Annotated in this window: 65 protein-coding genes and 2 pseudogenes; 34 read left to right on the top strand and 33 right to left on the bottom strand. The window is 70.9% G+C overall.

The window, feature by feature from the left end:
* A pseudogene (locus RM572_RS26665) lies at positions 1 to 157 on the bottom strand (DNA starvation/stationary phase protection protein); the annotation flags it as partial.
* Between the two features lie 294 nt (positions 158 to 451).
* On the opposite strand from RM572_RS26665, the gene RM572_RS26660 reads away from it, so the two are divergent.
* The 10 genes from RM572_RS26660 to RM572_RS26615 are packed head-to-tail and all read left to right on the top strand — an operon-like array spanning position 452 to position 5,652.
* Entirely contained in the window at positions 452 to 811 is a 360-nt protein-coding gene (locus RM572_RS26660) for a gas vesicle protein GvpO (RefSeq protein ID WP_311675940.1), read from the top strand.
* Positions 812 to 840: 29 nt separating this feature from the next.
* On the top strand, positions 841 to 1,281 hold the full coding sequence (gene gvpJ, locus RM572_RS26655) for a gas vesicle protein GvpJ (protein ID WP_311675939.1): 441 nt from the start codon (positions 841 to 843) through the stop codon (positions 1,279 to 1,281).
* A gap of 3 nt (positions 1,282 to 1,284) precedes the next feature.
* A complete protein-coding gene (locus RM572_RS26650; RefSeq protein ID WP_311675938.1) occupies positions 1,285 to 2,052 on the top strand; it encodes a GvpL/GvpF family gas vesicle protein in 768 nt (255 codons plus the stop codon).
* A gap of 1 nt (position 2,053) precedes the next feature.
* Complete coding sequence (locus RM572_RS26645; RefSeq protein ID WP_311675937.1) at positions 2,054 to 2,335, top strand: gas vesicle protein GvpG; 282 nt, start codon at positions 2,054 to 2,056, stop codon at positions 2,333 to 2,335.
* Positions 2,332 to 2,907 carry a hypothetical protein gene (locus RM572_RS26640; protein WP_311675936.1) on the top strand — a complete coding sequence of 192 codons (576 nt, stop codon included), beginning with the start codon at positions 2,332 to 2,334 and terminating at the stop codon, positions 2,905 to 2,907. Before RM572_RS26645 ends, RM572_RS26640 begins: the two co-directional genes overlap by 4 nt.
* A 5-nt stretch (positions 2,908 to 2,912) precedes the next feature.
* The gene (locus RM572_RS26635) at positions 2,913 to 3,899 is read left to right on the top strand and encodes an SRPBCC family protein (protein WP_311675935.1); all 987 of its coding nucleotides are present in this window, start codon (positions 2,913 to 2,915) and stop codon (positions 3,897 to 3,899) included.
* 5 nt (positions 3,900 to 3,904) lie between these two features.
* Positions 3,905 to 4,312 (top strand): gas vesicle protein, encoded by a 408-nt coding sequence (locus RM572_RS26630; RefSeq protein ID WP_311675934.1) that lies wholly within the window; start codon positions 3,905 to 3,907, stop codon positions 4,310 to 4,312.
* Entirely contained in the window at positions 4,309 to 5,160 is an 852-nt protein-coding gene (locus RM572_RS26625) for a GvpL/GvpF family gas vesicle protein (protein WP_311675933.1), read from the top strand. Before RM572_RS26630 ends, RM572_RS26625 begins: the two co-directional genes overlap by 4 nt.
* The gene (locus RM572_RS26620; protein ID WP_311675932.1) at positions 5,150 to 5,377 is read left to right on the top strand and encodes a gas vesicle protein; all 228 of its coding nucleotides are present in this window, start codon (positions 5,150 to 5,152) and stop codon (positions 5,375 to 5,377) included. Before RM572_RS26625 ends, RM572_RS26620 begins: the two co-directional genes overlap by 11 nt.
* Entirely contained in the window at positions 5,353 to 5,652 is a 300-nt protein-coding gene (locus RM572_RS26615; protein ID WP_394813712.1) for a gas vesicle protein K, read from the top strand. The genes RM572_RS26620 and RM572_RS26615 overlap by 25 nt, the downstream gene beginning before the upstream one ends.
* A gap of 48 nt (positions 5,653 to 5,700) precedes the next feature.
* Here RM572_RS26615 and RM572_RS26610 read toward each other — a convergent pair whose 3' ends face one another.
* The 4 genes from RM572_RS26610 to RM572_RS26595 form a co-directional block, all read right to left on the bottom strand.
* Entirely contained in the window at positions 5,701 to 6,687 is a 987-nt protein-coding gene (locus RM572_RS26610; RefSeq protein ID WP_311675930.1) for an IS481 family transposase, read from the bottom strand.
* Between the two features lie 466 nt (positions 6,688 to 7,153).
* Positions 7,154 to 8,254, bottom strand: a complete 1,101-nt coding sequence (locus tag RM572_RS26605) for a S1 family peptidase (protein WP_311675929.1) — start codon at positions 8,252 to 8,254, stop codon at positions 7,154 to 7,156.
* Between the two features lie 162 nt (positions 8,255 to 8,416).
* Positions 8,417 to 8,992, bottom strand: a complete 576-nt coding sequence (locus RM572_RS26600) for a C40 family peptidase (RefSeq protein ID WP_311675928.1) — start codon at positions 8,990 to 8,992, stop codon at positions 8,417 to 8,419.
* Positions 8,993 to 9,235: 243 nt separating this feature from the next.
* Positions 9,236 to 10,342 carry a DmpA family aminopeptidase gene (locus RM572_RS26595; protein WP_311675927.1) on the bottom strand — a complete coding sequence of 369 codons (1,107 nt, stop codon included), beginning with the start codon at positions 10,340 to 10,342 and terminating at the stop codon, positions 9,236 to 9,238.
* Positions 10,343 to 10,525: 183 nt separating this feature from the next.
* Here RM572_RS26595 and RM572_RS26590 point away from each other — a divergent pair, with 183 nt between their 5' ends.
* The gene (locus RM572_RS26590) at positions 10,526 to 11,131 is read left to right on the top strand and encodes a TetR/AcrR family transcriptional regulator (protein ID WP_311675945.1); all 606 of its coding nucleotides are present in this window, start codon (positions 10,526 to 10,528) and stop codon (positions 11,129 to 11,131) included.
* Between the two features lie 283 nt (positions 11,132 to 11,414).
* Here RM572_RS26590 and RM572_RS26585 read toward each other — a convergent pair whose 3' ends face one another.
* The 7 genes from RM572_RS26585 to RM572_RS26555 all read right to left on the bottom strand — a co-directional run bounded on the left by RM572_RS26585 (position 11,415) and on the right by RM572_RS26555 (position 18,444).
* Positions 11,415 to 12,038: a peptidoglycan DD-metalloendopeptidase family protein gene (locus RM572_RS26585; protein WP_311675926.1), complete on the bottom strand. Its 624-nt coding sequence runs from the start codon at positions 12,036 to 12,038 to the stop codon at positions 11,415 to 11,417.
* A gap of 568 nt (positions 12,039 to 12,606) precedes the next feature.
* Positions 12,607 to 13,056, bottom strand: a complete 450-nt coding sequence (locus RM572_RS26580) for a hypothetical protein (RefSeq protein WP_311675925.1) — start codon at positions 13,054 to 13,056, stop codon at positions 12,607 to 12,609.
* A gap of 150 nt (positions 13,057 to 13,206) precedes the next feature.
* Positions 13,207 to 15,003, bottom strand: a complete 1,797-nt coding sequence (locus tag RM572_RS26575) for a hypothetical protein (RefSeq protein WP_311675924.1) — start codon at positions 15,001 to 15,003, stop codon at positions 13,207 to 13,209.
* Entirely contained in the window at positions 15,000 to 16,142 is a 1,143-nt protein-coding gene (locus RM572_RS26570) for an AAA family ATPase (RefSeq protein ID WP_311675944.1), read from the bottom strand. The genes RM572_RS26575 and RM572_RS26570 overlap by 4 nt, the downstream gene beginning before the upstream one ends.
* Positions 16,143 to 16,336: 194 nt before the next feature.
* Positions 16,337 to 16,558 carry a hypothetical protein gene (locus RM572_RS26565; protein ID WP_311675943.1) on the bottom strand — a complete coding sequence of 74 codons (222 nt, stop codon included), beginning with the start codon at positions 16,556 to 16,558 and terminating at the stop codon, positions 16,337 to 16,339.
* Positions 16,555 to 17,835, bottom strand: coding sequence for an MFS transporter (locus RM572_RS26560; RefSeq protein ID WP_311675923.1), 1,281 nt, complete (start codon positions 17,833 to 17,835; stop codon positions 16,555 to 16,557). Before RM572_RS26560 ends, RM572_RS26565 begins: the two co-directional genes overlap by 4 nt.
* A 39-nt stretch (positions 17,836 to 17,874) precedes the next feature.
* Positions 17,875 to 18,444 (bottom strand): hypothetical protein, encoded by a 570-nt coding sequence (locus RM572_RS26555; RefSeq protein ID WP_311675922.1) that lies wholly within the window; start codon positions 18,442 to 18,444, stop codon positions 17,875 to 17,877.
* Positions 18,445 to 19,052: 608 nt separating this feature from the next.
* Here RM572_RS26555 and RM572_RS26550 point away from each other — a divergent pair.
* Complete coding sequence (locus RM572_RS26550; RefSeq protein ID WP_311675921.1) at positions 19,053 to 19,193, top strand: hypothetical protein; 141 nt, start codon at positions 19,053 to 19,055, stop codon at positions 19,191 to 19,193.
* Positions 19,194 to 19,296: 103 nt separating this feature from the next.
* Here the strand turns inward: RM572_RS26550 and RM572_RS26545 are convergent, their stop codons facing one another.
* From RM572_RS26545 to RM572_RS26485, 13 genes are all read right to left on the bottom strand, one after another.
* Positions 19,297 to 20,016, bottom strand: coding sequence for a hypothetical protein (locus tag RM572_RS26545; RefSeq protein WP_311675920.1), 720 nt, complete (start codon positions 20,014 to 20,016; stop codon positions 19,297 to 19,299).
* A gap of 201 nt (positions 20,017 to 20,217) precedes the next feature.
* Positions 20,218 to 20,550: a hypothetical protein gene (locus RM572_RS26540; RefSeq protein WP_311675919.1), complete on the bottom strand. Its 333-nt coding sequence runs from the start codon at positions 20,548 to 20,550 to the stop codon at positions 20,218 to 20,220.
* Between the two features lie 194 nt (positions 20,551 to 20,744).
* Complete coding sequence (locus RM572_RS26535) at positions 20,745 to 21,539, bottom strand: hypothetical protein (protein WP_311675918.1); 795 nt, start codon at positions 21,537 to 21,539, stop codon at positions 20,745 to 20,747.
* A 16-nt stretch (positions 21,540 to 21,555) separates the two neighbouring features.
* Positions 21,556 to 22,026, bottom strand: a complete 471-nt coding sequence (locus RM572_RS26530; protein ID WP_311675917.1) for a hypothetical protein — start codon at positions 22,024 to 22,026, stop codon at positions 21,556 to 21,558.
* A 243-nt stretch (positions 22,027 to 22,269) separates the two neighbouring features.
* Positions 22,270 to 22,776: a hypothetical protein gene (locus RM572_RS26525; protein ID WP_311675916.1), complete on the bottom strand. Its 507-nt coding sequence runs from the start codon at positions 22,774 to 22,776 to the stop codon at positions 22,270 to 22,272.
* Complete coding sequence (locus tag RM572_RS26520) at positions 22,773 to 23,609, bottom strand: ParB N-terminal domain-containing protein (RefSeq protein ID WP_311675915.1); 837 nt, start codon at positions 23,607 to 23,609, stop codon at positions 22,773 to 22,775. Before RM572_RS26520 ends, RM572_RS26525 begins: the two co-directional genes overlap by 4 nt.
* An 80-nt stretch (positions 23,610 to 23,689) precedes the next feature.
* On the bottom strand, positions 23,690 to 25,189 hold the full coding sequence (locus RM572_RS26515) for a VirB4 family type IV secretion system protein (protein ID WP_311675914.1): 1,500 nt from the start codon (positions 25,187 to 25,189) through the stop codon (positions 23,690 to 23,692).
* A gap of 50 nt (positions 25,190 to 25,239) precedes the next feature.
* The gene (locus RM572_RS26510; RefSeq protein WP_311675913.1) at positions 25,240 to 25,695 is read right to left on the bottom strand and encodes a DUF6238 family protein; all 456 of its coding nucleotides are present in this window, start codon (positions 25,693 to 25,695) and stop codon (positions 25,240 to 25,242) included.
* A 41-nt stretch (positions 25,696 to 25,736) separates the two neighbouring features.
* Complete coding sequence (locus tag RM572_RS26505) at positions 25,737 to 27,209, bottom strand: SCO6880 family protein (protein ID WP_311675912.1); 1,473 nt, start codon at positions 27,207 to 27,209, stop codon at positions 25,737 to 25,739.
* 81 nt (positions 27,210 to 27,290) lie between these two features.
* A complete protein-coding gene (locus RM572_RS26500; RefSeq protein ID WP_311675911.1) occupies positions 27,291 to 28,598 on the bottom strand; it encodes an SCO6881 family protein in 1,308 nt (435 codons plus the stop codon).
* A gap of 18 nt (positions 28,599 to 28,616) precedes the next feature.
* Positions 28,617 to 29,291, bottom strand: a complete 675-nt coding sequence (locus RM572_RS26495) for a hypothetical protein (RefSeq protein WP_311675910.1) — start codon at positions 29,289 to 29,291, stop codon at positions 28,617 to 28,619.
* Positions 29,291 to 29,602, bottom strand: coding sequence for a DUF6112 family protein (locus RM572_RS26490; RefSeq protein WP_311675909.1), 312 nt, complete (start codon positions 29,600 to 29,602; stop codon positions 29,291 to 29,293). Before RM572_RS26490 ends, RM572_RS26495 begins: the two co-directional genes overlap by 1 nt.
* 109 nt (positions 29,603 to 29,711) lie before the next feature.
* Positions 29,712 to 30,824, bottom strand: a complete 1,113-nt coding sequence (locus tag RM572_RS26485) for a C40 family peptidase (RefSeq protein WP_311675908.1) — start codon at positions 30,822 to 30,824, stop codon at positions 29,712 to 29,714.
* Positions 30,825 to 31,295: 471 nt separating this feature from the next.
* Between RM572_RS26485 and RM572_RS26480 the strand changes: the two genes are divergently transcribed.
* The 16 genes and pseudogenes from RM572_RS26480 (at position 31,296) to RM572_RS26405 (ending at position 41,757) form a co-directional block, all read left to right on the top strand.
* On the top strand, positions 31,296 to 32,051 hold the full coding sequence (locus RM572_RS26480) for a DNA-methyltransferase (RefSeq protein ID WP_311675907.1): 756 nt from the start codon (positions 31,296 to 31,298) through the stop codon (positions 32,049 to 32,051).
* Positions 32,052 to 32,242: 191 nt separating this feature from the next.
* Complete coding sequence (locus tag RM572_RS26475) at positions 32,243 to 32,800, top strand: DUF4913 domain-containing protein (RefSeq protein WP_311675942.1); 558 nt, start codon at positions 32,243 to 32,245, stop codon at positions 32,798 to 32,800.
* Positions 32,797 to 33,273: a hypothetical protein gene (locus RM572_RS26470; RefSeq protein WP_311675906.1), complete on the top strand. Its 477-nt coding sequence runs from the start codon at positions 32,797 to 32,799 to the stop codon at positions 33,271 to 33,273. Before RM572_RS26475 ends, RM572_RS26470 begins: the two co-directional genes overlap by 4 nt.
* 63 nt (positions 33,274 to 33,336) lie before the next feature.
* Positions 33,337 to 34,095: a hypothetical protein gene (locus tag RM572_RS26465; RefSeq protein WP_311675905.1), complete on the top strand. Its 759-nt coding sequence runs from the start codon at positions 33,337 to 33,339 to the stop codon at positions 34,093 to 34,095.
* A 196-nt stretch (positions 34,096 to 34,291) separates the two neighbouring features.
* Complete coding sequence (locus tag RM572_RS26460) at positions 34,292 to 34,750, top strand: hypothetical protein (protein ID WP_311675904.1); 459 nt, start codon at positions 34,292 to 34,294, stop codon at positions 34,748 to 34,750.
* Positions 34,747 to 35,109, top strand: coding sequence for a hypothetical protein (locus RM572_RS26455; RefSeq protein WP_311675903.1), 363 nt, complete (start codon positions 34,747 to 34,749; stop codon positions 35,107 to 35,109). Before RM572_RS26460 ends, RM572_RS26455 begins: the two co-directional genes overlap by 4 nt.
* A gap of 92 nt (positions 35,110 to 35,201) precedes the next feature.
* Positions 35,202 to 36,056, top strand: a complete 855-nt coding sequence (locus tag RM572_RS26450; protein WP_311675902.1) for a helix-turn-helix domain-containing protein — start codon at positions 35,202 to 35,204, stop codon at positions 36,054 to 36,056.
* Complete coding sequence (locus RM572_RS26445; RefSeq protein ID WP_311675901.1) at positions 36,053 to 36,535, top strand: regulator; 483 nt, start codon at positions 36,053 to 36,055, stop codon at positions 36,533 to 36,535. The genes RM572_RS26450 and RM572_RS26445 overlap by 4 nt, the downstream gene beginning before the upstream one ends.
* On the top strand, positions 36,532 to 36,861 hold the full coding sequence (locus tag RM572_RS26440; RefSeq protein WP_311675900.1) for a hypothetical protein: 330 nt from the start codon (positions 36,532 to 36,534) through the stop codon (positions 36,859 to 36,861). Before RM572_RS26445 ends, RM572_RS26440 begins: the two co-directional genes overlap by 4 nt.
* A 73-nt stretch (positions 36,862 to 36,934) precedes the next feature.
* Positions 36,935 to 37,810 carry a DUF317 domain-containing protein gene (locus RM572_RS26435; protein ID WP_311675899.1) on the top strand — a complete coding sequence of 292 codons (876 nt, stop codon included), beginning with the start codon at positions 36,935 to 36,937 and terminating at the stop codon, positions 37,808 to 37,810.
* A gap of 19 nt (positions 37,811 to 37,829) precedes the next feature.
* Positions 37,830 to 38,318: a hypothetical protein gene (locus RM572_RS26430; RefSeq protein ID WP_311675898.1), complete on the top strand. Its 489-nt coding sequence runs from the start codon at positions 37,830 to 37,832 to the stop codon at positions 38,316 to 38,318.
* Positions 38,319 to 38,589: 271 nt separating this feature from the next.
* Positions 38,590 to 39,792: an IS110 family RNA-guided transposase gene (locus RM572_RS26425; protein WP_311675897.1), complete on the top strand. Its 1,203-nt coding sequence runs from the start codon at positions 38,590 to 38,592 to the stop codon at positions 39,790 to 39,792.
* Between the two features lie 58 nt (positions 39,793 to 39,850).
* Positions 39,851 to 40,135 (top strand): hypothetical protein, encoded by a 285-nt coding sequence (locus RM572_RS26420; protein ID WP_311675896.1) that lies wholly within the window; start codon positions 39,851 to 39,853, stop codon positions 40,133 to 40,135.
* 94 nt (positions 40,136 to 40,229) lie between these two features.
* Positions 40,230 to 40,587: pseudogene (locus RM572_RS26415) on the top strand (DUF317 domain-containing protein).
* 55 nt (positions 40,588 to 40,642) lie between these two features.
* Complete coding sequence (locus RM572_RS26410) at positions 40,643 to 40,933, top strand: hypothetical protein (protein WP_311675895.1); 291 nt, start codon at positions 40,643 to 40,645, stop codon at positions 40,931 to 40,933.
* Between the two features lie 2 nt (positions 40,934 to 40,935).
* Positions 40,936 to 41,757, top strand: a complete 822-nt coding sequence (locus RM572_RS26405) for a DUF317 domain-containing protein (protein ID WP_311675941.1) — start codon at positions 40,936 to 40,938, stop codon at positions 41,755 to 41,757.
* Between the two features lie 682 nt (positions 41,758 to 42,439).
* Here the strand turns inward: RM572_RS26405 and rpsR are convergent.
* From rpsR to rpmG, 4 genes are read right to left on the bottom strand one after another with little or no spacing between them, the layout of a single operon-like run.
* Complete coding sequence (gene rpsR / locus RM572_RS26400; RefSeq protein WP_311675894.1) at positions 42,440 to 42,676, bottom strand: 30S ribosomal protein S18; 237 nt, start codon at positions 42,674 to 42,676, stop codon at positions 42,440 to 42,442.
* A gap of 22 nt (positions 42,677 to 42,698) precedes the next feature.
* On the bottom strand, positions 42,699 to 43,856 hold the full coding sequence (locus tag RM572_RS26395; RefSeq protein ID WP_311675893.1) for a CobW family GTP-binding protein: 1,158 nt from the start codon (positions 43,854 to 43,856) through the stop codon (positions 42,699 to 42,701).
* The gene (locus RM572_RS26390; RefSeq protein ID WP_311675892.1) at positions 43,856 to 44,101 is read right to left on the bottom strand and encodes a type B 50S ribosomal protein L31; all 246 of its coding nucleotides are present in this window, start codon (positions 44,099 to 44,101) and stop codon (positions 43,856 to 43,858) included. The genes RM572_RS26395 and RM572_RS26390 overlap by 1 nt, the downstream gene beginning before the upstream one ends.
* 29 nt (positions 44,102 to 44,130) lie before the next feature.
* Positions 44,131 to 44,295: a 50S ribosomal protein L33 gene (gene rpmG / locus RM572_RS26385; RefSeq protein ID WP_311675891.1), complete on the bottom strand. Its 165-nt coding sequence runs from the start codon at positions 44,293 to 44,295 to the stop codon at positions 44,131 to 44,133.
* A gap of 126 nt (positions 44,296 to 44,421) precedes the next feature.
* On the opposite strand from rpmG, the gene RM572_RS26380 reads away from it, so the two are divergent.
* From RM572_RS26380 to RM572_RS26360, 5 genes are all read left to right on the top strand, one after another.
* Positions 44,422 to 45,588, top strand: a complete 1,167-nt coding sequence (locus tag RM572_RS26380) for a GTP-binding protein (protein WP_311675890.1) — start codon at positions 44,422 to 44,424, stop codon at positions 45,586 to 45,588.
* A 379-nt stretch (positions 45,589 to 45,967) separates the two neighbouring features.
* Positions 45,968 to 46,426, top strand: coding sequence for a Fur family transcriptional regulator (locus RM572_RS26375; RefSeq protein ID WP_311675889.1), 459 nt, complete (start codon positions 45,968 to 45,970; stop codon positions 46,424 to 46,426).
* Between the two features lie 58 nt (positions 46,427 to 46,484).
* Positions 46,485 to 46,655, top strand: coding sequence for a 50S ribosomal protein L32 (rpmF, locus tag RM572_RS26370; protein WP_311675888.1), 171 nt, complete (start codon positions 46,485 to 46,487; stop codon positions 46,653 to 46,655).
* An 8-nt stretch (positions 46,656 to 46,663) separates the two neighbouring features.
* The gene (locus RM572_RS26365) at positions 46,664 to 47,851 is read left to right on the top strand and encodes a GTP-binding protein (RefSeq protein ID WP_311675887.1); all 1,188 of its coding nucleotides are present in this window, start codon (positions 46,664 to 46,666) and stop codon (positions 47,849 to 47,851) included.
* An 82-nt stretch (positions 47,852 to 47,933) separates the two neighbouring features.
* Entirely contained in the window at positions 47,934 to 48,764 is an 831-nt protein-coding gene (locus RM572_RS26360; RefSeq protein ID WP_311675886.1) for a class I SAM-dependent methyltransferase, read from the top strand.
* Between the two features lie 122 nt (positions 48,765 to 48,886).
* Here RM572_RS26360 and RM572_RS26355 read toward each other — a convergent pair whose 3' ends face one another.
* Entirely contained in the window at positions 48,887 to 49,198 is a 312-nt protein-coding gene (locus RM572_RS26355; protein ID WP_311675885.1) for a hypothetical protein, read from the bottom strand.
* Between the two features lie 630 nt (positions 49,199 to 49,828).
* Complete coding sequence (locus tag RM572_RS26350) at positions 49,829 to 50,218, bottom strand: ArsR/SmtB family transcription factor (RefSeq protein ID WP_311675884.1); 390 nt, start codon at positions 50,216 to 50,218, stop codon at positions 49,829 to 49,831.
* A gap of 89 nt (positions 50,219 to 50,307) precedes the next feature.
* On the opposite strand from RM572_RS26350, the gene RM572_RS26345 reads away from it, so the two are divergent.
* A complete protein-coding gene (locus RM572_RS26345) occupies positions 50,308 to 52,284 on the top strand; it encodes a heavy metal translocating P-type ATPase (protein WP_311675883.1) in 1,977 nt (658 codons plus the stop codon).
* 133 nt (positions 52,285 to 52,417) lie between these two features.
* Here the strand turns inward: RM572_RS26345 and RM572_RS26340 are convergent, their stop codons facing one another.
* Both RM572_RS26340 and RM572_RS26335 read right to left on the bottom strand, forming a co-directional pair.
* A complete protein-coding gene (locus RM572_RS26340) occupies positions 52,418 to 53,254 on the bottom strand; it encodes a metal ABC transporter permease (protein ID WP_311675882.1) in 837 nt (278 codons plus the stop codon).
* Positions 53,251 to 54,099: a metal ABC transporter permease gene (locus RM572_RS26335; RefSeq protein ID WP_311675881.1), complete on the bottom strand. Its 849-nt coding sequence runs from the start codon at positions 54,097 to 54,099 to the stop codon at positions 53,251 to 53,253. Before RM572_RS26335 ends, RM572_RS26340 begins: the two co-directional genes overlap by 4 nt.
* Between the last annotated feature and the right edge of the window lie 389 nt (positions 54,100 to 54,488).

Here is a 54,488-nt window from a genome sequence, read left to right as displayed (position 1 = left end):
AGTGCGGGCCCACGACGTTCCAGTGGATGTGCTTCAGCGTGAGCGCCAGGTCGTTGAGGGCGTGCAGCCGTCCCCGGAGCAGGCCGATGACCTGTCCGCCCTGCGCCCCGGTCATCCCGGGGACGGTATACTTCGGGGTGGGAACGTCGCTCGTCATGGCACGCCTCTCTCGCGGGTTCGTCCCCCGCAGTCGAACACCGCTGGGCCGCTGGTGCCGGTATCACGCCCGTGGCATGGGCTGTCCGGCCCATCGCCGGCACTCTTCGGGGGAGCATCGCCCGCGGCGGACCCGAGGGCGCGCGGTCCTGTCCGCCCTGCCGGGGCTCGGACACGGCGAGGGGTTCACCTTCGGTGCGCCGCGATCGTTCCGAGGGCGAGTGACCCCTCGGGTTGACCCGCATGGTCCTGCTGGAAGCGCGGGGCGTCCTCGTCTGTGCACAGACTGTTGCCCATGGCAGCAGAGCAGCGTGAACGGCGCAGCCGCAGCGCGGAGTCCTCCGCCCGGGCCTCGGGCGGTCGTGCACGGAGCGGATCGCGCACCGGGGCCCGGGCAGCGGTGGGTGCCCGCGAAGCCGCCGAGCAGGCCGGTGAGATCCTCGGCGCCCTGGTGGACGGACCCGTCGAGGGCATCTCCGGGGTGTGCCGGACCGAGGAGGGCTGGCGTGTCGGGGTGGACGTGCTGGAGCTGTCGCGCATCCCGGACACCACCAGCCTGCTCGCCACCTACGAGGTGGACCTCGACCGGGACGGTGACCTGCTCGAGTACTGCCGCACGCGCCGCTTCCGGCGTGGCGCCGCCGACGGCGAGTGACCACGACGACCCGAGAGGACCGTCCGAAGATGAGCACCACTACCACGCGCACCGACGGCATCGTCTGCGTTCCTCGCACGGGAACGCTCTACGACGTCCTGGAACTCATCCTCGACCGCGGCATGGTGATCGACGTATTCGTACGGGTTTCCCTGGTCGGTATCGAGATTCTCAAGATCGATGCTCGCGTCGTCGTCGCCAGCGTCGACACCTACCTGCGGTTCGCCGAAGCCTGCAACCGCCTCGACCTGGAGTCGGACGAGCACAGCCGTACCGTTCCGGAGCTGTTCGGCGGTGCATCCGGCAGGGCGAAGGCGGTAGGAGCGAAGAAGGCGGCCAAGGCGGTCGGCAGCAAGGTGAAGGAGGCCGTGGGCGCCGACGAGGAGGAGGAAGGCAACCGTCCCGGCCGCTCCGGGACGACATCACGAGCCGTCGGAGCATCCCGCACCCGGCGATCGAGGGAGAGGTGACCCGTGGCCGGGACCGATCTGTACCTGTACGGCGTGGTGCGCTCCGACCGTCCCCTCCCCTCGGCGCTGGGTGGGGTCGGCTCCCCGCCCGAGCAGCTGCGGCTCGTCTCCGCGGGGTCGACGGCGGCCGTGGTCAGCGCCGCCCCGCCCGGGCTGCGCGCTCGCCGCCGGGACCTGCTGGCCCACCGGGACCTGCTGTTGGCGCTGGCGGACGGCGGGCTGCCGGTGCTGCCGATGCGTTTCGGCAGCGTCGCCCCGGACGAGGAGACGGTCCGGAAGGAACTCGTGGCTGCCGAGTCGTCGCACCTCGAATCTCTGGAGCGCGTCGCAGGTCGGCACGAGCTGAACGTCAAGGCGGCCGTGACCGAGGACGGCATGGCCATGCTGTTGCGCGAGGATCCGCACGTGCGGAGGCTGCGGGACGAGGTGCGCCGCAGCCCCGGCTACGATGCGAGCATCCGGCTGGGCGAGGCGGTGGCGGCCGGGTTGCAGGACCGGGCTCGGCGCGCGGCCGGCGAGGTGATGGGCGACCTGGCGGTGCTGGCCGTGGAGTCGGCCGAGGGGCCGGTTCCCGCTGTGCACGACAGTGTGCGCAGTACCTCGTTTCTGGTGGACGCCGAGCGGCAGGACGCGTTCCGCGCCGCCGCCGAGCGCCTGGCGACTCGGCACCGAGAGGCCCTGGTACTGAGGGTCACCGGTCCGCTGCCCTGCTACAGCTTCGTCTCCGAAACGGCCTCCTCCGGCCGCCGCGCGGCGGCCGAGGCAGTCTGAGATGGGGATCTTCACAGAGCTCTGCCTGCTGCCGTTGGCACCGGTGCGCGGGGTGGTGTGGGTCGCGGACCGGATGGCCGACGCAGCCGAGGAGGAACTGCGGGCGCCGGCCGCCGTCCACATGCGTATCCGAGCCCTGAACGACATACTGGAGGCGGGGGAGATCAGCCTGCACGAGTTCGAGCAGGAAGAGGAACGGCTGCTCGATCTCCTCGAACCGCCGGTTCCTCCGGCTCCAGCCGGGCGGGCCGACGCCACCCCCGTGCCGGGGAGGCACCGATGACACAGAACAGCAAGCTGCTCGCGGCCAGCCTGGTGGGCGGCTACCTGTTGGGCCGTACCAAAAAGGCCAAGCTGGCGCTCGCCCTCGCCTCCTGGGTGCTGGGGCGGCGCAACGGCCTCAACCCGCAACGGCTGCTCACCGAGGGCCTGAAACGGCTGACCGGGTCGCCCGAATTCTCCCAGCTGAACGACCAGCTGCGCGGCGAACTGATGGCCGCGGGCCGTTCCATGGTGACGGCGGCCGCCAACCGCCGGCTGGACTCCCTCTCCAACGCACTGCGTGACCGTACGGACTCCCTCTCCGGCCTCGGCGGTGCAGCCGGAGGCGTGGCGGGCCGGGAGCAGGCCGAGGACTCCGAGGAGGGTGAGGAACCCGAGGAGACGGCAGAGCAGCGTCCGGCCCGTGAGGCGCCGGCGAAGAAGGCCCCGCCGAAGAAGACGTCCGCGAAGAAGGCCCCGGCGAAGAAGACCGGAGCGGCCGCGAAGAAGACGACGGGGAAGAAGACGGCCGCGAAGAAGACCGGTGCTCGGAAGGCGGCCTCTCCTTCCACCCGACGGCCCCGAGGGAGGTAGTCGTCATGTCATCCACCGACAAGGCCGGAGACACGGCTGACACCGGCCTCGACCGGCTGCGTGAGGAGATCACCGCGTATCTGACGGCGCAGGCGGGGCATCTGGCCGACTCGCTCGGCAACCGCATGTCGAGCCTCACCGACGACCTCAACGACGCGGCCGTGAACGGCGGCACCCTCGGGTCGGTCGCCTCCCGTGTCGTGGGTGGCGGGGACTCGCCGGTCAAGGCGCTCGTCGCGGAGAAGGCGAAGGACGTGAAGGACAAGACGGTGGGCAAGGTGAAGGACCTGGTCGGTGCGGGCGGCGGCGAGGGCGGGAGCAAGAGCGACACCAAGGTCACGAACATCGTCGAGGTGCTCGACGTCGGCGTGCCCCTGCGCACCGCGTACGACAACTGGTGCGAGTTCGAGGAGTTCGGCACCTACATGAAGGGTGTACGCAACGTCTCCCGCAAGGAGGACACCACCTCCGACTGGAAGGTGAAGGTCGGCCCGTCCACACGCGGCTGGGAGGCCACCGTCGAGGAGCAGATACCCGACGACCGCATCGTGTGGTCCTCGCAGGGCTCCAAAGGCAGCACACGTGGCGCGGTCTCCTTCCACGAGCTGGGCCCCACGCTGACCCGCATCGTGGTGGTGGTCGAGTACACGCCCTCGGGCTTCTTCGAGAAGACCGGCAACCTCTGGCGCGCCCAGGGCCGCCGCCTGCGCCTGGACCTCAAGCACTTCCAGCGGTACGTGACGCTCAACGCCGACGAGGACGTCGAGGGCTGGCGCGGCGAGATCCGCGACAGCGAGGTGGTCCTCAGCCACGAGGACGCCCTGGAGCAGGAGGAACAGGAGTCCGAAGAAGAACCGGACGAGGCCGCCGAAGGCGAGGCCGAGGAGGAGTGGGACGAGGAGGACGAGGAGCCGGACGAGGGCGAAGAGGACGAGTACGACGAGGAAGACGCCTACGACGAGGACGAGGAAGAAGAGGAAGAGGAGGACTGACCCGCATGCGGCTCCCGGACACCCGGCCCGACACCACGACTCCCTACGGCTACGGACCCGCCCCCGCCAACCTCGCCGATATCCTGGAACGCGTCCTGGACAAGGGCATCGTCATCGCCGGGGACATCAAGGTCGACCTGCTCGACATCGAACTGCTCACCATCCGGCTGCGCCTCTTCGTCTCCTCCGTCGAGACGGCGAAGAAGGCGGGCATCGACTGGTGGGAGACCGATCCAGCCCTCTCCAGCCGTGCCGCGCACAACGCCCTCGCCGACGAGAACGCGCGGCTCAGACGCCAGTTGGAGGCGCTGGACGAGAACCCGGACGACGCCGAGGACCCGGCCGCCCTGTCGGGACGCGAACCGGCCGCCGTCTCGCGTGCACCTCGCCGGAAGGAGCCGCGCCGCGCATGAGCCCGACTCCGAGCCCCGCCCGAGCCCCCGCCGCTCCCGGCACCGCCCTCTACCTCTACGCCGTCTGCCGACCCGGCTCGGACGCCTGCGGCAACACGCTGACCGGCGTCCCCGGCCACCCGGGGGGCGGAACCGTGCGGACGCTGACCGTCGGCCCGCTGACGGCCGTGGTGCAGGACGTGCCCGCCGCCGAGTACACCGAGGAGGCGCTGCGCGATCGCCTCGCCGAGCGCACCTTCCTGGAACGCTGTGCCCGCACGCACCACGAGGTGATCGCCGACGCGGCGAGCCGTGCCGACACCCTGCCGCTGCCGCTGGCCACCCTCTACCTGGGCGAGGACAGCCTCCGCGACGTCCTGCACCGCGACGCGGGCCGGTTCGGTGCCGCGCTGGATCGCATCGCCGGCCGGGAGGAGTGGGGCGTGAAGGTCTACGCCGCCGCGCACCTGGACGCACCGCACGACCCCCCGGCCGCCGCACCTGCAGAGCCCTCCGCCAACTCCGGGCGCGCCTACCTCGATCGACTGCGCGATCGGAACCGCACCCGCCGGGAACGCGCGGACGATGCCGTACGCGTCGCCCAGCGCGTCGAGTCCGCCCTGCGCGGGACGGCCGTCGCCGTACGCCGACTGCGCACCCACGCGACGCAGACGACGGGAGGCGACGGTACGCAGGTGCTGAACGCCGCGTGCCTCATGCCGCGCGGTCAGGAACCGGCGCTCGCCCGGACGGTCACCCGGCTGCGCACCAGCGAAGGCGTGCACATCGAGGTCACCGGACCCTGGGTGCCGTACTCCTTCGTCGACGACGCGTCGGCCGGCGAGTCGGCGGACGACCATGCGCGGTGAGGTCGTCGAGTGGGAGACGCCGGAAACGCTCAGCGGTCCCCTCGGCGTGCCGCTGGTAGACCTGCTGGACCGAGTGCTGGGCAACGGCGTGGTGGTCAGCGGCGACATCGTGATTGCCATCGCAGAGGTCCCGTTGGTACGGGTGTCGCTGCACGCCCTGCTGGCGTCGGTCAGCGAACGCGTCCCCGCGCCATGGGCAGACGGGGGTGTCCTGTGACGGCTCAGCGGCTGGACGTGGACCCGGAGACGGTGGGCAAGGACCTGGCCACCCTGGTCCTCACCGTTGTGGAACTGCTGCGTCAGCTCATGGAGCGCCAGGCATTGCGGCGCGTCGACCAAGGCGACTTGACGGACGAGCAAGTGGAACGCATCGGCACCACCCTGATGCTGCTCGACCAGCGGATGAGTGAACTGTGCGAACAGCACGGCATCACCCCGGACGACCTCAACCTCGACCTCGGGCCGCTGGGAACGCTCCTCCCTCGCGACTGAACAGGTGATTCGGTGCCAGAGCAGCGACCAGAGGCGGGTAACCGGCCTCTAGATGTATTGACCTGAAGCGTTGTTCACACGGCTGATCGGTGGCTGGCCGCCGAGTGCGGTGTGGCACCGGTGATGGTTGTAGGTGTGGAGGAAGCTGTCCAGGGCTTCAGTGCGCTCGGTGTTGCTGGTGTAGGGCTGAAGGTAGGCCCATTCGTCCAGGAGGGTGCGGTTGAAGCGTTCGACTTTGCCGTTGGTCTGCGGCCGGTAGGGGCGTGTGCGCTTGTGGGCGATACCGGCCGCTGCGAGGGCGTCGCGCCACGGGAAGGACTTGTAGCAGGCGCCGTTATCGGTCAGGACGCGCTCGACGGTGATGCCGTGGCGGGCGAAGAATGCCTGGGCACGTTGCCAGAAGCCGGTGGCGGTTTCCTTGCGCTCGTCGGGGAGGACCTCGCTGTAGGCCAGGCGGGAGTGATCGTCGACGGCGCTGTGGATGTAGCTGTAGCCGATCTTCGGGGAACAGCCGGCGGTGCGCCGATCGGTGGTGGCCTGCTTGTTGCGGTCTCCCTCTGCGCGCCCGACCGTCCGCCAGCCGCCTCCGTCGGGGATGTTGCCGAGTTTCTTGATGTCGACGTGGACGAGTTCGCCGGGCCGGTCTCGTTCGTAGCGGCGGATCACGCGGCCGGTGGGGCGGTCGAGCCAGGCCAGCCGGTTCAGACCATGCCGGACCAGGACCCGGTGCACCGTCGAGGCCGGCAGACCCACGATGGTGCCGATACGAGCGGGACCCAGGTTGCGGTCCCTGCGCAGCTGACAGACCCGGTTCTCCAGCCTGCAGCCCGTGCGGTGCGGTGTCGCCGCCGGGCGGCTGGAGCGGTCCTCCAGCCCGGTGTCGCCTTCGGCTCGCCACCGCCGCAACCATTTGTGGCCGGTGGCGCGGGAGACGCCCATTTCAGCGGCCACATGGGCCACCGGACGTCCGGCACGGACCCGATCGATCAACAGCCGCCTGCCATGAAGGGTCAGCCGGGCATTACGGTGGGACACGAAGACCTCCCTGCGGTGCAGTCCTTAGACAGCTCCACCACAGCGGAGGTCTTCGCCATGATCAAGACCCACGAGTGTCAACAACGCTCGTGATCAATACATCTAGACGCTCCCGCCAAGCGCCTTTTCCCCTTCCTGTACTGACGGATACGGCTATGGGGGAGAGCTGTCACAGACGGTAAGTCATCTCCAACAAGCCAGCGACGAGCACGAAGTCTGGGTTCGAGGTGGGTGAGTAAATAGAGAGCTGGCCTGGAGGCGGGTCGAGAGTAGGTAAGCCGGGGAACGACGGGAGTACCCCGAGAGTGCGCTGTACTGGGTGCCGCCGGGCCCTGAGGCTGTGCAGCGCCCGGGCCCGGCGGCGGGGTGGGTCAAGGGTGACGGTAGGTCCGTCATGTGGGTGGGAAGGGCGGCTGAAGCCTGTTCGTGCCGGCGGTTTTGCCGCTCTCGATCTTCGGAGTCGTGGTCAGTTGAGGCGGACGTTGTAGCGGTTGAGGACCTCGCGGACGGGCTGGAAGAAGGAGCTGCCGCCGCCCATGCCGGAGGTGATGCCGAGTGCGGTGCGGCCGTCGAACAGGGCGCCGCCGGAGTCGCCGGAGTTCACCCGGGCGGCGGTCTGGACGAGTTGGCGCACCTGTCCCTGGGGGTAGTTGACGGTGACGCCGGTGCGCTGCACGGTGCCGCAGGTCAGGCCGGTGGTGCTGCCGCTCTTGCAGATGCGCTGCCCCACCCGGGCGGCGCCGGCCCGGTCGATGCGCTGCACGTCGCCGTTGTAGAGGGTGACGACGCCGGGCGCGTTGCTGTGGCGGTTGCGGATCAGGCCGTAGTCGTTGCCGGGGAAGCTGGCTCCGACGGACGGGCCTATGCCGCTCCAGTTGGCGACGCCCTTGGTGCAGTGGCCGGCGTCGATGATGTAGTTCTGGCCGTTCTTGCGGGTGTTGAAGCCGGCGGAGCAGCGGATGCCGCCGCCGGTGATGGCGGCGCCTCCCCGGATGGCCGGGCTCATCGCGCCGTGGGTCTCCTCGACGCGTACGGCGTCGCCGTGTTCGGCCGCGGCGGCGCGCAGGCGTGCGGCGCCGCGGGCGTCGGTGGTGTCGGTGAGGGTGACGACGACCTGCTGGGTGACGGGGTCGGTGGCTGTGGTGGTGTGCGCGACGGCGGGCAGGGCCTCCAGCGCGGATCTGACCGTGCGCAGTTCGGCGGTGGTGCGGGTGACCCGTTTCGGGGTGGCGCCGGCCGCGCGGACCCGGTCGGCGGCGGCGTCGCCGAGGACGTTGACCACCGGGCGGCCCCGGTCGTCCAGGTACGCGCCCGCGCTCTGCCGGCCGAGTTCGGCGGTGAGACGGTCCAGGGCCCGGATGCCGTCGTCCTGTCTGCGCAGGATCTCCGCGGCCTCGGCTCTGCTCACGCCCTCCTCGGCGGCGAGCGAGGTGAGCGCGGCGTGTTCGACGCTCGGGGCGTGGCCGGGCACCTCGTCCGCGGCCACCACGGGCGCGGGCAGGGCGAGGGCGGCGCATCCGGCCAGAACTGCGACGGCCGTGCGGAGGGCACGGGAGGTAGGTGTCATGAAGGCTCGCTCCTTTGTGTACGGCTGAGATGTGGCCGGCGTGCGGACCCGCGCGCTACGTGGAGCCCCGAGTCGCGGAGTGCGGGTCGGCCGGAGTGGTGTGGGGCGCCCGTTCCCCACGAGCGGGCGCCCCACGGCCGCGGTCGGTGCCTGCGGGCCGGGTCAGTAGCCGTTGGGGTCGAGGACGTTGACGAAGAGCGGGTTGCGGTGCGTGCCGCCGAGGGTGACGCTCTGGTAGACGACCTTGCCGTAGTAGGCGCTCGCGTTGATGACGCGGTTGTTGCCGATGTAGATGCCGGTGTGGTCGAGGTCGCCGCCGTAGCGGATGCCGTCGCGCTTGTTCGTGTCCCAGAAGACGAGGTCTCCGGGGCGCGGGTTGTTGGTCTTCCGGCCCTGGTTGATCTGGCCCTGGAGCCAGTAGTTGAGCTGCAGGCCGCGCCCGGTGGCGTTCTTGGTGCCGTGCCAGATCGCGTTGCGGTTGAAGCACTCGCAGTCCATCTTCGATTCGCGGCAGGTCCAGCCGTACTCCAGCTTGTACGGGCGCCCCAGCCGGTTCTTCGCCGCGCGCACCACCGCGTTCCGGACACCGGCGGCGGTGGTCGACGCGTCGGCCTGCTTCGCCGACGCCGTCGGCTGCGCCGGAGGCGGAGTGGCCGCCGAGGCGGTCTGCGGCAGGAGGAGGCCGGTCGAGGCCAGGAGTACGGCCGCGGTCAGGGTGATGCGCTGTCTGCTTGCCATGGGTGGTGGCCCTTCTGTGGGTGAGCGGGGGGTGGCGGCATGCGGAGTGGCTGCCCCTCCCCGTTATGTTCGGTCGACACGATAAAGAATGAACATGTCAATGCCAAGACTGGCGGGCCGTCACATGTCGGCACCTGCCGGTGCCGGCTGGTCATAGCGACAGGCAGTCCCCGACTTGCTGCGCGCACGATCGGGAGCCGGGACGTCATGCCGCGGGGACCAGCCGGCCTCCCGCCCGGAGGCTCACCAGCAGGCTGTCTTCATCACTTCGATCAGTCGGTCATGAGGCAGCGCGTGGGCGGTGATGCCGTCCCGGCCCGTCATCGTGCGCGCGGCGAGCAGCGCGTTCAGGATGGCCTCCTCGACCGCTTCCACCACCGCGTCGAACAGCGAGCCGAGCGCCGGGTCGGGGAGCATGCGCACCCACCTCTCCGGAGGGCCGGCTTCGGACAGGCCGTCCCCCGCCAGGCGGTTTCCGGTGGAGAAGGCGATGATGAGGTCTCCGCTGGTGTGCTCGCCGTTCCCGCCGCAGCGGGCGATTCCCAGGGCAGCGCGCTGCGCGAGCCGGTCGCACTGGTGGGGCAGCACGGGCGCGTCCGTGGCCAGGACGACGATGATCGAGCCCGAACCCTGCGCCGGGACGGGGCCGTGGGGAGGCGTCGGCAACGGCACCTCGGTAGCGGGGATCGCCTCGCCGACGGGGACCCCCGCGACGCTGAGCCGGCTCCTGCGCCCGTGGTTGGCCTGTACCAGTGCCCCCACGGTCCAGCCCGCGCCGGCGGTACGGGAGGCGGTGCCGACTCCACCGGCGAAGCCGTGGCAGATCATGCCCGTGCCCGAGCCCACGTTCCCCTCGGCCACCGGTCCGCTCGCCGCGGCACGCAGCGCGTCGTGCAGGTGCTCGGCGCGTACGTGGAAGCCGTTGACGTCGTTGAGGAGTCCGTCCCAGGTCTCCCCCACGACGGGAAGACACCAGTACAGCTCGTCCGGGCCGCGCTGGGTGACCTCGGCGGCGACCAGGGCGTCACGCACCACGCCGACGCTGTGCGTGTTGGTCAGCGCGACGGGCGAGGTGAGCGTGCCGGACTCCCGCACCCACTCCAGGCCCGTCAGTTCACCGTTGCCGTTGAGCCGGTGGCAGCCGGCGAAGACCGGCCTCCTCCCCAGCGACCCCTCGGCCGGCACCACGACGCTGACGCCCGTGCGCACCGGCCCCCGCCCCGGGCGCAACCGGCCCTCACCCTCGATGAGGGTCCGGTGCCCCACCCGTACACCGGGCACGTCGGTGATGGCGTTCCACCGGCCCGGACGTCCCGAGCCGACGGTGATGCCCAGTTCACGTGCACGCATACGCTCTCTCTTCTGCCAGGAGTAGTTCACTCCGCCTCTCCCCCACGAACTCCACGTCTCCGTACCAGCGGGCGCGACCCCGGCGTACATCCCGCAGGCGGCCACCGCGCCCACCGCGAGACCGGCGCCCGGACACCTCGCTAAGCTGCACGGGGACGGACTCATCGAGCCCAGGAGGCGGACATAGCACGGCCGAAGAATCAGACCGCACGACGCGCCGAGCTGGTAGCGGCCGCACGGAAGGCCATCGTGCTGCACGGACTGAGCGCCGTGCGGATCAGGGACGTCGCCGACACCGCGGGCATGGCCCCCGGCTCGGTGACCTACTACTTCCGCGAACTCGACGAACTCTTCCAGGAGGTGTTCACCGATGCCGTGGAACGCTTCTCCTCGCTGCGCCGGGCCGCCGTCCAGGATCTAGAGGAGCCGCGCGACCGCCTGGTCGCGACGATCCGCGCCGGCCTGCCCACCGGACCGGACGACGAACTGTGCTGCCTGCTTTACGAATTCGCCCCGCAAGCACGCAAGAACACCCGGGACGCCGCCCTGCGGCGGACCCTCTACGACGACCAGGTCGACCTCTACTGCGAATTGCTGAGCAACGGTGAGGCCGATGACGCCTTCCAGCTCGCAGCACCTGCCCGGGAAATCGCCTCCAACCTCGTCGCACTCGAGGACGCCTACGGCTACCACATCATCGCCGGAACCTCGGTCACACGAGCCACGGCAGAGCAGTACCTCATCGGCTACGCCGCCACAGCCACCGGCGCCCGGCTCCGCACCAACTGACGGCAGACGGCCACCTGGCGCCCAGCAGACCTCCCTCGCACCCCTGCACACTGCCCCCGTCCCGCGCCTCCCCCGCAATGGCGACGAGGACATCCCCCAGCCGGCACAGACCTCATCGCCGACAGCACCCCCGCGACACCACCACGGCCTGGCCCGCAAAGGCGCGCCTGGCCGGTCATCGTGCCGCGGGGGGCCTCGCGGAGGCTTACGGCCGCCGCCCGGACGAACCGCCCGCAGGCAGCCCTTCGAGCGATCGCCTCGCCGCCTGGCAGGAGGACCGGGGTCAGGAGGGCAGGCCGAGGGCATCCCAGAGGATGAAGGGATTCATGTCCTCGCAAGGACCGATGGGCGAGGCCCCGTGGTTGCCGCGGGCGGCGCGGAAGTGGATGTGCCGGTGGTTGAGCCCATCGGCCTTGGTGCCGACCTTGGCCCACACGGTGTTCCTCGTGAAGGAGGTGCCGACCCGGAGTTCGGAGCCGTCGAGTAGGTGGCCGAGCGTCAGGCTCATGTTGACCGACGGGAAGTAGACCTGGATCCAGCGGTTGTAGCCGCCGGGGTCGTAACCGCGGCCGACCACCCGTCCCCGGCCCCAGGCGTAGCTGCGGCTACCGGTAGGCGCTCCGACATCGACGCCCTTGTGCCGCTGGTCCCCTCGGCAGCCGAACTGGTAGCCGGGGAAGTACTGGTTGTAGGCCGAGGTGGTCCTTCCGTTTTTGACCCCCCACCAGGTGCCCGCGGGGAGCGATGCCCGCACGGAAGTTGCGCTGGCCTGCTTCGCCGCACTCGACGGATGGACGGGGCCGGCAGCGACGGCGGGCGCCGCGCCGATGAGCGCACTGGCCAGGAGACCCGCGACGGCGCTCAGCGCACCGGTGCGGCGTATCCGGGAGAGAAGGTAGGAGCTCATGATGCCTTCCGGTAGGGGCCGTCAGCAGGCGCTTCCGGCCGAGAACCTTATTTCTCGTACCGATCAATAAAAAACTAGAACCGTGGCACGTACGCGTCAACCCGAGCTCCGGGCCGACCCGCCATGCGCAGCCGCAACAGCGCCCCCAATACCAGGCGAAGCGAACAAAGCTCACCCCCACACAGCGCCACCGGGCAGGAGGCTCGGCAGGGCGCCAAGCAGCCCACCATTGACGCCCAGCATCAAGCTGGCGTGACCGGCGAACGGAACCATCGGAGCCGGTCAGCGGTCTGCGAACGGCTCAGCGACTCCCAGCCAGAGGCACGACACCCGACCCGGCGCAGCGGCCCCGAGACCAGCGCGCGCACCTGCTCCGGGCGCTGCCCGGGCCCTCCGGCCTTCCTCCAGACGCCCCAGGGCCGAAGGGCTTTGTCCTTTTTGCGCGCTCGCCGCGGCCCCGCCAGTACGCCCGCTCGTCCGTGCCTCTGGCGTGCAATCCGCTTGGTCTTGGCGTTGACGCCTTCGGTGGGCCGTTGCTCCAATGCTGCGTTTGAGCTGGGGCACGGCACTACAAGTGCGGGTTCTCAGTTCCGTGGTCGTCATCGGTTGCCGCGTCGAGGAGTTCGGGCAGGTCGGCGCCGTCCGCGTCGCGCTGGTCGATCCACCACCCGGCCAGGGTGACCCTGCGCGCCTGCTCCTCCAGCGCAGCCCAGTCCGCCTCGCTCAAGGTGCCTTCGGCGACCAGGGCGGTGTGGGCTGCGGTCACCAGCTGGTGGCGGGTGCGCTCGCCCCAGTCCAGGGTGCGCGGGGGCCCTTCCAGCGGAGGCATGCCGAAGCGGCGGGCCCACTCGGTGGCGGCCTGCTGTTCCTCGGCTCGCTTGGCGGCGAGCCACTGCTCGGTGGATCCGCTGTCGGCGTCGCGGGCGGCCTTCCAGCAGTCGGTGCAGTCCCTGCCTGCGAGCCAGCGGGCGAACCCGGCGCGCTTGTCGGCCGGCCGTGCGGACAGATCATGAACCATTTCGTGGCCGCAAAGATGATCAACGGTCCACTGCGTCTGGACCCCCGGGGAATTGCGTTTGACGGGCGTTTCGTTCGAGGTCGGGCTGCTGGTCTGGGGCTTCAAATCGAGCGCCTTTCGTTGGCGGTTGGGGTGGTGGTCTGCGTCGTCTCAGCGTGTCCTGCGGATAGCGTCTGTGGCCGCCCTGGCGATGGCGACGGGAGCGCTGGAGGGCGGGGGCAGGTGCAGCAAGGTGGTTCCCGGCAGGTGCTGGGACTTGGCGGTGAGGGTGAGCTGGAGTACGGCGCAGCCGGCGGTCGTGAGCTGCTTGACGCGGGTGACGGCTGGAGCGGTTTCGTCGCTGCCGTAGTGGGCGTCGGTGACGATCACGAGGAGGCGGCCGGCGCCGGGGCGGCTGAGTTCGAGGCCGTGGTCGAGTGCGTCGATGGCGTCGCCGAGGTTGTGGTCGCCGCCGTTGGCATCGAACGTCGTCACGCGCTCTGGTGCTCGGTGGGTGGGGCGGGTCAATGCTGTCAGGTGCATGTCATAGGCGATCGTGGCGGTAAGGGAGTCGGGGTCGGTCAGGGCTGCTGCGCGTGCCACGATCCAGGCAGCGGACGCCACGGGCGCGCAGGCGGCACGCATGGAGCCGGAGACGTCGACGGCGATACCCACACGCAGCGGTGGGGTGGGGGAGTTCCGGCGGCGGGTGTGGGTGAACGGTTCCGCGGTGGGGACCGACCCGGCCGCGCGCTGAGCGTCGCGGGCGAGGGCCGCGCGCATGTTGAGGCGGCCGGGCGGGGTGGGGCTGGTGGTCCGCTCCTCGGTCCGCTCGCGGTAGGCGGCGGCACGCAGGGCGCGGCTCAGGCGCGCGGCGGCACTCTGCTCGGCGGCGGTGGGCCTGCGGGTGCCGGTGACCGGGTTGCCGTAGGGCGCCGGTGTGCCGTCGGGGGTGACGGTGGTGCCACGGGCGTTGAAGACCGACTTGGCGGTGGCGGCGGCTTTGCGTCGCTGGCTGGCCCGCTGGGCGCGCTCCTGGGCCTGCGCCTTGGACTGCGCGGCCATGGCGTTGGTCGCTGCGGCCTGTGCCGCGAGGTCGGCGGCGTCGGTGGCTGCGGTGCTGTCCATGACGACCCCCACGGCGCCGGACAGCAGATCGGTGAGGTTCTCCGGCACGGGCAGGTTGGGGGCCGCGGTGTCCAAGGCGTCGCACCATTTGTGAGCGTGCGCGAGCATGGTCGTGGCGTCGTGGTCGGCGCACTGGTGGGCTGCGGTCCAGATGCGGGTGAGTGTGGTCAGCAGGTTTGCGCCCAGCACCTTTTCGCACAGGTCGGCGACGGCCCGGGTCTCGCCGGCGTCCAGGATGCCGACGTCACGGCGGCCGAGGATCAGGGCCGCCACGGCGGCGGCGTGCTCGATGCCCTTCAGGGTGGGGTGGGCGACGTCGGGCATGACCAGGGTTCGGGCACTGGTGCGCAGGTACGTGCGGTCCGTGGGCCGCGTGATCAGGTGTGCGCCTTCGACGCGGCTCTCCTCCAGCAGGAGCGCGACCTCGACGACACGGGGGTTCGCTCCGGCAGGCTGCGTCCACACGGAGTGGGCCGCGTGCGCGGCCTCGTGGACGAACACTCCCCAGGCGGCAGGATACCGCTCCTCGTCGCCCACGATCCGTGGATGGACCTGGTGGGGCTGGAGCGGGGCGAACAGGCCGGCGTCGAACTCGATCTCGCCCAGAGTGGGGAAGAACGCGGCCGGTGCGCCGCTGCGCGTGCCGGGGCGGCAGGTGACGAGGAGGTCCTGGCGGCCGGAGAGGGCGACCAGCCGGTCGCCGAGTTCGGCTCCCACGCGCAGCCACGCGTCCGGGGAGGAACGGGGTTGCGCGGGAGGGGCGCCGTCGTCGTCCCATCGCGCGAGGTCGGCGTCGTCCCGTGTGGTGGCGGGGGACTGGACGTGGTGGTGGGCGCTCATCGCGAGCGGCCCCGGTGCGCGGAGCCGGTGCTGCCCGGGGGCTGCCGGGCCGCCGAGGCGGGGAGCTGCTTGCCGAGGGTGAGCGGCGCGATCTTCTTGACGCCGACAGCCTTGATGACGGCGTCGGCGACGGCGTCGCGATCCTCCACAGGAGCGATGCCGACCAGGTTCGCGAGCGCGGCTTTGGTGCCGAGAACGGCCTCGGTCTTCTGGTAGCTGAGCAGCTCTCGCAGTTGGGGGGCCCAGCCCAGCTCGCCGAGTTCGACTTGGCGGGCGAGGTGACGGGCGACCCGGACCACCCGGGCATCGATCCTCAAGGCCAGGGCGAGGTCATAGTCCGTGCCGATCTGGATCTGCACGCTGAACCGGCTCGCGAGCGCCTCCGTCAACACCGCCCCGTGGACGCCCGGATTGTGGCCCGCCACCACGTAGAAGCCCGGCTCGGCCTTGATGGTCTCGCCCTTGTGGGCCTTGACCTGGATCTGCCTGCGCCCGTCCATCGCGGGATACAGCGCCGCCAGCACCTTCGGTGAGATCAAGGTGGCATCGTCGATCAGCAGGGCGCGACCCTCGGTCATCGCGGTGACCAGCGGACCGTACTGGAAGACGTAGGCTCCCGCGTCATCCTGTGTGTACTCGCCGATCAAGTCGCCGACCGTGGTGTCGCCGTCACCGGCGACGGTGAGCAGATCCGGGAACGCCGCCTCGACCAGACTCGTCTTGCCGGTGCCCGGAGGGCCGTAGAGCAGCACCGGCACGTCGGCGTCGCGCAAGCGATTCAACGCCTCGACGTCGGGCAGATCGGCCAGCTCCCGGGGGTGGTAGACCTGGCCCCCCGCGCGGCGGATCGGCCCGGTCTGCCCGGGCGTGGCGGCTGCGGGAATCGTCGTGCGGGCCGTTGCCGCCTGGGCGCGGGGAGAGTGGGTGCCCGGTGGGCTGATCACAGCGGTCTGAGCGGCTGCGGCGGTCTTCGCGTTCGCGCGGAACTCCGGTTGTCCGGTTCCGCCTTGGTCGGCCTCGCCGCGTCGCACCAGGGTGAGGGCGGCGTTGCGGACGGCGCCGTGGGAGTGGCCCAGCTGCCTGGCCATGTCCCCGATAGTGAGCGTGTCCGCCGGCCGGTCGGCCAGCAGCCGGGCCACCTTGGCACGTAGTTCGCCGCCCTTGGTACGCGCTGGACTGGTAGGCGGTCCGGGTGTGGTCAAGAGGAGGTTCCTTCAACAGGTACGGGTGCGGGCGGGGTTGGCGATGCGCTGGAGAGGCTGGCCGCTCCCGGAGCGGATCACGGACAGTGCCGACATCGGCGACCGGGCCAACCGGGGCGTACCGTCGGCGCTCACCGGCCGGCCGAGGGCTCGGTCCCGGTGCAGGGGGTGGCGGGCGACGAGCAGCTCGCTGGCTGCCGAGCAGGCCCGTGCGTCCGCCCCGTATCGGGCTCCGTCGCTCGGCAGGCGCAACCTGGGGTCTCTTCGAAGCCGGCCTGGAGCAGGATCCGCCGGGCGGCGGCGTTGTAGCCGGTGGTGGTGATCTCGCCGGTGATGGTGTGCCGGATCGTCATGAACGGCTCTGCTGGTGGTTCGGGCACGGCGGATCTCCTATCGGTGGTGGCGGGAAAGCGGTGGGGTGTTGGGCGAAGGCGAGGCGGGCCCGGGCGAGGGCCAGGGTGGTGAGGGCGAGGGCGGCGCCGGCGGTGGGGAGGGCGGCGCCGGTCAGGGGGGTGTTGGCGTAGTGGCCTGCTGCGGTGGCTCCGGCGGCTTGTCCGGCGCCGATGGCGAGAAGCAGCCATGTGTACGCCTCGCTGGTGCGGCCCGGCGGTGTGAGGGCGTCGCAGGTCAAGTAGGACGAGGTGACGATCACGGTGAGGAAGACGCCGGGGAGCATGACCGCCGCGGTGGCCGCAGACGGCCCGGGCAGCAGCAGGAGGGGCAGCCAGGAGGCGGTGAAGGCGGCGGTTCCGGCGATCAGCTGGCCGGTGTGGGTGCCGGGCCAGGTCCGGGCGCCGTAGGCGAGTCCGCCGAGGAAGGTGCCGGCGGCGAAGGCGGCGGGCAGGGCTCCGGAGAGCATCTCGGCCTGGTGTCGTTCGGCCATGGCCACGCCGAGGACGTTGAGGGTGCCGATCGCGAACCCGACGCCTGCCAGCGACAGGCACAGGAGAGCGAAGCCGGCTCCCAGCAACCGTGCCGGTGACTCGACCGTCGGGTCCGGTTGTGTGCGCTGCCAGTGGCGGGAGGGCGGGGAGGTGGTGACGATGATTGTGCCGGCCATGCCGAGCGCGGCGGTGACCATCAGGGCGAGCGCGGGGCTGTGCAGGGTGGTGAGCGTGGCCACGAGCAGGGGGCCGGTGATGTAGAGGAGCCCCTGGCTGCCGGTGTCCAGCGCGAGGGCGACATGCCGGCGGCGGGGGTCGGGCAGCACGCTGGGCCACAGGGCCCGCAGCCCGGCCTCCAGTGCCGGCGCGGTCAGCCCGGCCATGACCACGGTCGCCATGATCTGCTTCGTTGTCGCGATGGGGCCGATCAGGGGCAACAGGAGCAGGGATGCGGAGTTCAGCGCTGCGGCCGGCAGGTGGACCGTGCGCTGCCCGTACAGGTCCATCAGGCGGCCCTTGAGCGGCTGGGAGAGGGCGAAGGAGATGCCGTACAGGGCGCTGAGCAGTCCGCCGAAGGCGAGGCCATACCCGGTGGCGGTGGCCCAGAGCACGAGTGCGACGGGGGCCATGCCCTGGGGCATGCGGCCGGTGAGGGTGCCGAATAGGAGGCGGGCGACGTGCGGGGTGCCCAGCACCGCGCGGTAGGTGACGCGCGGTGCCGGGGCCTGGGTGGCGGTCAGGGGCAACGAGGACTCTCGGGTCGGAGGAGGGGAGAGGGGGCGGGTCTACCGGCGCCGGGCTGCGGGCAGGGGCCCGCGCGGTGAGGCCCCGGCCGGCGGTGTGGCGCCCGGTGCGGCCGGACGGGGCGGTTGCGGCTGGGGGCGCGGTGTGCGGTGGGGCGGTAGGACAGCGACGGTGGCGCCGAGTTCCTCGGCCGCGGTTCGCAAGTGCTCGATGAGGCAGCCGAGCTGGTGCGCGAGAGAGTCGAACCGGGCGGTGAGCCGGCCCCCCTGGACGGTCGCCATTGCGGTGGAGAACTCGGCTGCGGTGTGCAGCAGTTCGCGCAGGTGGAGCATCGGGCCAGGGGCGTCGGGGTCGGTCTGCGCGGTCAGCAGCAGGGTCTCGGCCACGTCACCTGCGGCTGGTGCTTCGGTGATGTCGCGGAGCAGTTCCTGCAGCGACACCTCCGGCTCCAGGGCGGGCCGGTCGAACCGTGCCGCCTCGGGCCGCAGCACACCGGGCGGCACCGGCCGAGGCAGCGCCCGCCCAGCGGCGTCCACGTCGTCGTAGGCGCCGAGCACCCGCCAGTCGGGCCCGTCCGGGTCGCCGGCCCACGCCATGTCGTCCTCGAACAAGAAGGCGAGAGCGATCGGGGTGCCGTCGGGGATGTACCAGGACTCGACCGGGTCGAGATCACCGCGCCGCGCTCCGGCGGCGGCGCGGGCGTGGCCGGCATGCGAGCAGGTGTGGCCGCCGTCTTCTGTCCGGTCGTCTCGGTGCGAAGCCCGGGGTCGAGGTGCACTGGGTAGCGGGCGGCGGTGAGCATCTCGGCGGCCCAGGTGGCGTGCTCGTTCTCCCAGTCGCGTCCGAGGTCGAAGGGCAGCCGGATCCATTGACCGCGCAGCGCGGCTCGAAGAGGAATCCGGCGCGGCTGACGGTGGCGGCCAGATCGTCGAGCCGGCCGGTGACTTCAACTTCGCCGCCCGGGCCGCGGCGGACCAGATCGTCTCCGTGTCGGTCACCGGTTCCTTCCGCCGCAGATTCCGGTCAGGTGGACAGTCGGCGCGTAAGCCGGTTTCGGCGGCACTGGCCGGAGGGCCGACGGCGGCTGTGGGGATGACCGGCCCAGCTGTGGTGACCGGCTGGCCGCAGCTCGCGTCAATCGGCTGGGCTGCTTCGACGACTCCCGCGCCCGGGCCCGCTCTGCGGTCCCGAGGGGTAGGTCGGTGCGGACGGTGTAGCCGTGGCGCTGGAGGTCGAGCGCGGCCTGTGCGGCGCGGTCTCGTCCATCGCGTTCGGGGTCGGTGAGCCGGTACAGGCCCACTTCGCCGGGGACGGGCTCGAACTGTTCGTGGCTGAGGTACCAGTGGGCGAGGTGCTCTGAGACGGAGGCGGAGGAGACGGCGACGAACCCGTGCTTGTCGTCGACGCCGATACTGAAGTGCGGAAATTCGGCCAAGAGAATCCTTTCTGCATGCAGGGATGGGTCAGTGACGCGGAGGCCCGAACTGCCGGTTCGGCGAGCTGACGGGGACCGGCGGGCAGGCGGGGGTATCGGCACGTTGGTGCTCGACCTCGGCCTGCCGGTCGTGGACGGCGCGTTCGTAGGCGGGGAGGAACTGCTCGACGATCACCTGAGCGGCGTGGAAGGGGGAAGCCGGCAGGGCGACGCTGCGCGGGCAGTGCCGGCCTTGGTAGCCGTCGTCGAAGCCGGTTGGGGACAGCGACCCGAGCAGGAAGCCGCGCTCAGGCCCGGGACGGTCGATGAGCAGCAGTGTGTCGCCGGCGGCGTTGGTGAGGGTGGCGACGTGGGTGATGCGGGTGGTGCGCACGGCGCGGGCGAGGTCGCCGTCGTCCCACAGCCACGCGGCCAGGTCTCCCTGCCACGCGGGGTGGGCGTAGATCTCGATCTCCGCCTCCCACCGGCCGGGCAGCAGGCCGGCGATGTCGCCCGCGGTATCGCCGAGGAAGCCCCGGCTGCAAGTGGTGACGCTGGTGTCGTGGACTCGGGCGATGTGCACCAGGTCGGCGAGCGTCCCGCGGATGGCGTCGTGGGTCTCGCCGGGCAGGCGGTAGACGCCGTGCTCGTCGCGCTGGAACCCGGCCTTCGTCAGTGCCGTCTGGGCCCAGGTGTACTCCTCGCCGGAGGCGATGGCGACGACGCCCGTGTTGCGGCTGTAGGCGAGCGTGATCTGGCCGTCAGCCACAGGCGGCTGAACGGGAGGTGCGCGGCGTCGCGGACGTGCTCGGCGAGGCGGTTCGCGGCGGGGGTGCCGCGGTGTCCTGCGCGAGCCGGTGGCAGCGGGCGGTCCGAGCGAGCGGCAGCTGGTGGCCAGGCACGACGTCGCGGTGGACGTCACCGCTCGGGGTGGGTCGGGTGATGAAGGAGTGAGTCGCCACAGGGCCTCCTAGCGGGAGCGGTTGCGGCCCGCGGCAGGTGACTGCGGCGGAGGCGGGGGAACCTGCCCAGGACGGGCCTGTGGTGTGGGGGCGTAGGTGCGGGCGAGGTGGTCCTCGCCCAGGTCGGCGAGCTGGGCGCCGAGCTGCGCGAGTTCGCTGGCGCCACTGCGGTAGCGGGCCGCGAGATCGGGCTCGTGCTTGTCGCACCATTCGGCGGCGCATTCGAGGAACTGGTGCAGGGCGCCCAGGGCGCTGCGCCCGTCGCCGAGGACGGCCTCGGCGATGGCCTGGAACTCCGCCGCGGTGCGGGCCCGCTCCAGCTGCAGCGTCCATTCGGCCACGCCCGCCCCGGACTCGGCCAGGGCGAGGGCTTCGGTGAACGCGGCGGCGTCGTGTGCGGCCCACCGGTGCAGGTCGTCTGCGGTGGGTCGGCCGGTGCTGTAGGCGTGAATCTGTTCGGTTGTCCGGCCGACGTTGTCGTAGAGCTCGAAGTCGGGGTGTTGCAGGAGAACCTCCGTAGAGACGGCGGGGCGGGTCAGCGGGAGCGAGAAGGCGCCGGCTGGCTGGCGCGGGGCGGCACGAGGGCCGGTGAAGGTCGGGGTGCGGTGGGGGCGGGGCCGGCCTCTGCGCGGCGGAAGTCGACGCCGATGCCCTGGGCGGTGAGGTGCTGGACGACGGTGAGCAGCAGCTCGGCGCGTTGGGCGTCGCTGTAGGCGGCGGGCAGCAGAAACGCCGCCTGGTGCGGCGAGTTCTGGAAGCCCTGGATGTACAGGAGGTCGTGTACCTCGCGCGGCACGGTGGATTCCGGTGCGCCCACGGCACCGTCCGGGTAGAACACCAGCATCAGGCGCTTGTCCGGCTCGGCGGCGTGGGGCCGGTGCGGCGGCTCCGGCTGCTTGAGGGCGTACAGCTGCAGCGCGGCCAGCGCGAGGTGGTAGCGGTGCAGGAAGCGTCGGGAGAGTGCGGCGGCGGCGCGGACCGGGTCGGCGGGCACGGCGATGCCGTCCGGCGTCTTGATCCGGTCCATCTGGTGCGGCTTGAACCCTTCGGGTTCCAGCGCGGCGACGAGGAACTGGTCCTGGTGCCGAGGGCGGTCGATGATGTACAGGCGCTGCCAGACCGGCCCGTGCAGGATCGCGGCGCGGGGGATGACGCAGTCCGCGACGACTCCGTCGGTCAACCCGTGATCCCACACCTGCCCGGTGTGTTCGAACTGGTCGCGGTATTGGGCGTATGTGTGGTGCTCGGCCCGCCATGGCCCGCCGGGCAGGCGGGCGGCCACAGCGTCGGCGAAGTCGGTCAGGCTCGGGCGGCGTTCGATGTGACTCATGCGGGGTCCGGCCCGGTCAGCGGGTGTGAGCGGTGGCCGGTCGCGGCGGCACCGGCGCCGGGGCGGCCGGGAGCGTGGCTGGTAGCTCGGGGGGTGCCGGGGGCGGGGTGAGGGCGCGCATCCGAACGGTGGCTGTGTGCAGGTCCTCGCCCAGTGATCGGGTGTGGGTCGCGGCTGCGTTGAGTTCAGCTTCCAGGTCGAAGGCGTCGTCGTGTTCGGATTCCCGCACCTTCGCACCGGCGGCTTCGAAGAAGTCCGCGAGGGTGTCGAGGAGTCCGTCGCCGGGTTCGAGTACGAGGTCGACGAGGGTGGCTGCCGAGTCGAAGTCCTCGGTGGCGTTCAGCTCGTCGGTGAGCTGCTGCAGCAGCAGGGCGTGCCGGAAGTTGCCGGTGGGGTCGCTTGGTGTGGTGGTCAGGGTTGGCTCCCGATGGTCGTGTGGGGTGGGGCGTACGACGCCTGGCGGATCGCTCGTGCGCGATGAGTGCATGAGCGTGAAGCGATGTGAGAGGTGCGATCTGGTCATCGGTTAGGCCCGTGCCTGCCCTGCCCATGGGCGTATCCCTCGGCGTCTTGACGGGGCGGCAGCGGGCTCGCGGGCGCCCATCGGCTTCGCGCCAGTGGGCGGCCGGGTGTCGGAGGTGTCCTTCAGGGTTTGTGTTCCGGAGAGTTGAAGGTGATTGCTGCCGGGGCGGCAGGGCCTGGGGGCCTGTGTGCGGGGAGGCGGGACCGGTTACGCCGTGTCGTCGTCGAGGCAGAGGTCGTCGAAGGAGTTCTGCCGGTAGCCGAAGACGGATTCTTCGAGTGAGGAGAGCTGCACGCAGTGGGGGTTCGCCCGGTAGGCGTCGCTTCGGCTGCGGACGTATTCCTGCTTGTGTGCTTCTGCCGTGGCGGTCCGGACGAAGTTTCGCGAGGAGATTCGGCCCCACTCGGTCATGTCGGTGGCGGTGCTGTCTTCCATCCAGACCCAGATGCCGTTGCCGAGCTTCATGATGCTCTTGGGGTGGTAGAGCCCTTCGGTGGTGCGGTGACGGCGGGGACTGTGGCGTTCCCCGAGATCTCGCATCATGGCCTGGCCGGCCTTCTTGATCACCAGGCCGAGCAGTTCCTCGCGCGGAGCAAGCCGCTCGCAGAGTGCTTCGAGAAGCTCGTCTTGGTGGATGCGGCCGGTGTCGGTGGTGACCTGCTGGGCGGCCTCCAGTGCGATCTTCCGGAGAACGGGGTCGGAGGTGAAGTTCACGGAAGGTTACGCTCCTTCCACACCGAAGCCATTTCGGCCACAGCTGTGGTCGCATGCTCGATGACCTCTCGGGTCACGGCCCGGCCGGGCGGCGCGAACTCGGGGTCGTACAGGGCGAAGGTGCGGCTGCCCCGTACCTGAGCGAGCGAGGGCAGGACCTCGCACAGCAGTTGCGTGGCGACGCGGCGCTGGCGTATCTCCTCCTCCTGCCGGGCCCTGCGCTCCGCCCAGGCGCCCTGGAGAGTCAGTTCCCCTTCCTGCACGCGGGCGGCGAGGGCCGGATCCTCAGTGCGGAGCTTCGCCAACTGGGCTTCCGCGGAGGCGGTCTGCGCCTTCTTCTGCCGGGCGGTCTCGTAAGCGCGGTCCAACCCGACAGCTCCGCCGATCACGGAGTCGACGAGTTCGGGGGCGTACTGCCAGACGACGTTCGCCCGCCCGATGACGGCGCGTGCGACGCCGAGCTGCTCCTCGATGTCGCGAACGGTGTGTCCCGAGTCGGGACAAGCATCCTGTCCCGACTCGGGACGGGCCTCTTGTCCCGACTCGGGACAGACGTAGCCGAGGTTCGCGCGGGCTTTGACGGTGATCATTGCGCAGATGCCCTTGGAGAAGCTGCGGCGCTTGAGGTTGACGGACAGGCTGTAGGTGTCGGTGCCGGCGCCGTCGTAGGTCACGAAGGTCGGCTCGATGTGCAGGCGCTCGCAGGCGGCCAGCCGGCCGCGGCCGTCGAGGATCCGTTCTGAGCGGTCCAGGACGATGGGCTGGAGAAGTCCGTTCTCCTGGATGTCGTGCATGAGGACGGCCAGGTCGTCCTCGTCCAGCGGCGGGATCATGACGTTGGTGGGATGGGATTCGATGACGGGTCTCCGGGCGGTGGGTGGAGGAGGTGGGGTTCGCGAACGAAACGGTGCTGTCAGTGCATGCGGGCGTCGGTGTCGAAGAGGGTGCGTTCTCGGGGGTGGAGGAGGTGCTGGACGACGAAGCTGCGTCCGGCGACTTTCCACAGGCCGCGGCCTCTGCCGAGGTGGGAGATGGCTTCGGTCTCGACGGTGGTGAGGCCGAGGAGGGTGGCGGCGGCGTGGAGTTGGTCGGTCTCCTGGCGGTAGATGATGCGGGTGGAGCAGTCGGCGAGGAGTCCTTCGGCCAGGGCGCGGCCGCGGGAGCCTTCGTCGCCGGCGGTGAGCAGGTCGGAGAGGCGGTGGATGACCATGAGGTTGGCGATGCCCAGGCCGCGGGAGAGTTTCCACTGGGCCTGCATGCGCTGCAGGAGGCCGGGGTGGCGCATCAGGCGCCAGGCTTCGTCGTAGACGATCCACCGCCGCCCGCCACCGGGGTCGGAGAGGGCTGATTCCATCCACGCGGATGCGCAGGTCATGGCGAGGACGAGGGCGGTGTCGTCGCTGCCGCCGCTGAGGCGGGAGAGGTCGATGGTGAGCATCGGGGCGGTGGGGTCGAAGGCGACGGTGGAGGGGGCGTCGAACATGCCGGCGAGGTCGCCGTGGACCATGCGGCGCAGGGCGTGGGCCAGGTCGCGGGCCGCCTCGCCGAGCCTGCCGGACATCGCCCCGCCGGCCTCGTCGAGTGATGCGGGGTTGTTGAGGGTGGCTGCGACTTCGCCGAGCAGCGGCGTCCGCCCGTTCGTCTCGGCGGTGGTGACGACGGTGTCTAGGGCGACGTCGAGCGCGGTGTGCTCCATCGGCTGCAGGTCCCGCCCGAGCACGGTGCGGGCCAGCGACCCCAGGAGCAGCAGGCGCCGCTTGCGCACCTCCCCTTCCCACTCCCTCGCGGGGACGGAGTCCGGGCGTGGTGCGGCGTCGAGGGGGTTGAGCTTGCCGGGCAGGCCCGGGCCGATCGCGATGGAGGTGCCGCCGAGCGCTTCGGCGACCGGCGTCCACTCGCCCTTGGGGTCGCAGGGCACGTAGACGCGGTGGCCGAAGGCGATGCTGCGCAGGGCGAAGGACTTGGACAGTGCGCTCTTGCCCTGCCCGATGACGCCGGCGAGGAGCACGTTGGGGTTGGTGTAGCCGGAGACCTTGCCGTACAGGGTGAACGGGTCGAAGCAGAAGGAGGCTTCGGCGTGGACGTCGCGGCCGATGTAGAGGCCCTCGGCGCCGAGTCCGCCTTCGGCGAGGAAGGGGTAGGCGCCGGCGGCGACGGCAGTGGTCATGCGGTGGGCGGGCAGTTTGAGCCGGTTCCCGCGGGCGGAGGCCGGCCCCGGCCGCCCAGATACCGGGTACACCGGCCGCGAGTCATCTTGGCCGGCCTGGGCCGCGGTGTCCGACGCGTTCGTTCGCCCTGCAGCGGAGGCGGCGTCGGCGAGGTGCCGGCGGGTGGCCTTGAGCGCGGCGCGGTCGCGTCGCCCGCCTGGGGTGAATAGCGGACTGGCGCTTGTCCTACGGGACGGGCGGGCCATGGTTGCGTGCCTTCCAGGCGGGTCAGCGGGGGCGGGGGCGGGGGCCGGGGTCAGGTGGTGTGGCCGTGCAGCGGCGAGTTGAGGTCGCTGGCGGTGGTCTTGCGGCGCACGGTGTGGCCGGCGGCGAGGTGGCGCTGGCAGATCGTCAGCACCGGCGGGCCTTCCGGCAGCCGGTCGGGATCGCACTCGGCGCTGGTCGTGCCCTGCGCGGTGGCGGGGAGCATGTGGAAGGCGTTGTGCACGGCGGTGGTGGCCTGCCACAGCCGGGTGTGGGCGGTGGCCAGGTGCCGTCCGGCCGCCGGATGGGGCGGCCGGGTCGTGGCCGCGAGCCGGTCGATCAGCTGGTGGGCGGCGGTCAGGTGGGCGTGCAGTGCGTCCAGATGTGCGCGGTCCGCGGGCGGGCCTTCGTCGTCCTGGCGGAGGGCCCGGGTGTGGTGGCGGATGCCGGCGGTGGCGGCGCGCAGGTAGGGGTGCGCGTCACCCGCAGCGGGGGAGGGGGAGGTCAACGGGGCGGTTCCTTCCTGCCGAAGTCGCGGCAGGGCGTGGTTCACAGTGCGGTGCGGGCCAGGGGCAGGGCGGCGAGGGTGAAGGCGTCGGGCTGCTGGTAGGTCAGGCGCCGCAGGTCGACCTGCGCGGAGACGGCGGCGGTCTCGATCTGCGCGCACGCGGCGTCCAGGAGGGCGTTGGTGTCGGCGGAGACGGTCAGAAGGCCGGTGACGGCGACGTCGGCGTGGCCGGCGATGAGCTGGCGTTCGCGCTGTTTGATGTCGGCGTATTCGACGGAGTCGGCTTCGGAGTCGACCTGTCCGCGGCGCGCTCGTTCGTTGGCGTCGGCGATGATCGCGGCCTTCTTGCGCTGGACGTCCCGCAATGCGGACTCGAACCCTTGGGGTGCGTAGAGGAGGGAGAGGCTGCGGCGGACGCCGGCGGTGAACATCAGCTGGTGCAGGAACCCGGCGCCGGTCTCGGTGCGGGGCCAGTTCTCCACCCAGTAGGTGGTGTGCCTAGCGGTGTCGGTGGCCAGCCGGTCCCACTCCTCGACCTGCACCACCGGCCCGGCCGCGGCGGGGTCGGCTTCCGCCTGCCCGTGCTCGGACCACTGCTGCAACGCGGCGAGCGCCCCCGGGTCGTAGGCGGTGCGGATGACCGCGGCGATCTCCCGCGCGGACAGCCACCCCGTGACCATCAGCCCGCCGTTCCGCGCGGCCTGCGCGACCGATGCCGTGGTCTGCGCCATCACGGTGAACCCTCCGGTCATCCCGCCGCCGGCCTTCGATACGAGCCGTTTTGCGGCCTTCAGGTCGAGGCGGATGGCGAGGTAGGTCTCGTGCGGGGCGGCTGCCGGACCGGCGGAGGTGAGGAGTTCGGAGTAGACCTGTCCGGCGACGGGGGTGTCGGGCTGGCCGTGGTGGTTCCAGTGGCGGGCGAGGGTGTCGCCGGAGTCGGGCACGGTGCGCTCCAGCACCTGCACGGTCGCGACGTGTCCGGTTCGGGCCATGCCCGCCAGTGCCCGTCCCCACCCGGCGACGTGGCGGTTCTGCGTCGTCGGGTCGAGGAGCGCGAACGCGCGGGAGGAGACGCGGGCGACGGCGGTGAGGGTGTTCCGGTGCGGGTCGTGGACCGCGGCGGCGCCGTTGGCGGAGTCGCCGGGGGTGACGACCTTGAGCGAGGCGGCGTTGCCGGGCAGGTGCAGAAGTCCGTCGTGCTGGGGCCGGGAGGCGGGCCGGGCGAGCCACAGGGCCTGCCCGGAGCGGCGGCGCTGCGCGTAGCGGGCGACGATCGGCGCCCAGTCGATCAACGACCGGCCGCCTCGGCGGATCCAGGTCAGCGCGGCGACCGCCACCCACAGCGGCGTGAGCGCGAAGGCGCCGAGCAGCCCGGTGGTCACCACCGTCATCAGCAGCAGCGCGAGCGCCGAGGCGACGAGGGCCAGTTGGGGGAGGGAGAGGCCGAGGAGGATGCCGCGGCGGGAGCGGTGGGGGAACTTCACCGTGACCGGGGCGATGGAAGCGTCAGACAAGAGGCTGGTCCTGGGGGAGCGGAGCTCTCGGGGGCGGCAGGCGGCGTCTGCCGCCCCCCACAGAGCGTTGGGCAGGGGGTGTCAGGAGCCGGCCGGAGGCGGCGACGCGGCGTGTCCGGCCGAGTCGGCCTTGGATGGTGCGCCCTGCGGCGGCGGGGTCGTCGTCGGCGGCGCAACCGACCGGCCGCCTGCTGCACCTGACGAGGGGCTCCCGCCCACCTGACTGCTGGTGTCGTCACCGAAGCTGGTCGGCGGCGGCTGCACGACCTTCTCCAGACCAGCTACCGCAGACTGCCCGCCAGGGGAGTCCCCGCTCGGGCTGTTGTCGTTGCTGGTCGAGGTGGAGGCGATGTCGCCGGGGAAGCCACCCTCGCCGGGGATCTGGTCGGGGCCCTGCGGCGCTGCTGCGGCTCCGGCACCGCCGGTCGCGCCGCCGGTCGCTGCGGCGGCGGCCTTGCGTGCGGCGCGTTCGGCGTGCTGCTTGGCGAGCTGGGCACCGGTGCCGCCGGCGCGGTGGAGGGTTTCGCCGTCGGAGCCTTCGGCGGCCCAGTGCACGAACTTGAACGTGGCGTACGGGGTCAGCAGGACGAGGAGCATGATGACGATGCCGGCCATGACGTCGGCGAGCGCGGCGATCCCGTTCTCGGGCTTGGCGCGGCCCATGGCGGAGATGCCGAGCACGAAGACGATCGTCATGACCAGTTTGGAGGCGACCAGGGTGGCTGTGGCTTCGATCCAGCCTCGGCGCCAGCGCCGTGTGGCCTCCCAGCCGCCGCCTGCGCTGGCGAAGACGGCGAGGGTGACCAGGACGAGGATGCCGACCTTGCGGACCATCATCACGCACCAGTACAAGAAGGTCCCGGTCGCCGAACCGAGGGCGACCACGGTCATGACCAGCCAGCCCAGCTGGTTCAGCGCGCCGAGCTGGCTGACCTTCGCGATGCGGCGCACGGCGGACTCGATCGACAGCCCGGCGGATTGGAGCAGGCCGGCGCACAGGGCGTCGACGACTTCGATCGCGACGGTGGTCAGTGCGATGGCCGAGAAGGCGAACAGCACAGCGGAGGCGGTGCCGGTGAACGCCTGCGCCAGAGCCCGCCCGTCGCGTTTGACCGCGGCTCGCACGAGCTGGGCGCAGAAGGTGGCGACCAGCAGGACGAGGCCGATGGGCAGGATCGTCTCGTAGTTGTCGCGGAACCAGGCTGCGTTGAGGTTGACGCGGGTGGTGGTGTCGACGGCCTCGGCGGCGAGGTCGGCGGCGGTGGCGGCGAGTTCACCGGCGGACTTCGCGATCCAGTCGCCGATCGCCTGGCCCGGGTTGGTGGCGAAGTCGACCGCGTCGCCGACCGCGCAGACGCTGTCTGCGAGGGGAAGGTCACAAAACCCCATGGGGCGGTCTCCTTAAGATCAGGGCGCGACGCGTGGGGCGATGGCCACGAGCGAGCAGTCGGAGGAGGGGCGGCACTGGACGGCGAGGGTGATCGCGCGGTCCTCCGCCCCGGCGCCGCCGCCGTCCCAGGCGATGCGCTGCCGGCCGGTGACGGTCACGGCGTAGATGTACGCCTCGGTGATCGCGGCGGGGTCTTTGGCCAGGGCCTGCTTGAACGCGTCCGGGTAGTGGGCCTCGGCGACGGTGGCGGTGGCGTGCTGGTCCTGGTCGGCCATGCGCGACCACAGCACCGGATCCGGCACCCGGGCCGAGACGGAGGCGAAGTCGCGGTATTCCTCCTCCGTGGTCAGCCACTCCTTCATGCCGGCCAGCTGCTTGTCGCGGCCGGTGCCGCGGGTGTCGTAGGACCACAGCATCCGCGCGGCGGCCTTGGCGAACTCCACCGGATCCGAGACCCGCGGCGGTGCCGGAACCGACCCCGGCCCGGAAGCCGGGGTGGGGTCAGGTTTCGGCGGTGTGGAGCTGGCCGGCGCCGTGGGAACGGGAGTGCCGCCATCGTCGGGCCCGGTGAGCCATGTCGTGGCGGCGGCCAGGGCGAGCAGGCAGGCCAGCCCAGCGGCGACCAGTGCGATACGGCGCTTCGCCGGCCGGCCACGAGCCGAACGCGCGAGGTTCGGGAATCGTTTCGGCATCACTGGACCTGGGAGCCGAGGGCGGAGAAGAACGCGACGATGCCGTTGGCGGCGCCGAGGCCGAGCGCGGCGCCGGCCGAGACGACGGCGCCCTTCTTGCCGTTGGCCTCGGCCTGGTGGCCGCCGGAGTGGTGTCCCCACGCCCACACGCCGAGGGAGACGGCGAGCGCGCCGACCACGGCGATGATGCCGAACAGGTTGATGCTGGAGACGACGTTCTTCAGGACCGACAGGCCGGGGAGGCCGCCGCCCTTGGGGGAGATCCCCGGGTCGTAGGCGAGCTGCAGGAGGTGATCGGCGAGCGGTGACATGGGTATGGCGGGGCACTCCTTGGCGTTGCGCAGGCCGAACGACGGGGCCCGGCAGGCAGGGCAGAAGGGGGATGAGGCGCGAGATGCGCGAGAAGTGGCAGGTGCGGCGTCAGGCGACGCGGCGTGCGGCGAGCACGGTCCAATCCGCGAGCGGGGTGATCCGGACGGGCTTGCCGGTACGGGGGGCCTCGATGACGAGCCCCTCACCGAGGTACATGCCGACGTGCTCCGGGCGGGCGGCGCTTCCGCGGCTGAAGATCAGATCGCCGGGCCGCAGGCGGTCGGCGGGGACGGCCTTGCCCTCGCCCACCTGGGTGTAGGTGGTGCGGGTCAGCTCGATGCTGGCGTGCGCGTACGCCTGCTGCATCAGCGAGCTGCAGTCGCAGCGGCCCATCGGGTCCGGGCCGCGCGGGGCCGTACACGAGCCGCCCCACTGGTACATCGTTCCCAGCTGCCGCATCGCCCAGGTGATCGCCTTCGCGGCGCGCGGGTCGGCGCTTCTGGGGATCGCGTAGCCCTCGGGGACGGCGCCTTCGGGGATAGGCCCGTACTGCGTCCCGTCTTCGGCAGTGCAGCCCGGCGGGCCCGTCTCGGTGCCGTCGTCGGACGCCGGGCCACTGCCGGGGCCGGTTGCTGGGAGGGTCTTTCCGATGGCCTGCTGCAGCGCGGTCGCCAGGGGCTCCCACTGGGCGTACGCGTCCGGGAAGGCGGAACGCTGCACCGCCTGGGCGGCCTGGGCGATGGTCATCTGCTGCCAGCCGGATGTGTCCAGGAGAGCCTGGTAGAAGCGTTTGCTGGCGTGGACGGGGTCGCGGATCTGCGCGGCGGTGCCCCAGCCCTGGCTGGGGCGCTGCTGGAACAGCCCCAGGCTGTCCCGGTCCCCGTAGGCGAGGTTGCGCAGCCTCGATTCCTGCATAGCCGTGGCGAGCGCCACGACCTGCCCGCGGCCAGGGACGTCGAGGCTGATGCCGGTGGCCACGATGGTGCGGGCGTGGGGGAGCTGCTGCTCCGGCAGAGTCAGACCCTCGACCGTGACGTCGCCGGGATCGGCGCCGTCGAGGAGCTTGTCGACCTGCCGGCTGATCTTGCCGGCGTCCGGGCCGGTCAGGCACTGGCCGGCCTGCTGGGCGGCCTGTGCGGCGGCGGCCAGGCTCAGAGCAGTGCCGGCGAGGAGGAGTGGGGATAGGCAGACGACGCCGATTCCGGCGGCGAGCGCCTTCAACCGGATCGGCTCCGATCGAGGCCCGGCAGACGGGTTCCGGGCAGGGGCGGGTGACGAGACGTCATCGAGGTGTCCTCCGAATGGACGCGTGGCGAGCGCGGGCCACAGCGTGATGGGGTTCGAGAAGGGGGCACTGCATGGGCGGGGTGCCGCGGCCCGGCAGCCCCGTGACCGGAGATCTGAGCAGAACGTGGGGAGTGTCTGCGAGGCAGGTTCGGTGTGCTCCGGGGCAGTTCCAAAACAGTAGACGCCGATCCCCGGTTGGCCAAAAAGCCGAGCCCGAAGGCCGGGGTGCGGGGCGCTATTTCGGCAACCGGGGATCGGCTTCTATCCTTGTGGGAACTCCCTCGCCTCCCGGTCCGCTGACGCTTGGCTACTTCGTGCCTTCAAATCGCGATGCCGGGATTCCTGCTGCGACGGTGATCTCCCTGCTTTCTCTGCCTCCACACTTACCCGAATCGGGGTGCCTCTTTGCCTTTTTCCCTGAACCAGGGCGACGCGCTGGCCGTGCTCGCCACCCTGCCGGACGACTGCGTCGACTCCGTGATCACCGATCCGCCGTACAACTCCGGCGGGCGGACGGCGAAGGAGCGCACTGCGCGCAGCGCGCGGCAGAAGTACACCTCCGCCGACGCCAGCCACGGCCTGGCCGACTTCACCGGCGAGAACATGGATCAGCGCTCCTATAGTTACTGGCTGACCCAGATCATGACCGAGGCGCAGCGGCTGACGACGCTCGGCGGGACGGCGCTGCTGTTCACCGACTGGCGCCAACTGCCCGTCACCACCGATGCGATCCAGGCCGCGGGCTGGCTGTGGCGCGGGGTGCTGGCCTGGCACAAGCCGCAGGCCAGACCGCAAAAGGGCCGCTTCACGCAGAACTGCGAGTTCATCGTCTGGGCCTCCAACGGCCCGCTCGACGCCGCCCGCCACCCCGTCTACCTGCCCGGTCTGTACAGCGCGTCGCAGCCCTCCGGTGCCGTGCGGCAGCACATCACCCAGAAGCCCGTCTCGGTGATGCGCGAGCTGGTCAAGATCTGCCCCGAGGACGGCACGGTCCTCGACTTCTGCGCCGGATCGGGTTCAACCGGTGTCGCCGCCCTGCTGGAGGGCCGGGACTTCATCGGCGTGGAGAAGACCAAGCACTACTTCGCCATCGCCGAGCGCCGCCTCGACGAGGCCCTGCACCAGACCCTCACCCAGGACGACGTCGTCCTGACCGCCTGAGCGGTCACCGCTCGCCGAGCACGCACTGGCCGGCCCGAGTGCCGCCGTCCCCCTTCACCCACCCCCGCCTGTAGGAGGCCCGTTCTCGCATGCCCGAATCCGCCCAAGAACCCCGTGACCAAGGGGAGCCGGAGCCCGTCCACCTGCCGGAAGGCGATCTGGAAGGGATCGAGGCGAGCGTGCGGAAGCTGATGGCCCAGTCCGCGCAGCAGGCCCAGCAGCTCGACCACCTCGCCGCCGCCCCGTCCCCCGACGGGCCGTCGCCGTTCGCCGCGTTCGGCATGCCCTCGGGCGGCGGCCCTGCTCCGGCCGTGCCGCCGGAGCCCCGGCCGATCCTGGAGCTAGAGGGAGAGGAGTACGAGGACGAACTCGACGCCCTCAGCGACTGGGTCGACGACTTCTTCCTCCCGGTTTACGGCGCCGAGGTGACCACGGCCGCGCCCTGGTGCCTGCAGTGGCAGGAACACGACGAGATCGTGGCCTGGCTCCACGCCCTGTGGATGGCCTACCAGCAGCACAGGGACCCCGAAGCCGGGCTGTCCGGGATGCTGGTGTGGCACCGCGACTTCCTCACCCACACCCTCGCCGTGATCCGCGCCCCGGGTGGCCCGCTCTCAGCGTGCATGACCTCCCCCGACCGCCCGGCCCACCGCATCCTGCCCGGCCCGCCGCCCTCCACCCGCACACAGAGGACCGGCCCGGACGACGCTGACCACCCTGAGGTCGGCACGCCAGGCGAGCAGGCATGAGCGCCGAGCGGCGGCCGGTCTTCGGGCTCAGCTTCGACCCGCGTGCACTCACGGACCTGCTCGAAGCGCCCGACCAGATGCGTGACCACGCGCTCTCCCGGCTCCAGGACGTGGTCACCGCCCGGGAGGTCGGACGGCGCCTGTCCGGTGATCTGGACGGTTACCGCAAGCTCGTCCTGGAGGGGTGGGAGGAGTGGCGCCTGGTCTACGGCCCTCGTTCCCTGCCTCGTGGCTCGGAGTACGGGCGGGTGATTCACGTGGTCGCCGTCCGGCCGCGGATGGGCAACGACGCCTACGACACCGTCGGACACCGCCTGGGCATGACCCGCAGGCCGCTCAGCGCCCGAACCCACGCCGCGCGTGCGGCCTCTCCGCAACTCTCCGGCTCCCGGCCTGTGCCCACCACCAGCCCGCCTGTCCCAGGACCCGCCCGGCCAACTGCCGGCTGCGGGGCGCACCGCGCCCCCCGCTGACGGCCGCGCTCTCTGCTCCTCTCGGCCGGCGCCCACCGCCGGCCGCTCCGATCGAAAGGCCCCATGCCCCCCACCGATTCCACCCCGCCCGAAGACAGCCGGAGCTCGCCCCGAGACCTCGACTTGCGCCTGGACGGTTTCGAGGCCGCCGACCACCACACCGAGGTGGCGTTCTGGCACGCCGTCGGCTATGAGCAGGACGCGCACAACGTCCTCGCCGAACACCACACTCCGGACGGATCCAGCAGCTACTACGTCGCGCACAACTCTGCCGTCACCTGGGGAATCCCCGGCGATCCCCAGATCGCAGCCCTTCAGGTGAAGCGTGACCTGAAGGCGAAGACGTTCACCTTCGAGCATGTCATGCTGCCTCTGCCCGCCATGGCGCAGTCCTGGCTGATCAGCCGCGGCTGCCCCCGGGACGCCATCCGCATCCCGCTCGGCGCCACGGCCGGCCCCGCCGACGAAGCGCCCCGTGCACTGGAAGAACGGCTCATGGGCGACGGCGACCACTTCGCTCTCGGCTACAGCTACACCAGCGACGACCTCGACGACATGGTCATCGTCGCTGCGACCCGCGACCTGAACGGCACTTCTGCCACGCCGTACCGCGTGCTGCTGCAGGAAGTCGACACCAACACCTGGACCTACACCCTGCGCGAGGGCGGCTTCGCCACAGCGGACGAGGCCGTGCAGTGGTGTCGGGACCGGCTCGCCGGGACCGCCGGGCCACTGCCTCCCGTCAGGATGACTGCGGCAGCTCCGCGACCGCCGCAGACCCCACCGGTCCCTGGGTACAGCCCACCCGGCCGCAGCCGCTAATTCCCGCTGCAGGAACGGGAATATAGGCGGCGATCACCGGTTCGGCAAACCTGCCTTTCCACCGGACCCTGGTAACACCTCTCGGAAATCCCCAGGGGAGCGGCAGGACCGGTACCGCCAATTCACGTGCCTCCGGTCCTCGATTTTTAGAAACCGGTGCCTGGCGCGCCGTTTTCCTGGCGAAAGGAAACCGTGCGTGTACGAGGACGCGGGAGATGTCGTGGGCGTGCTCACCGGCGAGATTGAGCGGCTATTCGACATGCGATGGGACCAGCTGAAAGACGCGGTGGCCGCAGCGCCCGGCGTGTATCCGACCGCGACCGATGTCGTAACCCGGCACGGCGACCTCATCGAGTCCCAGCGGGCCCTGGAACGTGCCGAGGACGACCTGCTCGCCGCGCTGCAGGGCACACAGGCCGCCCCGGTGGACGAGGCGACGCTGGGCCTCGCGCACCGAGTCAACGACGCGGTCGCCGCCCGCGACGAACGTGCCATGGCCGTCACCCACCTCCTCGACCCCAGCACCGCCGGCACGCCCGGGGCCGCGGTCGACTCCCGCACCCGCGGCCACCGCCGATCTCCGGACGCCAAGCTTGGTACGCCTGCGCCCCGGGCCACCTCCTCCGGCGCCCGGTCCCGGAGGGCGGCCCGGTGAACGTGCGCGACACCCCCTGCACGCTCGACGCCCGTCTCGCCGAGGTGTTCCTTGCGCTCGCTGAGCAGCAGCTGATCCGGGTGCGGGAGGCGATGGCACCGGAGCGGGACATCGTCACCCTGTCCGCAGGAGACCTGCGGTTCGACGCCCAGTGGCTGGAGGCCGCGCTGGAGGCCCGCAACGGCTACCGCACCGCCCTCGACACCCTCCTTGACGCGACGCCCACCGACCCCGAACACAAAGGGCGTCCGGTGCACCTCACGCAGCACCAACTCAGCACCACCCTGCCCACAGCCGCCCCAGCACGACCCGTGGGGAATCCCGGGACCGCGCCCGTGACGCCGACGCCGAGGCGCTGAGCGCCGGCCGCGCGGCGGTGCCGCATCCGTCTCCCGCGCGCCCGGCGCCCCTTCCCACCCGAGAGATCACCTATCACCTCAGGAGTTCCTCCTTGGCCACGACCGGTCTGCCCCCCGCCATCGCCACCGACCTCGCGCGGGTCACCGAGACCCTCGCCATGATCACCCCCAGGTGGCACGTCCGGCTCCTCCCCGCCCTCGCCGACCGCGCCCTGCGCTACAGCGAGATCGCCGAAGCACTCCCCTGGCTGCACGACGGGCAGCTCCACCCCAAGCTCCGCGCACTGTGCGAGACCGGTTTGGCCGACCGCACCGAGCACTCCGCCCGCCACGTCATCTACGGCCTCACCCAGCGCGGGCAGCACCTGCTGCAGGTACTACCCGCCATCGCCTCCTGGGCCGAGGAACACCTGGAAGAGCCCGAAACGCCGCTCACGGCTACCGAACAGGCCGAGGACGGCCTCGCACTGCTCAACCGCAAGCAGACGCCCGCCACCCTGTGGGCGCTGAAGATGCACGGCGAGGCCAACGCACCCGCTCTGGCAAAGGTCCTGGGGCCGGGCCGGGCGCCCTCCACCCTCTACCGGGAGCTGCGGCTGCTCACCGAGGACGGACTGGTCAAGGCCGCTGGCGCCGCCGACCGCGCAGCCCCCTACCGCCTCACGGCGGCCGGGGCCAGCCTCGGCGGCGTCTTTCACTCGCTGTCCACGTGGGCCGCAGGTCGTCCCTCGGCCGAAGCAGGCTGGCACCCGGTCTGGGGCCGAACCGACCGCGGCACCGCCTCCCGCAGCACACCGAGCCGGCACAACCGTCGGCCACTCCCCGCTCAGAAGCCACCCGGCACATCGCCGGCCTACCGCCCGGCCTGGAACAGCGGGGAGTTGTTCTCCCACACCGGCCCCGCGCGAGCGAAGGTCGGCGCCGCGACGGGAGGCGTCCGTCGATGACCACCATCCTCTCCCGCAGCCGGTTCGAGGACACGAGCATCGCGCTGTCTTCCCCGGAACTCGTCCGTCTGGTTACCGAGATCGACGACAACGGCACCGTCCCGCAGCGCGGACTGGCGAGCGCCCTTCCTGACCTCACGCCCCACCAAATCCGGAAGGCAACCGAGCAGGCAGACCTGCTCGGACTGCTGGACCGTTGTGAGGATGGCCTTGCCCTGAGCACGGCCGGTCGCGAACTCGCCGATCTCTACGACGTCGCCGCCCGCTGGGCCCGCCGGCACGACGTCCCCGACCGCACCTGCAACTTCACCAGCCGCATACGCCACACCTTTACCCACCTGACCGAACAAGCCGCAGGCGACCATTTCAGCCGTACCGCCTCAGGCCACGGTCTCGACCGCCTTTACCAGGAATTGGCGAACTGGGTCGGCACCCACCAACCCCGAGATCTGGCTGCTCCTGGGAGTACAGCGGCATGACACCGACGTCCACCACGCGCCCGGCCACGGCGGCACACGCACTTGACGACCCCCGCCCCCAGTCGACGATCAGCGAGCGGTTCCACAAGTTCGACGCCGCCCACCCGTGGGTCTACCGGGAGCTGGAGCAGCTCGTCGCCCGCCGCCTGGCCTCCGGAGAGAAGCGGGTCGGGATGAAGGCGCTGTTCGAGGCCCTGCGCTGGCGGCACCCGCACGGAGCGCAGGGGCTCAACAACAACTTCACCGCCCTGTACGCCAGGCGGCTGCTCGCCGAACACCCGCAGTGGGCTGCCGCGATCGAGACCCGCCGCCGACGCACCCCCTGACTCCGGCCGCATCGACGGCGCGAGCCCACCAGCGCGGATCGGCCGCCCACAACTCCCTACGACCGGAGACCCCTTGCACCACACCTCCCACAGCCCCGACGCCGAGATAGACGGAGACGTCTACGTCTCCCCGCGCTACCTCGCCGGCACGATCGGCATCGGCGACCCCGCCCTCGACCCCCTCCGCGCCCTGGGCTGGGACCTCCACCACGACGAGCTGGCCAACGCCTTCCTCACCGCGCCCGACCACACCGTCTGCCTCGGATTCCTCCCCGAAGGCCCCGACGAGGGCCTGTGGCGCATCAACGCCTACGACAACCCCTTCGACCCCCCGGCCTGGGGCGTGTGCTTCAACGACTCCTGCCCGACCGAGTTCGTCACCGCCTTCACCACCGCACTCGCCCATGCGTACCAGCAGGGCCCCTCGACCTTCCTGGCCAAGCCGGACACCAACGACCCGGAACTGAACGCCTTCAACGCCATCGCCCCGCTCGTCAACCGCGGCTGGAAGATCGAGTACCCGCGCTGGGGCGTCCTCGCCCTGCACGCCCCGGACGGCCTCGCCACGCTGGAGTACACCACCGACTCCCTCGACCCGCAGGCCGAGCTGACCACCCGCGAGGCCCGCTGGCACCTGTGGGCCGGCACCTCTATCGACCGCCCCGCCTGGTACGCCACCGCCAGCACCGACACCCCCGTCGCCCTGGTCAAGGCCGTCACCGAGTGCGTCTCCGACCCCGCACCGCTGCCCCGCTGGCGCCAGGACACCCACTCTTACGTACGCGACCTGGCTACCCTCACCCCCATCCTCCCGCCGGTACCCACCCCACTCGACGTCCAGCGCACCGCCGCCGCCACCCGCCGCCCTGCGGCCGCGGCCGCGGCCGCCACGAGCGTGCCGCGCTGGAGCACCACCAGCCGAACCACTTACCCCCGCCCGCGCCGCTGACCGCGGCAGGAGGCACCGCATGACCCTGCACGCCCGCGATTTCTTCGCCGAACTCTCCCTCCCCTTCACCGACAGCCACGTCGTCGGCGACACTTACCTCGCCACCCCAGATCCCGGCGGCCCGCTGCGGCTGCGCATCGACTTCACCCGCGCTCGCGCCGATGTGTACGACGGCCTCCGACTCGCCGTCATCCACCGAGACCGCGGCGAACTCGATGTCGTCGTCCTGCGGTTCGACGACCACAAGACCTTCGACCACCGCGACTCCACCCTCGGCCACAGCCCGACATCGATGGGCTACGCCGTATTCCACGACTTCCGTGAGCGTCCTGACATCGTGCCGTGGAGAGGCGCCCACACCAACGGCCTGCGCGACGCCATCGAGCAGTACAGCGCGGTGTGGTTTCCCGGCGCATGGCGGCCCCCGTCGCGAGTACGTGCTTCAAGCCGAGCACCCGTGAAGGCCCCCGCCCCGCCCGCTGCCCGCGGTGCCGGTCGCGCCCGCTGACCAAGCCCCGTTATCTTCTTCGCGGTCCTGCAACGGGGCCGTTGGCCTCCGGGCCCGGCATGACTGTTGCCCCCTGTCGCTCGTATGACCTGGGGGGTGGTGTCACCGGGCCCGAGGGGTGCCGTCGGAGACGCTGATAAGAGGACCGGCCGTCGCCTGACCTGGTGCAACACCAGGTCGTCTGCGGCCGATAGGTCTGCATAACGTGGATGCGCGCGTGCGGCCCCCGAAGCCCGAGGCCGGCATGCCATCGACGACATATGGGGGCACGGTGACCAGCATCGACGAAGTGGGCGTCTTCCTCGGCCTGGACGTGGGCAAGACCGCCCACCACGGCCACGGCCTGACCCCCTCCGGGAAGAAGGTCTTCGACAAGCCCCTGCCGAACAGCGAACCGAAACTGCGGGCCGTCCTCGACAAGCTCACGGCCAAGTTCGGCACCGTCCTGGTGATCGTGGACCAGCCCGCCTCCATCGGCGCCCTGCCCCTGACCGTGGCCCGGGACGCGGGCTGCCAGGTCGCCTACCTGCCCGGCCTGGCCATGCGCCGGATCGCCGACCTCTACCCCGGCGAGGCCAAGACCGACGCCAACGACGCCGCAGTGATCGCGGACGCGGCCCGCACCATGCCGCACACCTTGCGCACACTGGACGCGGGGGATGAGACCACGGCCGAACTGACCCTCCTGGTCGGCTTCGACCAGGACCTGGCCGCCGAGGCCACCCGCACCTCCAACCGCATCCGCGGCCTGCTCACCCAGTTCCACCCGTCGCTGGAACGTGTCCTGGGCCCCCGCCTGGACCACCCCGCCGTCACCTGGATCCTGGAGCGCTACGGCTCCCCACAGGCTCTGCGCAAAGCCGGCCGGAGCAAGCTCATCGAGCTCATCCGCCCCAAGGCCCCACGCATGGCCACCCGGCTCATCGACGACGTCTTCGACGCCCTGGACGAGCAGACCGTCGTCGTCCCCGGCACCGGCACCCTGGACGTGATCGTGCCGTCCCTGGCGAAGTCCCTCGCCGCAGTTCACGAACAACGCCGGGCGCTGGAGACGCAGATCGAGGCCCTCCTGGAGGCCCACCCTCTTCACCAGGTCCTGACGTCGATGCCCGGCGTCGGCGTCAGGACCGCCGCAGTCCTCCTGGTCACCGTCGGCGACGGCAGCAGCTTCCCCACCGCCGCCCACCTGGCCTCCTACGCCGGCCTCGCACCGGCGACCAGGTCCTCCGGGACCTCCATCCACGGCGAACACGCCCCCAGAACAGGAAACCGGCAGCTCAAACGCGCCATGTTCCTCTCCGCCTTCGCAGCCCTCCACGACCCGGCCTCCCGCACCTACTACGACCGCTGCCGAGCCCGAGGCAAGACCCACACCCAAGCCCTCCTCCGCCTCGCACGCCACCGCATCAGCGTCCTGTTCGCCATGCTCCGAGACGGCACCTTCTGCCAACCCCGCACCCCCGCCAACACTTGACGAAAGACATAGAGGCACCCCCCTCGCCCCCACCCCTTGCCTGCTCGGGAGTCCCCTCGTGTGTGTACGACCCGCCCGCCTGCTGATCAACGCCGTCGCGACGGCAGTCGCGCTCCTGGCAGGGGCCCCGACCGCGCAGGCGCAGCCGCACGGAAGCCCGCCGGACACGAAGCTCAGTGCCGAGGAAGCCTTCTCTGCGACGCAGTCGGCGGAAGCCCGCCCCGACGGCTCCTCATGGCTCCACGGCGCCGCGGGACTCCTGCTGGCGGGTGGCATCGGCGCACTCTTCGTCCTCCGACCGCCCGACGCTGCACAGCACCACGACGACACCCACAGCGGCTGACCGGCGCCTCTCCCCGAACGACTGGCCCGGGTCGGCAAGGGATGTCAACCTAGACGACCTTTCCACAAGCACCAGGTCAGAAAGGTGATCGCCTGTGACCGTGGCTCCCGCGACCTCGGGACTATCCACCGTCGTCGAGGCCCTGCGGGCTCCGCGAGTGGCAGCTCGGCGCCGGCCAGCCGACGCTCGTCATGGACCAGTTCCGAGCGGAGGACTTCCACGCCGTGATCGACGACCGAGGCGACGTGCACGTCAGCTCAAGGGACGGCCGCTTCTACGCCGGCTGGTTCCCGGCCGGCCGCCCCGGAACCGGTGAAGGATGGAAGATCGCCGTCACCGGCACCCCCCAGCAGGCCGGATATCAGGTCACCTTCGACACCGCGACGCCGGCAGACATCGTCGCCGCCACCGTGAGCCGCCTGCTGGAGACCTCCCAGCCCCTTGGAGGCTGACCCCCTCCCCAACCGCCCTGGCAGAGCCCACATATCCTCGAACCTGGAGGCTCCCATGGAGAGCACGGAGATGACCGTCGGCGATCTCCACGACCGCCTGTCTACCTGCGACTCAGCCGCGCTGCTGCAGCTGGCGATGAACCCCTACTTTCCCATGTCCCACCGCCCCGCGCAGATCATCCAGACGGTGGACGAGAACGGACGCAGTGCCGTTTACCTCGCCGAGGGAAACGAGGCGGAGACCCAGCTCGGGCCCCTGCCCCCTGAGGTTGCCGCCGCACTCGCCTGGCACGAACCCGCCCCAGCGCCGCGGCAGCGTATCCGTCGTGGCGCCGACGGCAACTAGACATCCAGCCCCAGGAGGCGCTCCTGTACCCCGAACTCCCTTCCGGCCCCACGGCGCCGAACGGCGCCGAGCCCACGTACTGGGTCGGCCCCCGTCACCTCGCAGGTGACGACGGCCGCCTCTACGACACCGTCGCCGACACCCTCTCCGGCATCGGCTGGACGAACCTCGCCCTCATCCGAGGACGCAAGCAGCCAGACGAGGACCAACAGGTCCTGCGCAGCACCGTCCTCCACATCAGCCCCGACGGACTTCGCTGGGCCCAATGGGTCCTGGCAGACGAGCCCTTCCTCCTCGGAGGGTTGCCGATCGCCTGGCAGGTCTCCGCCCGCACGGACAACAGCAGCCCGATTGGGAAGTGGTCCGCCTACTTCACCCCCGGCGTCCCCGGCGAAGCGCTCGCCGACTTCCTCCTCGCCCTCGACGCCCACGACCAGCCCACCACCTCATGGGCCGGGCCGGAGCGGGTCCTCGACGCCGCGACCGCGCACGGCTGGCGCAGGGCCACCGACCGCCCCCACACCGCGGCGGCCGACCCAACCGCCACAGGCCGCCTCGCCTACAGCGAGATGCCGCCCCTCATCCAGGACGCCGACCCCCACACCCTGGCCACTGAAGCGGACCAGACACGGCCCGCCGGATGGCAAGCATGGTCACAGCCCACACCCAACGGCGCCTGCCTGTGGGCAGCCTCCTTCAGCCACGGCGTCCCCCACGACCTCGTCGCCACCTTCGCCGCCTCCCTCACCACCAGCACCCCCGTGCTGCGCAGGGTGCTGCCCGACAGCACCAAGGGCCGGCTCCTTGGCGCCCCCGCCGACTGAGCCGTTAGCGCACTGCTGTGCTCTGGAAGCTCGCACGGCAGGGAACAACACCTGCCCGTGAAAGCACCCAGGCCCGGCCTTCCCACTCGTTATCAGGAAGGCCGGGCCGGGCCCGCCCCTTTAGCCGGCACACTCGGCCTCTCGCACTTTCAAGCGCGATGGCGCCCCGGCGACTGCAGGGTAGCTGTGTTCACGAGCTTCTGGCGGCAGATGTTCACGGCATCCGGAGGGCCCGAAGAAGCACTCCCGGGAGGAACCGCCGGAGCCCGGTAAATTCCTTGTCACCATCGACTCCACCTGCTTCTGGCCCGCATGGCAGACGGTACGGGTGCGGCCGACGACGACGGAGACGGGCACACCTCATCCCACGTATTGCCTGGGGCGATGTGTGGGGCACACATGGCCGTGCGCGCAGGTGGGGAGCAGGCGATGCCCGCGAACGACGAACCGGCCCGCCGCCGACACCAGCACCGCGTCGGCCACCTGTGACCTCAGCTGGTGTCGACACCGGGCAGAGCGACCGCCGCACTCGCCGCCCTTGGGAGCCGACCCCGAACGGCACGGCGATGGATCCGTCAGACCAGAGTGCAGGGCCATGACGGGCAACCTACCGGGCCTGACCGGCCATCGAGGAGGAGCCGCAGCGGCGCGTTGGCGGGGCCTGAGTCGCCGACGTCCGCGGTCAGCGGCTCGGGTAGGGGAGGAGGGCCATCTCGCGGGCGTTCTTGATCGCGGTGGCGATCTGCCGCTGCTGCTGCCGGGAGACCCGGGTGATGCGGCGGCTGCGGATCTTGCCCCGGTCGGAGAGGAACTTCCGTAGCAGGTCGGTGTTCTTGTAGTCGACGTAGGTGATCCCGGCTGCGTCCAGCGGGTTGGGGCGGGGTTTGCCGGGCTTGCGGGCGCCGGAGCGGGGTGCCATGGCGGGCCTTTCGTTCGGGGTTTCAGGAAACCGGGTCGAGGAGGTCGTCGAAGGCTGCGGGCAGGTGCTGCCACGCCTCCGGCCCGGCGAGGTACTCGGCGTCGGTGAGCAGGCAGGAGTCGAGCAGGTCGACGAGGTTGCCGCTGTCGAGGCCGGGAGCGGTGAACACCAGGTGCTGGCAGCGGTCTCCGTGTTCCGGATGCCAGTCCAGTGCGGCGGCAGCCCTGCGCATCGGCGGGACCGTCTCCCACGCGGCGTCCGGGAGGGAGGCCAGCCACGGCCCGGCGCACTCCACGCACAGCGCGCCGCCGGCGGCGTCCCAGGACAGCAGGGTGTCGGGCCGGTCGGCGAGCCAGAAGCGTCCGCGGCTGCGCGCGGCTGCGCAGGCCAGGTCCTCCAGTGCGTGGTAGAGGCGTTCGGGGTGGAAGGGGCGGTGACGGCGCCAGACCAGGGTGGCCACGCCCGCTTCGTCGGCTTCCTGCGGGAGCAGTGCGCAGGCCGGGTGCTGGGCCGCCGCGGCGGCCTCGATGTCGAATCCGGCCAGTGCGGCACGCGCCAGTTCCCCCGAGTCGAGGTCGACGTGCCGTGCCGTGGGGTGGACTTGACGCAACAGGGCACGGTCCTCGTCGTCGGCCTCCTCACCGTCGACGAGGGCCAGTACGGGCGGGTATTCCAGCTGGCGGGCGAAGGTGTCGCCCACGGTGCGCTGGTCGGTGGCCGCGGCGGCCAGTCCGGCCTCGGCGAGGTCGTCTCCGTTGGCCAGGCACGGCAGTACGAGCGCCGGGTCGATGGCGGTGATGACGTTCGTCAGTTGCAGCGTCTCTCCGCCCGCCGCGACGATCACCTCCGCCATGGCCTTGGGTTCGACGGAGTCCCACAGTTCGACCACGGCGAGCCGAGTGAGTCCGCTGTCGGCGAGTCGCTCCAGCTCGGGGACGAGGTCCTCTCGCAGGGCGCAGCAGGCGCAGTCGTTGACCAGCGGGGTCTCACCACGCGAGGTCTCGCCGTCTGCGTCGCGGACGGTGCGCGTGACCGAGCCGTCGGCGGCGGAGCCCAGGTCGTGGTGCAGGGCGACGCTGTCGGGCACGGTCTGCAGCAGGCGTTCCACGGTCGCGCGGCGGGCGTCGGCGTGCAGCCCGGCGACGACGACCACCGCGAGCGTCGGGGCGTCGGTGGGCATCAGCGCTTCCCGTAGCGGCGTTCGAAGCGCTCGACGCGGCCGGCGGTGTCCAGGACGCGGGCGGTGCCGGTGTAGAAGGGGTGGCTCGCCGAGGAGGTCTCGACGTTGATAACTGGGTAGGTGTTGCCGTCCTCCCACTCGATCGTCTTCTGGCTGGTCATGGTCGAGCGGGTGAGAAAGGCGAAATCGGCTGCCCTGTCGCGGAAGACGACCGGACCGTACGCGGGGTGGATGCCTTGCTTCATGAGTGGTGGCCCTCCTGGTGACGTGCGTGTCAGCGCTCTTCGCGGAAATCGACGTGCCGGCGCACGACCGGGTCGAACTTGCGCAGCACGAGGCGGTCGGGGTCGTTGCGGCGGTTCTTGCGGGTGACGTAGGTGAAGCCGGTGCCCGCGGTGGAGCGGAGCTTGATGACTGGACGGATGTCATTGCGTGCCATACACGCTACACTAAATGAAAATGATTCTCATTTCTAGTAGTCCTTCGGGGAGAGCAGGGAGGGTGCGACGTGGCGTGCAGGAGCAGCGGGGACGTGCGGTCCGCGCGTAGGAGTGTCCTGAGTGTCGTGACCGGCAACTCCCCGCAGATCCGTGGGGAGGTCGTCGACCGGTTGCAGCAGACCGCACCCGGCGTCGTGGTGCTGTCCGTCTCCCTCGAATCCACCGGGTCGGGTCATCCGGTGGTGCAACGGCTGTCCACCTTCACGGCGCCGCGCACATCCGCCCCCGGTTCACGTGGCGCGACCGGAGACCCGACCATCGTGCTGCGGCAGGACCTTCTGGCTCTCCGACGGGACGCAGACGCCCGCCATGTCGCCCTGACGCTGCCGGGCGACGTGGACCTGCGGCCGTTCCTCGCCGAACTCTGGCGTCCACGCCTGGGCTGTGACTCGCTCGGCGACCACTACGACGCCGCACCCGTCCTCGTCGGCATCGACCCCGACGCCTTCCTCTCCGACCTCGGCCGGCCCCGCGAGGTGCGGCGCCTGTGGCACGGCCGCGACCGCGGGGAGGCGGTGACGTGCGCGGAGGCGGCGGCGCGCCAGGTCGAGGCGGCCGACTGCCTGATCCTGCCCTCTGCACCACACGGGCGAGGGAGTGACCGCTCGGAGCGCGTCGCTGCCCTCGTGGGCCACCTCAACCCCGACGCGCACCTCATCGGCGGTGTCCCCCACGACGCGCTGCCGGCCACCGCGTCGGCGCCCCGCCCGCCGGACATGCCGATCTGGGACGAGCCGGAGACGGTGTCGGTACCCCGCGCACGCCGTGGCAGCCGAGACGGAGTCGACGGCGTGTTGTGGCGCGCGCGAAGGCCGCTGCACCCGGGACGCTTGTCGGAGGCATTGCCCACCGTCATGGCGGGCGTACTGCGCAGCCGCGGCCACCTGTGGCTCGCCGGACGGCCCGACTCCGTCATCACCTGGCGCTCGGCCGGCTCACACCTGGAACTACGGGAGGCCGACGACTGGTTGGACTCCGGCGACGCGACGGCCTGGCGCACCGCCTCGCCGTCCCGCCGCACCCTCGCGTCGTGGTTCTGGCACGACTACTACGGCGAACGCCGCAACGAGGTGACCTTCACCGGCGTCGGGCTGGACGCAGACCGACTGCGTGGCGCCCTCGACGCAGCACTGCTCACCGACGCCGAACTGGTGGGCGGCCGGGACGCCTGGGCCGCGATCCCCGATCCGCTGCTCAGCGCATCAGGGGCAGGGCCGCAGGAGCAAGCCTGAGGAGGGGCCGGCCCGCACACCCCGCACGTCCTGGCAGGCGGCTTTGCCTCTCCCGCCCCAGAGTAAAGAGACTGGCCACTCCTGGGGTGCGCCCACTTCATGGAGCCAGGCCGATCGAGATTTTCTCCGCGGTTCCGCGCCGCTCGGTCTACGAGCAGTGTCTGAGGGCGGCCGACTTCCGCAAGCCGTCGTGACGCGCCTCCTCTATGTCGAGGGGTGACACGGCGACAGCTCTCTGCGCGGAGGGCTATGAGTCCTCCTTCTCATCAACCACGATTTATTGAAAATGATTGTCATGCTTTTGTAGGATGCCGAGTACCGCTCCCGACCGGACGCCCCTCGCACACATCGCCCGACCGTCGCACCCTGGAGTTCGCCCGTGGTCGACTCGCAGCAGAAGTCAAACGCCAGGACGCCGCGCCACGGCGTCCGCATGACGCACCAGCGGCAGATGATCCTCGAAGCGCTGGAGTCCTGCGAAGGCTTCGTCTCGGCACAGAAACTGCACGCGCGACTACAGAAAGACGGCAGCACTGTCGGACTCACGACCGTCTATCGCGCCCTGGCCGGGCTCGAACGCGCCGGTCTGGCCGACCTTCTGCGCGACGACACCGGGGAGCGTCTGTACCTGCGACGTCCCACCGACGAGCACCGGCACTACCTGAGATGCCGCGACTGCGGCAGCGCCAGCCCACTGGACGCCGACCCGGTCGAACAGTGGGCACACCGCATCGCGCAGACATCCGGCTACACCAACCTCGAGCACACACTGGAACTGACCGGCGTCTGCGCAGGCTGCCACGACCACGGAAGGTCGGGCACAAACCCTAGGCAGTAATGAAATCCATTTTCATGTAGTGTGGAAGCACGCTCCCTCGTCACACCCGGAGGTCCTCATGGCCGTACCCAAACGCAAGATGTCGCGCAGCAACACCCGGCACCGTCGCGCCCAGTGGAAGGCCGTGACGCCTCAGCTGGTGACCGTCACGGTGGACGGCGTGCCGTACCGCGTCCCGCAGCGACTGGCCAAGGCGTACGAGGGCGGACTGCTCCGCCCCGAGGACTGATTCCCCGCATGGCTTCCGCTCCCTCGCCGCTCCTGCCCGTCACCGTCCTGTCGGGATTCCTCGGCGCCGGCAAGACCACGCTTCTCCACCACGTCCTCACCAACCGCGAGGGCCTGCGCGTCGCCGTCATCGTCAACGACATGAGCGAGGTCAACATCGACGCCGCGTTGGTGCGGGGCGGCGAGGCGGCTCTGTCGCGCACCGAGGAGCGCCTGGTCGAGATGACGAACGGGTGCATCTGCTGCACCCTGCGCGACGACCTCCTGGAGGAAGTGGACCGCCTATCACGCGAGGGGCGTTTCGACTACCTCCTGATCGAGTCCTCCGGGATCTCCGAGCCCATGCCGGTGGCCGCCACCTTCGCCTTCGCCCGCGACGACGGTGCCTGCCTCGGCGACCTGGCCCGCCTGGACACCATGGTCACGGTCGTGGACGCCGCCAACTTCCTGCCCGAGCTGGCCGGCGGCGACGGACTGACAGAACGCGGCCTGGACCAGTACGAGGACGACGAACGCACCGTCAGTGACCTGTTGATGGACCAGGTCGAGTTCGCCGACGTCATCGTCGTCAACAAGCTCGACCTCGTCGACGAGGCGTCCGCCGAACGTCTTCAAGCCACCCTGGCCCGGCTGAACCCGGCCGCCCTCGTCCTACCGGCCGTGCGGAGCCGCGTACCGGTCGGCGAGGTACTGGGCACCTCCCGCTTCGATCTGGAGCGGGCTCAGCAGGCACCGGGATGGGTCAGGGAACTCAACGGCGACCACGTCCCCGAGACGGAGGAGTACGGCATCTCCTCCACCGTCTTCCGCTCGGCGACGGCCTTCCACCCCGGGCGGCTGTGGACCTTCGTGACCGAGACGCTGGACAGCGGCGTCCACGGGGAGGTCCTGCGGTCCAAGGGCTTCTTCACCCTCGCCAGCCGACCCCGTGCGACGGGGCTCTGGTCACAGGCCGGCTCGGTGGCGCGCTTCGAGCCGACCGCCGCGCGCGACACCGGCAGCCCTCACGCCCAGGAACTCGTGTTCATCGGCACCCGGCTGGACGCGAAGGCGCTACAGGCGGCCCTGACCGGCTGCCTTCTGCGCGACGGAGAGGAGTTGCCCGCCGACGACCCCTTCCCCGCCTGGGAGACCTTCGGTTTCGACGAGAGCTGCGCGCACGAGCACGAGCCCCTCACAGGCGTGACGGGGCCATGAGACTCCGGGCCGGACGGTGGTCGCAGCCACGGCACCGTCCGGCCCGGTACACCCGGTACACGGTCCGTCAGGGAGGCCGCTCATGGACAGGGAAAAGCCGCATCTGGGAACGGTGCAGGAAACCCTCCTCATCCCGCTGTACGCCCGCGCGGTGGAGAACGGCAGGGAACAACCGCTGCTGCGGGACACGCGAGCCGAAGAGATCGTCGCCGCTCTCGACTACGACTTCGCCCGCTTCGACGAACTCCCCAGCCTCACCGGCACCCTGCTGCGCGCCCGCCTCTTCGACCGCTGGGTGAGCGACTTCCTCTCCACGCACCCCGGCGGAACCGTCGTCGAGATCGGTACCGGCCTCAACACCCGCTACGAACGCGTGGACAACGGGCGCGCCCGCTGGTTCGAACTCGACCTGCCCGACGTGATCGACCTGCGCGGGAGGTTCTTCACCGACACCCCGCGGCGTACGACGATCGCGGGCTCGGTGACGGACGGGGCCTGGGTCGAGGCAGTGGCCTCCCAGGCCGCCGACGGGCCCCACCTTTTCGTCGCCGAGGCCGTGCTCCCCTACCTGGACGCGGCCGACGTGCACCGGGTCGTTGATCTCCTCGCCGACCGGTTCCCGGGCTCTCTGCTGGCACTCGACACCGCCGGGCCCGGCTTCTTCGACACCCAGGAACAGCACGACGCCCTCAGCAAGGTCACGGCTCGCATGCGCTGGTACTGCCCCGACCCCGCCCACCTGGCGGGGTGGCTGCCCGGAACCGAGGTGCTGGCGTCACACACCCTGACCAGCCTGCCGGAGCCCCTGCTGGCAGAACTCCCTCTCCCTTACCAGCAGATGATCGCGGACCTCGCCGTTCAACAGCTCCCCCAGGTCGAGGGCTACCACCTCAACATCCTCCACCTTCCATGACCTCCCGGCTCCCGGGTCTCCCGAGAGGGCCTAGGAGGCCCGGGACGCGGTGCGCCCGGTACCGCCCGTCCCCACAGCGGCACAACTGGTCGTCAGCGGACCGGGCGACCGACCTCAGGAGGTCAGTGGTCGTCCCAGTGACCGTCGTGGGCCGCGTGCCGGTGGTCGTCGTGCACGTAGTCCATGTGATCGCCGTGCGGCACCGCGACATGCCCGCAACCCTCGCCGTGCACGTGCGGATGGTCGCCGTGCTGCTGGTGCTCGGCGGCCTCGCACTCGTCTGCATGACCCTCGTGCTCACGGTGCAGATGACCGTCGTGCACGTAGTCGACATGTCCGTCGTGAGGAATCGCCACGTGCCCACAGCCCTCGCCGTGGGCGTGGTCGTGTCCGGGGTGCGGCTGGTGTTCGAAGGAAGCCGTCACGCTACCCATCTCCGTAGATCGGGCCACCTCTAAGAGGAGGCGGCAGTTCTCATTGCAGATATTCTTCACTCTGCCTTTTGACATTCCCATAGATCACACACCATGACAAAAGAGACGAGAGGTCACCCGTTACACCTCGCACGGTCGAGTTCGCTCGCCCTTCTGCCTGCTTTCTCCGCGCTGCGAGGTCACGGAGGAGATTCTGCGACGCCCATTGCGGCAGTGGATCAATCGGCCGCCGCCGCTGGACTGGTCCGACCAGCAGATCTCGGGAAACGTTGATCGAGCGGCACTTGACCTGGCACAACTTCCGTGGATGCGTGGGGCGGTTCGCAAGCAGAGAGGGGCGACAGGCGGCCGTCACCGATGTCGAAGCGCTTGTCCGTGCCGCTCACGGTGACTCGCGCAAGCTGACGTCAACCGGACCGCTGACCGTGATCAGCTCCAGTCGAACCGAGTCGTTCGCGAATACCCGGTCGGCAGCTGATTGGGCCGCCCAGTCGGCCCAGAGCAGGTTGGCGACCCCGGCCGCCGGCACCCTGTGCCCGCCTCCCGACCCGGACGCGCCGGAACTGAATGAGGACGAGGGAGCCAGACTGGATGCCGACGCCCGGCCAAGCCGCGCGGCAAGGGTCGCTGCTACTCCCCGGCGACGGCCGGTTCGGATGCGCGGGTCGGGGCGTCACGGACGCCGAGGCGGAGGTGCTCCACATGGTAGAGCGCCTGGTCGAGGAGTTCGGCGACGTGGTTGTCGTACAGGGCGTAGACGATCGACCGACCGTGGCGTTCCCCGGTGACCAGCCCGAGGTTGCGCAGCAGGCGCAGCTGGTGGGAGCAGGCCGAGGCTTCCATGCCGACGGCGTCTGCCAGCTCGCTCACCGAGCAGGGACCCTGCTGCAGGCGAGCCAGGATGTGCAGCCGGGACGGGGTAGCGAGAGCCTGGAGGGTCGCGGCGACGTCGGCGGCGCCCACAGTCTCGAGGCGCTCGCGGGTGGTGGCGTTGCTGATGGCGCCGTTTCCGTGACCCATGGCCCCAGCATACCGATCACACTTGAAGACCTATTCAGTTGTTCTTGTATGATGGCGTCACCCCGATTCGGCCCTGAAGGGTTTTTGTCATGTCCTTTGTTCTGGATCAGCGACGCTCGGCGCCAGAAGCCGCGTCGCGGCCTGCCGGGCCACGGCACCGGACGCGCTTGCTGTCGCTGCCGGAGGCCCGGTGGGCGCTAGCGGCCCTGGCGCTGTTTCTCCTCGCGCTCCCTGTGTACCTGTTCGGCGGTCCTGCGTGGCTGTGGGGCGCACTGTTCGCCGCCACCTACGTCACAGGCGGCTGGGAACCGGGGTGGGAGGGCCTGAAGGCCCTGAAGGACAAGACCTTGGACGTGGATCTGCTCATGGTCGTCGCAGCGCTCGGCGCCGCCGCGATCGGCCAGGTCCTCGACGGCGCGCTACTGATCGTCATCTTCGCCACATCCGGCGCTCTGGAAGCCGTCGCCACCGCCCGCACCGCCGACTCCGTACGCGGCCTGCTCGACCTGGCACCCAGCACCGCGGTCCGGCTGTTGCCCGACGGCACCGAGGAACGCGTCGACACCGGACACCTCGCGGTCGGCGACACTACCCTGGTCCGCCCCGGCGAACGGGTAGGAGCCGACGGACAGGTCCTCGCCGGCACGAGTGACGTCGACCAGGCCACCATCACCGGCGAGCCGCTGCCGGTGGCCAAGCAGACGGGGGACGAGGTGTTCGCCGGCACCGTCAACGGCAACGGCACCCTGCGTGTACGCGTCGACCGTGATCCGTCGGACTCGGTGATCGCCCGGATCGTGAAGATGGTGGAGGAAGCCTCCGAGACCAAAGCCCCCACCCAGCTGTTCATCGAGAAGATCGAGCAGCGATACTCGATCGGCATGGTCCTCGCGACCCTTGGCGTCTTCGCCGTGCCCCTCGCCTTCGGCGACGAGCTCCAGTCGGCGTTGCTGCGCGCGATGACGTTCATGATCGTGGCCTCGCCTTGCGCGGTCGTGCTCTCCACCATGCCGCCGCTGCTGTCGGCCATCGCCAACGCCGGACGACGGGGCGTGCTCACCAAGTCCGCCGTCGTCATGGAACGCCTCGGCCAGGTCGACTTGGTTGCCCTCGACAAAACCGGCACCCTCACCGAAGGCACCCCGCGCGTTACCGACCTGTGCCCCCTGCCCGGTACCGGACTGGACGAGGACGCACTGCTCGCCCTCGCGGCCGGTGTCGAGCACCCCAGCGAGCATCCCCTCGCGCGGGCCGTCGTGGACGCGGCCCGCGAACGTGGCCTGCTCCTGCCCACGGCCGTCGACTTCGCTTCCGTCCCCGGCGAGGGCGTCACCGCCATCGTGGACGGCCACACCGTCCAGGTCGGATCCCCCTCAAGGTTGCTGGGCGACCCCGCGCACCAGCCGCACCAGAAGGTGGCGGCCGATTTGGAGGACGCCGGGCGCACGGCGGTGGCCGTACTCCAAGACGGCTTCACCGTAGGAGTGCTGGGGATCGCGGACCGGCTGCGGCCCGACGCGCGGGCGACCGTCGCCGCACTCACAGAACTGACCGGCCACACACCCGTCCTCCTCACCGGCGACAACGAAAGCGCTGCGAAGCACCTGGCCGCCGAGGTCGGCATCACCGACGTTCGTGCCGGGAGACTGCCCCAGGACAAGGTGACAGCGGTGAAAGAGTGGGAGACCGCAGGGCGCAGGGTGCTGGTCGTCGGCGACGGCGTCAACGACGCCCCCGCGCTGGCCGCCTCCCACGCCGGGATCGCGATGGGCAAGGCAGGATCCGACCTCGCGCTGGAGACCGCGGACGCCGTCGTCGTTCGCGACGAACTCGCCACCATCCCCGCGATCATCCAGCTTTCCCGGACCGCTCACCGGCTCGTCGTCCAGAATCTGGTCATCGCCGGGTCGTTCATCACCGTCCTGGTCGCCTGGGATCTGATCGGCACCCTCCCCCTGCCCCTCGGCGTCGCCGGACACGAAGGGTCCACCGTCATCGTCGGCCTCAACGGCCTGCGCCTGCTACGCGAAGTCGCCTGGCCCCGCATCACCAAGAACGCCCCGTAAGTAAACGGACCATCCTGCCGCCCCCGCGCCGGGGGCGGCACGGCCGACATCGCCACCTCCTGGCGTCTCAGGGGACCCTGGTGAGGCCGGCCGCCGGGAAGGGAAGGCACATCGCGCCCCGACGGTCTCCCTCTTACCCCGTCGGGGAGGGTGTCCTGCCGTGGGAGCGCCATGAGCTCCGCAGGGGTGACAGGGGCAGGGATATGAGAAATCCGGTGGCGATGACGAGGGTGACGGTGCCGCCGGCGGCGAGGTTCCAGTGGGTGGAGATGGCCAGGCCCAGCGCGCAGGACGCCGTGCCCGTGAAAACAGAGAGAAACACGGTGGTGCCGACCCGGTCCGTCCACAGTCGGGCGATGGCGGTGGGGCCGACGAGGAGAGCCATGGTCAGCATGACGCCGATGGCGGGGGCGGTGACAACGATCACGGCCTCGACGAGGAGGAGCAGCAACAGGTCGAGCCCGGCCACCGGGTACCCGGCGGCACGCTGGCCTTCCCGGTCGAAAGCGCCGTGCAGCAGCTCTTTGTGAAAGGCCGTGAGCAGGAGCACGACGAGTGCGAAGACGCCGGTGGTCGTGACGAGTTCCTTGTCGGTGACGGTGATGAGGGAGCCTGTCATGAATGCTTCGAGGTTCCGGCTGAAGCCGTCGGCGGCGGAGAGCACGGCGACGCCGAGGGCGAACCCGGTGGCGAGCATGGCGCCGGTGGCGGTTGTGGCACCCTGGTCGGGGCGCCGGGACAGGGCGAGCACGCCCATGCAGGCAAGCAGCCCGGCAACCGCCCCGCCGAGGTAGATGTTGAGGCCGAGTACGGCGGCGACCGCTACGCCGGGGAACGTCGCGTGCGTCATGGCCATCGCGAAGAAACTCATCCGGCGCAGCACCACGTGCAGGCCGACGGCCCCGCACAGGCAGCCGACCAGGGCGGCCTCGGCGAGGGCACGGTGGGTGTAGGAGTCGAGCCAGCTCATGCCCGGTGTGCCTTTCGCATTGCGGTGCCGCCGAGCGCGAGTGCGTAGCCCGAGGCCATGAGCAGGACGACGGCGGGACCTGCGGCGAGGGGTAGGCCGTAGCCGACGGAGGCGTGGTAGCCGGCAGCCAGTCCGAGCCAGCCGCACAGCGCGCCGAACGCGGCGCCGGCAGCGGCGATCACCGGTACCCGGTGTGACAGGGCGCGCCCGAAGGCGGCGGGGAGGATGAGTAGGGCGATCACCAGGACGGTGCCGACCGAGCGGACCGCGGCGACGACGACCAGGGCGATCACCACATTGAGCGCCAGGTCGAGCAGCCCGGTCCGGTAGCCCATCGCCCGGGCGCCCTCGGGGTCGAACGCACGCAGGGTCAGGTGGGGGCCGAGGAAGGAGAGTGCGAGGAGGCACCCGGCCGCGAGCAGGCTGCTCTGCAGGACATCGGCCCATGTCACGGTCAGCACCTGACCGAAGAGGAATGCCGTCAGGTCGTGGTGGTAGTCGTGCTGCCGGGTCACGAGAATGACGCCGAGCCCGAACATTGCGGTGAGCAGCACAGTGAGCGCCGTGTCGTCGCTGACGCGCGGGGCCCGGGTGAGGCCGGTGAGGAGCACCGCGGTTGCCAGCCCGGCGAGCAGCGCACCCCAGAACACCCCGTCGGCGGCGCCCACGGCGAAGCCGATCACGACACCGGGGAAGACGGTGTGGGTGAGCGCGTCGGCGACGTAGGCGAGGCGGCGCAGCATCACGAACGTGCCCACCACTCCGCCGGCTCCGCCGAGAACGACCAGCTCGGTGAGGGCACGGGCCATGTACGGCAGGTGGAAGGGGTCGGTCAGCGCGCTCACAGGCCCGCCACGATCGTGCCTCCGTCGGACTCCAGGACCCGCCCGCCATAGCAGCGCCGGAGGTTGTCCGCTGTGAGCGTCCCCTCGACCTGACCGAAGCCGAATTGGCGGCCGTTGAGCAGGCACACCTGGTGGCAGAGTGTGCGGGCGACGGCCAGGTCGTGGGTGCTGACGACGAGGGCGGAACCCTGCGCTGCCAGGTGGCCGAGGGCACTGATCAGGGTGTCCCGGCTGAGCGCGTCGACACCGTTGAACGGCTCGTCTAGGGCCTGTCCGGCGGATCATGTGACTGTCGGGTCGATGGCTCGTTGTGCTCGGCATGGGGCGGGGTGATCTGAGTAATGCGGAGTGGGCCCGACTGGAGCCGCACTTACCGACGACGGGGCGTC

The organism is Streptomyces hazeniae (assembly GCF_031845485.1).
In the GTDB taxonomy this organism is placed as follows: Bacteria; Actinomycetota; Actinomycetes; order Streptomycetales; family Streptomycetaceae; genus Streptomyces; species Streptomyces hazeniae.
This window is presented reverse-complemented; position numbering and strand designations above follow the sequence as displayed.

Coding starts and splice junctions, on each gene's coding strand:
- rpmG (WP_311675891.1), bottom strand. CDS start 44,295: ATGGCACGCAATGACATCCGTCCAGTCATCAAGCTCCGCTCCACCGCG.
- RM572_RS26395 (WP_311675893.1), bottom strand. CDS start 43,856: ATGCCCACCGACGCCCCGACGCTCGCGGTGGTCGTCGTCGCCGGGCTG.
- RM572_RS26350 (WP_311675884.1), bottom strand. CDS start 50,218: ATGGGTCACGGAAACGGCGCCATCAGCAACGCCACCACCCGCGAGCGC.
- RM572_RS26515 (WP_311675914.1), bottom strand. CDS start 25,189: ATGGCCCGCCCGTCCCGTAGGACAAGCGCCAGTCCGCTATTCACCCCA.
- RM572_RS26470 (WP_311675906.1), top strand. CDS start 32,797: ATGAGCGCCGAGCGGCGGCCGGTCTTCGGGCTCAGCTTCGACCCGCGT.
- RM572_RS26585 (WP_311675926.1), bottom strand. CDS start 12,038: ATGAGCTCCTACCTTCTCTCCCGGATACGCCGCACCGGTGCGCTGAGC.
- rpsR (WP_311675894.1), bottom strand. CDS start 42,676: ATGGCACCCCGCTCCGGCGCCCGCAAGCCCGGCAAACCCCGCCCCAAC.
- gvpJ (WP_311675939.1), top strand. CDS start 841: ATGAGCACCACTACCACGCGCACCGACGGCATCGTCTGCGTTCCTCGC.
- RM572_RS26340 (WP_311675882.1), bottom strand. CDS start 53,254: ATGAGCTGGCTCGACTCCTACACCCACCGTGCCCTCGCCGAGGCCGCC.
- RM572_RS26580 (WP_311675925.1), bottom strand. CDS start 13,056: ATGGTTCATGATCTGTCCGCACGGCCGGCCGACAAGCGCGCCGGGTTC.
- RM572_RS26365 (WP_311675887.1), top strand. CDS start 46,664: ATGGCTTCCGCTCCCTCGCCGCTCCTGCCCGTCACCGTCCTGTCGGGA.
- RM572_RS26410 (WP_311675895.1), top strand. CDS start 40,643: ATGGAGAGCACGGAGATGACCGTCGGCGATCTCCACGACCGCCTGTCT.
- RM572_RS26605 (WP_311675929.1), bottom strand. CDS start 8,254: ATGACACCTACCTCCCGTGCCCTCCGCACGGCCGTCGCAGTTCTGGCC.
- RM572_RS26645 (WP_311675937.1), top strand. CDS start 2,054: ATGGGGATCTTCACAGAGCTCTGCCTGCTGCCGTTGGCACCGGTGCGC.
- RM572_RS26595 (WP_311675927.1), bottom strand. CDS start 10,342: ATGCGTGCACGTGAACTGGGCATCACCGTCGGCTCGGGACGTCCGGGC.
- rpmF (WP_311675888.1), top strand. CDS start 46,485: ATGGCCGTACCCAAACGCAAGATGTCGCGCAGCAACACCCGGCACCGT.
- RM572_RS26440 (WP_311675900.1), top strand. CDS start 36,532: ATGACACCGACGTCCACCACGCGCCCGGCCACGGCGGCACACGCACTT.
- RM572_RS26520 (WP_311675915.1), bottom strand. CDS start 23,609: ATGATCCCGCCGCTGGACGAGGACGACCTGGCCGTCCTCATGCACGAC.
- RM572_RS26490 (WP_311675909.1), bottom strand. CDS start 29,602: ATGTCACCGCTCGCCGATCACCTCCTGCAGCTCGCCTACGACCCGGGG.
- RM572_RS26475 (WP_311675942.1), top strand. CDS start 32,243: ATGGCCCAGTCCGCGCAGCAGGCCCAGCAGCTCGACCACCTCGCCGCC.
- RM572_RS26530 (WP_311675917.1), bottom strand. CDS start 22,026: ATGCACTCATCGCGCACGAGCGATCCGCCAGGCGTCGTACGCCCCACC.
- RM572_RS26445 (WP_311675901.1), top strand. CDS start 36,053: ATGACCACCATCCTCTCCCGCAGCCGGTTCGAGGACACGAGCATCGCG.
- RM572_RS26430 (WP_311675898.1), top strand. CDS start 37,830: ATGACCCTGCACGCCCGCGATTTCTTCGCCGAACTCTCCCTCCCCTTC.
- RM572_RS26495 (WP_311675910.1), bottom strand. CDS start 29,291: ATGCCGAAACGATTCCCGAACCTCGCGCGTTCGGCTCGTGGCCGGCCG.
- RM572_RS26465 (WP_311675905.1), top strand. CDS start 33,337: ATGCCCCCCACCGATTCCACCCCGCCCGAAGACAGCCGGAGCTCGCCC.
- RM572_RS26360 (WP_311675886.1), top strand. CDS start 47,934: ATGGACAGGGAAAAGCCGCATCTGGGAACGGTGCAGGAAACCCTCCTC.
- RM572_RS26565 (WP_311675943.1), bottom strand. CDS start 16,558: ATGACGATCCGGCACACCATCACCGGCGAGATCACCACCACCGGCTAC.
- RM572_RS26625 (WP_311675933.1), top strand. CDS start 4,309: ATGAGCCCGACTCCGAGCCCCGCCCGAGCCCCCGCCGCTCCCGGCACC.
- RM572_RS26660 (WP_311675940.1), top strand. CDS start 452: ATGGCAGCAGAGCAGCGTGAACGGCGCAGCCGCAGCGCGGAGTCCTCC.
- RM572_RS26575 (WP_311675924.1), bottom strand. CDS start 15,003: ATGAGCGCCCACCACCACGTCCAGTCCCCCGCCACCACACGGGACGAC.
- RM572_RS26620 (WP_311675932.1), top strand. CDS start 5,150: ATGCGCGGTGAGGTCGTCGAGTGGGAGACGCCGGAAACGCTCAGCGGT.
- RM572_RS26630 (WP_311675934.1), top strand. CDS start 3,905: ATGCGGCTCCCGGACACCCGGCCCGACACCACGACTCCCTACGGCTAC.
- RM572_RS26345 (WP_311675883.1), top strand. CDS start 50,308: ATGTCCTTTGTTCTGGATCAGCGACGCTCGGCGCCAGAAGCCGCGTCG.
- RM572_RS26640 (WP_311675936.1), top strand. CDS start 2,332: ATGACACAGAACAGCAAGCTGCTCGCGGCCAGCCTGGTGGGCGGCTAC.
- RM572_RS26615 (WP_394813712.1), top strand. CDS start 5,353: ATGGGCAGACGGGGGTGTCCTGTGACGGCTCAGCGGCTGGACGTGGAC.
- RM572_RS26535 (WP_311675918.1), bottom strand. CDS start 21,539: ATGAGTCACATCGAACGCCGCCCGAGCCTGACCGACTTCGCCGACGCT.
- RM572_RS26600 (WP_311675928.1), bottom strand. CDS start 8,992: ATGGCAAGCAGACAGCGCATCACCCTGACCGCGGCCGTACTCCTGGCC.
- RM572_RS26390 (WP_311675892.1), bottom strand. CDS start 44,101: ATGAAGCAAGGCATCCACCCCGCGTACGGTCCGGTCGTCTTCCGCGAC.
- RM572_RS26500 (WP_311675911.1), bottom strand. CDS start 28,598: ATGGGGTTTTGTGACCTTCCCCTCGCAGACAGCGTCTGCGCGGTCGGC.
- RM572_RS26355 (WP_311675885.1), bottom strand. CDS start 49,198: ATGGGTAGCGTGACGGCTTCCTTCGAACACCAGCCGCACCCCGGACAC.
- RM572_RS26635 (WP_311675935.1), top strand. CDS start 2,913: ATGTCATCCACCGACAAGGCCGGAGACACGGCTGACACCGGCCTCGAC.